The sequence below is a fragment of the Lentilactobacillus sp. Marseille-Q4993 genome, assembly GCF_951230165.1.
GTDB lineage: Bacteria > Bacillota > Bacilli > Lactobacillales > Lactobacillaceae > Lentilactobacillus.
This window is the reverse complement of record NZ_CATNVB010000004.1, coordinates 57672-115342: the sequence shown is the minus strand read 5'-3', so window position 1 is coordinate 115342 and position 57671 is coordinate 57672. Positions and strand designations below refer to the sequence as shown.

At 39.5% G+C, this 57671-nt stretch carries 66 protein-coding genes (2 of these 66 cut by a window edge); 7 read left to right on the top strand and 59 right to left on the bottom strand.

Features of this window, described 5'->3' with window-relative positions; all coding sequences use genetic code 11:
• The 9 genes from QOW94_RS03040 to rpsB form a co-directional block, all read right to left on the bottom strand.
• Positions 1-700, bottom strand: the 5' end (the start) of a protein-coding gene (locus QOW94_RS03040) for a proline--tRNA ligase (protein ID WP_283678684.1). The gene continues 1013 nt to the left of window position 1, outside the view; the window shows 700 of its 1713 coding nt (coding positions 1-700); it begins with the start codon at positions 698-700; its stop codon lies beyond the left edge, outside the window.
• Between the two features lie 34 nt (positions 701-734).
• On the bottom strand, positions 735-2006 hold the full coding sequence (gene rseP / locus QOW94_RS03035; protein WP_283678683.1) for an RIP metalloprotease RseP: 1272 nt from the start codon (positions 2004-2006) through the stop codon (positions 735-737).
• A 19-nt stretch (positions 2007-2025) separates the two neighbouring features.
• Positions 2026-2814: a phosphatidate cytidylyltransferase gene (locus QOW94_RS03030; RefSeq protein WP_283678682.1), complete on the bottom strand. Its 789-nt coding sequence runs from the start codon at positions 2812-2814 to the stop codon at positions 2026-2028.
• An 11-nt stretch (positions 2815-2825) separates the two neighbouring features.
• On the bottom strand, positions 2826-3590 hold the full coding sequence (uppS, locus tag QOW94_RS03025; RefSeq protein ID WP_283678681.1) for an undecaprenyl pyrophosphate synthase: 765 nt from the start codon (positions 3588-3590) through the stop codon (positions 2826-2828).
• Positions 3591-3650: 60 nt separating this feature from the next.
• Positions 3651-4109: a hypothetical protein gene (locus tag QOW94_RS03020; protein ID WP_283678680.1), complete on the bottom strand. Its 459-nt coding sequence runs from the start codon at positions 4107-4109 to the stop codon at positions 3651-3653.
• Between the two features lie 10 nt (positions 4110-4119).
• On the bottom strand, positions 4120-4683 hold the full coding sequence (gene frr, locus QOW94_RS03015) for a ribosome recycling factor (protein WP_283678679.1): 564 nt from the start codon (positions 4681-4683) through the stop codon (positions 4120-4122).
• On the bottom strand, positions 4684-5409 hold the full coding sequence (gene pyrH / locus QOW94_RS03010) for a UMP kinase (RefSeq protein ID WP_283678678.1): 726 nt from the start codon (positions 5407-5409) through the stop codon (positions 4684-4686).
• A 153-nt stretch (positions 5410-5562) separates the two neighbouring features.
• Complete coding sequence (gene tsf / locus QOW94_RS03005; RefSeq protein WP_283678677.1) at positions 5563-6438, bottom strand: translation elongation factor Ts; 876 nt, start codon at positions 6436-6438, stop codon at positions 5563-5565.
• A gap of 92 nt (positions 6439-6530) precedes the next feature.
• On the bottom strand, positions 6531-7313 hold the full coding sequence (gene rpsB, locus QOW94_RS03000) for a 30S ribosomal protein S2 (protein ID WP_283678676.1): 783 nt from the start codon (positions 7311-7313) through the stop codon (positions 6531-6533).
• Between the two features lie 235 nt (positions 7314-7548).
• Between rpsB and QOW94_RS02995 the strand changes: the two genes are divergently transcribed.
• Entirely contained in the window at positions 7549-8268 is a 720-nt protein-coding gene (locus QOW94_RS02995) for an HAD family hydrolase (RefSeq protein WP_283678674.1), read from the top strand.
• Positions 8269-8310: 42 nt separating this feature from the next.
• Here QOW94_RS02995 and QOW94_RS02990 read toward each other — a convergent pair whose 3' ends face one another.
• The 3 genes from QOW94_RS02990 to QOW94_RS02980 all read right to left on the bottom strand — a co-directional run bounded on the left by QOW94_RS02990 (position 8311) and on the right by QOW94_RS02980 (position 10393).
• Complete coding sequence (locus tag QOW94_RS02990) at positions 8311-9309, bottom strand: D-2-hydroxyacid dehydrogenase (RefSeq protein WP_283678672.1); 999 nt, start codon at positions 9307-9309, stop codon at positions 8311-8313.
• 84 nt (positions 9310-9393) lie between these two features.
• Positions 9394-9660 carry a GIY-YIG nuclease family protein gene (locus QOW94_RS02985; protein WP_283678671.1) on the bottom strand — a complete coding sequence of 89 codons (267 nt, stop codon included), beginning with the start codon at positions 9658-9660 and terminating at the stop codon, positions 9394-9396.
• Entirely contained in the window at positions 9644-10393 is a 750-nt protein-coding gene (locus QOW94_RS02980) for a tRNA1(Val) (adenine(37)-N6)-methyltransferase (RefSeq protein ID WP_283678669.1), read from the bottom strand. Before QOW94_RS02980 ends, QOW94_RS02985 begins: the two co-directional genes overlap by 17 nt.
• A gap of 80 nt (positions 10394-10473) precedes the next feature.
• On the opposite strand from QOW94_RS02980, the gene QOW94_RS02975 reads away from it, so the two are divergent.
• Positions 10474-11103 (top strand): lysophospholipid acyltransferase family protein, encoded by a 630-nt coding sequence (locus tag QOW94_RS02975; protein WP_283678668.1) that lies wholly within the window; start codon positions 10474-10476, stop codon positions 11101-11103.
• Positions 11104-11120: 17 nt separating this feature from the next.
• Here the strand turns inward: QOW94_RS02975 and QOW94_RS02970 are convergent, their stop codons facing one another.
• Both QOW94_RS02970 and QOW94_RS02965 read right to left on the bottom strand, forming a co-directional pair.
• A complete protein-coding gene (locus tag QOW94_RS02970; protein WP_283678667.1) occupies positions 11121-11342 on the bottom strand; it encodes a YneF family protein in 222 nt (73 codons plus the stop codon).
• 87 nt (positions 11343-11429) lie between these two features.
• Entirely contained in the window at positions 11430-11678 is a 249-nt protein-coding gene (locus QOW94_RS02965) for a DUF896 domain-containing protein (RefSeq protein ID WP_283678723.1), read from the bottom strand.
• A gap of 158 nt (positions 11679-11836) precedes the next feature.
• Here QOW94_RS02965 and lexA point away from each other — a divergent pair, with 158 nt between their 5' ends.
• Positions 11837-12463 (top strand): transcriptional repressor LexA, encoded by a 627-nt coding sequence (lexA, locus tag QOW94_RS02960; protein ID WP_283678666.1) that lies wholly within the window; start codon positions 11837-11839, stop codon positions 12461-12463.
• 50 nt (positions 12464-12513) lie between these two features.
• On the opposite strand, the gene QOW94_RS02955 is transcribed toward lexA, so the two are convergent.
• From QOW94_RS02955 to QOW94_RS02945, 3 genes are all read right to left on the bottom strand, one after another.
• On the bottom strand, positions 12514-14139 hold the full coding sequence (locus tag QOW94_RS02955) for an ABC-F family ATP-binding cassette domain-containing protein (protein WP_283678665.1): 1626 nt from the start codon (positions 14137-14139) through the stop codon (positions 12514-12516).
• A gap of 41 nt (positions 14140-14180) precedes the next feature.
• Positions 14181-15362, bottom strand: a complete 1182-nt coding sequence (locus tag QOW94_RS02950) for a hydroxymethylglutaryl-CoA synthase (RefSeq protein ID WP_283678664.1) — start codon at positions 15360-15362, stop codon at positions 14181-14183.
• Positions 15363-15443: 81 nt separating this feature from the next.
• Positions 15444-15692 (bottom strand): hypothetical protein, encoded by a 249-nt coding sequence (locus QOW94_RS02945; RefSeq protein ID WP_283678663.1) that lies wholly within the window; start codon positions 15690-15692, stop codon positions 15444-15446.
• A 109-nt stretch (positions 15693-15801) separates the two neighbouring features.
• On the opposite strand from QOW94_RS02945, the gene QOW94_RS02940 reads away from it, so the two are divergent.
• The gene (locus QOW94_RS02940; protein WP_283678662.1) at positions 15802-15999 is read left to right on the top strand and encodes a PspC domain-containing protein; all 198 of its coding nucleotides are present in this window, start codon (positions 15802-15804) and stop codon (positions 15997-15999) included.
• 45 nt (positions 16000-16044) lie between these two features.
• Here QOW94_RS02940 and QOW94_RS02935 read toward each other — a convergent pair whose 3' ends face one another.
• From QOW94_RS02935 to ccpA, 16 genes are all read right to left on the bottom strand, one after another.
• Complete coding sequence (locus tag QOW94_RS02935; protein WP_283678661.1) at positions 16045-16686, bottom strand: TIGR01906 family membrane protein; 642 nt, start codon at positions 16684-16686, stop codon at positions 16045-16047.
• A gap of 3 nt (positions 16687-16689) precedes the next feature.
• Entirely contained in the window at positions 16690-17463 is a 774-nt protein-coding gene (locus tag QOW94_RS02930) for a TIGR01457 family HAD-type hydrolase (RefSeq protein WP_283678660.1), read from the bottom strand.
• A gap of 2 nt (positions 17464-17465) precedes the next feature.
• On the bottom strand, positions 17466-18053 hold the full coding sequence (locus tag QOW94_RS02925) for a YutD-like domain-containing protein (protein ID WP_283678659.1): 588 nt from the start codon (positions 18051-18053) through the stop codon (positions 17466-17468).
• 16 nt (positions 18054-18069) lie between these two features.
• Positions 18070-19461 carry a bifunctional metallophosphatase/5'-nucleotidase gene (locus tag QOW94_RS02920; RefSeq protein ID WP_283678658.1) on the bottom strand — a complete coding sequence of 464 codons (1392 nt, stop codon included), beginning with the start codon at positions 19459-19461 and terminating at the stop codon, positions 18070-18072.
• 14 nt (positions 19462-19475) lie between these two features.
• A complete protein-coding gene (locus tag QOW94_RS02915) occupies positions 19476-20084 on the bottom strand; it encodes a metallophosphoesterase (RefSeq protein ID WP_283678657.1) in 609 nt (202 codons plus the stop codon).
• A gap of 98 nt (positions 20085-20182) precedes the next feature.
• Complete coding sequence (locus QOW94_RS02910; RefSeq protein ID WP_283678656.1) at positions 20183-21553, bottom strand: amino acid permease; 1371 nt, start codon at positions 21551-21553, stop codon at positions 20183-20185.
• 153 nt (positions 21554-21706) lie between these two features.
• Entirely contained in the window at positions 21707-22897 is a 1191-nt protein-coding gene (locus tag QOW94_RS02905; RefSeq protein WP_283678655.1) for an acetate/propionate family kinase, read from the bottom strand.
• A gap of 21 nt (positions 22898-22918) precedes the next feature.
• Positions 22919-23920 carry a class I SAM-dependent methyltransferase gene (locus QOW94_RS02900; protein ID WP_349630347.1) on the bottom strand — a complete coding sequence of 334 codons (1002 nt, stop codon included), beginning with the start codon at positions 23918-23920 and terminating at the stop codon, positions 22919-22921.
• Between the two features lie 250 nt (positions 23921-24170).
• Complete coding sequence (locus QOW94_RS02895) at positions 24171-24581, bottom strand: competence type IV pilus minor pilin ComGF (RefSeq protein ID WP_283678653.1); 411 nt, start codon at positions 24579-24581, stop codon at positions 24171-24173.
• The gene (locus QOW94_RS02890) at positions 24559-24735 is read right to left on the bottom strand and encodes a type II secretion system protein (protein WP_283678652.1); all 177 of its coding nucleotides are present in this window, start codon (positions 24733-24735) and stop codon (positions 24559-24561) included. The genes QOW94_RS02895 and QOW94_RS02890 overlap by 23 nt, the downstream gene beginning before the upstream one ends.
• On the bottom strand, positions 24719-25102 hold the full coding sequence (locus QOW94_RS02885; protein ID WP_283678651.1) for a hypothetical protein: 384 nt from the start codon (positions 25100-25102) through the stop codon (positions 24719-24721). The genes QOW94_RS02890 and QOW94_RS02885 overlap by 17 nt, the downstream gene beginning before the upstream one ends.
• A gap of 31 nt (positions 25103-25133) precedes the next feature.
• Positions 25134-25448: a competence type IV pilus major pilin ComGC gene (comGC, locus tag QOW94_RS02880; protein WP_283678650.1), complete on the bottom strand. Its 315-nt coding sequence runs from the start codon at positions 25446-25448 to the stop codon at positions 25134-25136.
• A complete protein-coding gene (locus QOW94_RS02875) occupies positions 25448-26449 on the bottom strand; it encodes a type II secretion system F family protein (RefSeq protein ID WP_283678648.1) in 1002 nt (333 codons plus the stop codon). The genes comGC and QOW94_RS02875 overlap by 1 nt, the downstream gene beginning before the upstream one ends.
• Positions 26427-27401, bottom strand: coding sequence for a competence type IV pilus ATPase ComGA (gene comGA / locus QOW94_RS02870; protein ID WP_283678647.1), 975 nt, complete (start codon positions 27399-27401; stop codon positions 26427-26429). Before comGA ends, QOW94_RS02875 begins: the two co-directional genes overlap by 23 nt.
• A gap of 125 nt (positions 27402-27526) precedes the next feature.
• Positions 27527-28255, bottom strand: a complete 729-nt coding sequence (locus QOW94_RS02865; protein ID WP_283678646.1) for a YebC/PmpR family DNA-binding transcriptional regulator — start codon at positions 28253-28255, stop codon at positions 27527-27529.
• A gap of 94 nt (positions 28256-28349) precedes the next feature.
• Positions 28350-29351 carry a catabolite control protein A gene (ccpA, locus tag QOW94_RS02860; RefSeq protein WP_283678645.1) on the bottom strand — a complete coding sequence of 334 codons (1002 nt, stop codon included), beginning with the start codon at positions 29349-29351 and terminating at the stop codon, positions 28350-28352.
• A gap of 196 nt (positions 29352-29547) precedes the next feature.
• On the opposite strand from ccpA, the gene QOW94_RS02855 reads away from it, so the two are divergent.
• Positions 29548-30645 (top strand): M24 family metallopeptidase, encoded by a 1098-nt coding sequence (locus QOW94_RS02855; RefSeq protein ID WP_283678644.1) that lies wholly within the window; start codon positions 29548-29550, stop codon positions 30643-30645.
• Positions 30646-30698: 53 nt separating this feature from the next.
• On the opposite strand, the gene QOW94_RS02850 is transcribed toward QOW94_RS02855, so the two are convergent.
• Together QOW94_RS02850 and QOW94_RS02845 are read right to left on the bottom strand one after the other, a co-directional pair.
• The gene (locus QOW94_RS02850) at positions 30699-31112 is read right to left on the bottom strand and encodes a YtxH domain-containing protein (protein ID WP_283678643.1); all 414 of its coding nucleotides are present in this window, start codon (positions 31110-31112) and stop codon (positions 30699-30701) included.
• A gap of 5 nt (positions 31113-31117) precedes the next feature.
• A complete protein-coding gene (locus tag QOW94_RS02845; RefSeq protein WP_283678642.1) occupies positions 31118-31537 on the bottom strand; it encodes a DUF948 domain-containing protein in 420 nt (139 codons plus the stop codon).
• Between the two features lie 147 nt (positions 31538-31684).
• Here QOW94_RS02845 and QOW94_RS02840 point away from each other — a divergent pair, with 147 nt between their 5' ends.
• Positions 31685-32533 carry a mechanosensitive ion channel family protein gene (locus tag QOW94_RS02840; RefSeq protein ID WP_283678641.1) on the top strand — a complete coding sequence of 283 codons (849 nt, stop codon included), beginning with the start codon at positions 31685-31687 and terminating at the stop codon, positions 32531-32533.
• Positions 32534-32661: 128 nt separating this feature from the next.
• On the opposite strand, the gene cbpB is transcribed toward QOW94_RS02840, so the two are convergent.
• The 4 genes from cbpB to murI are packed head-to-tail and all read right to left on the bottom strand — an operon-like array spanning position 32662 to position 35099.
• Positions 32662-33171, bottom strand: coding sequence for a cyclic-di-AMP-binding protein CbpB (gene cbpB, locus QOW94_RS02835; RefSeq protein ID WP_283678640.1), 510 nt, complete (start codon positions 33169-33171; stop codon positions 32662-32664).
• 8 nt (positions 33172-33179) lie between these two features.
• On the bottom strand, positions 33180-33704 hold the full coding sequence (locus QOW94_RS02830) for a metallophosphoesterase (protein WP_283678639.1): 525 nt from the start codon (positions 33702-33704) through the stop codon (positions 33180-33182).
• Positions 33704-34300 (bottom strand): XTP/dITP diphosphatase, encoded by a 597-nt coding sequence (locus QOW94_RS02825; protein ID WP_283678638.1) that lies wholly within the window; start codon positions 34298-34300, stop codon positions 33704-33706. The genes QOW94_RS02830 and QOW94_RS02825 overlap by 1 nt, the downstream gene beginning before the upstream one ends.
• A gap of 10 nt (positions 34301-34310) precedes the next feature.
• Entirely contained in the window at positions 34311-35099 is a 789-nt protein-coding gene (gene murI, locus QOW94_RS02820; RefSeq protein WP_349630346.1) for a glutamate racemase, read from the bottom strand.
• A gap of 127 nt (positions 35100-35226) precedes the next feature.
• On the opposite strand from murI, the gene QOW94_RS02815 reads away from it, so the two are divergent.
• On the top strand, positions 35227-35721 hold the full coding sequence (locus tag QOW94_RS02815; RefSeq protein ID WP_283678637.1) for a DUF2507 domain-containing protein: 495 nt from the start codon (positions 35227-35229) through the stop codon (positions 35719-35721).
• 61 nt (positions 35722-35782) lie between these two features.
• Here the strand turns inward: QOW94_RS02815 and trxA are convergent, their stop codons facing one another.
• The 20 genes from trxA to rny all read right to left on the bottom strand — a co-directional run.
• The gene (trxA, locus tag QOW94_RS02810) at positions 35783-36097 is read right to left on the bottom strand and encodes a thioredoxin (RefSeq protein WP_283678636.1); all 315 of its coding nucleotides are present in this window, start codon (positions 36095-36097) and stop codon (positions 35783-35785) included.
• 73 nt (positions 36098-36170) lie between these two features.
• A complete protein-coding gene (locus tag QOW94_RS02805) occupies positions 36171-38540 on the bottom strand; it encodes an endonuclease MutS2 (RefSeq protein ID WP_283678635.1) in 2370 nt (789 codons plus the stop codon).
• Between the two features lie 13 nt (positions 38541-38553).
• A complete protein-coding gene (locus tag QOW94_RS02800; protein WP_283678634.1) occupies positions 38554-39033 on the bottom strand; it encodes a CvpA family protein in 480 nt (159 codons plus the stop codon).
• Positions 39030-39296, bottom strand: coding sequence for a cell division protein ZapA (locus QOW94_RS02795; protein WP_283678633.1), 267 nt, complete (start codon positions 39294-39296; stop codon positions 39030-39032). The genes QOW94_RS02800 and QOW94_RS02795 overlap by 4 nt, the downstream gene beginning before the upstream one ends.
• A gap of 85 nt (positions 39297-39381) precedes the next feature.
• Complete coding sequence (locus QOW94_RS02790) at positions 39382-39693, bottom strand: DUF1292 domain-containing protein (protein WP_283678632.1); 312 nt, start codon at positions 39691-39693, stop codon at positions 39382-39384.
• A 15-nt stretch (positions 39694-39708) separates the two neighbouring features.
• Positions 39709-40143, bottom strand: coding sequence for a Holliday junction resolvase RuvX (ruvX, locus tag QOW94_RS02785; RefSeq protein WP_283678631.1), 435 nt, complete (start codon positions 40141-40143; stop codon positions 39709-39711).
• Positions 40144-40422, bottom strand: a complete 279-nt coding sequence (locus QOW94_RS02780) for an IreB family regulatory phosphoprotein (RefSeq protein WP_283678629.1) — start codon at positions 40420-40422, stop codon at positions 40144-40146.
• A gap of 92 nt (positions 40423-40514) precedes the next feature.
• Positions 40515-43157, bottom strand: a complete 2643-nt coding sequence (gene alaS, locus QOW94_RS02775) for an alanine--tRNA ligase (protein ID WP_283678628.1) — start codon at positions 43155-43157, stop codon at positions 40515-40517.
• A 277-nt stretch (positions 43158-43434) separates the two neighbouring features.
• Positions 43435-44793 carry a DEAD/DEAH box helicase gene (locus tag QOW94_RS02770; RefSeq protein ID WP_283678627.1) on the bottom strand — a complete coding sequence of 453 codons (1359 nt, stop codon included), beginning with the start codon at positions 44791-44793 and terminating at the stop codon, positions 43435-43437.
• An 8-nt stretch (positions 44794-44801) separates the two neighbouring features.
• Entirely contained in the window at positions 44802-45749 is a 948-nt protein-coding gene (locus tag QOW94_RS02765) for a DHH family phosphoesterase (protein ID WP_283678626.1), read from the bottom strand.
• Between the two features lie 70 nt (positions 45750-45819).
• Entirely contained in the window at positions 45820-46902 is a 1083-nt protein-coding gene (gene dinB / locus QOW94_RS02760; RefSeq protein WP_283678625.1) for a DNA polymerase IV, read from the bottom strand.
• 110 nt (positions 46903-47012) lie between these two features.
• Positions 47013-47423: a preprotein translocase subunit YajC gene (yajC, locus tag QOW94_RS02755; protein WP_502867230.1), complete on the bottom strand. Its 411-nt coding sequence runs from the start codon at positions 47421-47423 to the stop codon at positions 47013-47015.
• 90 nt (positions 47424-47513) lie between these two features.
• Positions 47514-48656, bottom strand: a complete 1143-nt coding sequence (tgt, locus tag QOW94_RS02750; RefSeq protein ID WP_283678623.1) for a tRNA guanosine(34) transglycosylase Tgt — start codon at positions 48654-48656, stop codon at positions 47514-47516.
• A gap of 16 nt (positions 48657-48672) precedes the next feature.
• Positions 48673-49713 (bottom strand): tRNA preQ1(34) S-adenosylmethionine ribosyltransferase-isomerase QueA, encoded by a 1041-nt coding sequence (gene queA / locus QOW94_RS02745; RefSeq protein WP_283678622.1) that lies wholly within the window; start codon positions 49711-49713, stop codon positions 48673-48675.
• A gap of 6 nt (positions 49714-49719) precedes the next feature.
• Entirely contained in the window at positions 49720-50742 is a 1023-nt protein-coding gene (gene ruvB / locus QOW94_RS02740; protein WP_283678621.1) for a Holliday junction branch migration DNA helicase RuvB, read from the bottom strand.
• A gap of 11 nt (positions 50743-50753) precedes the next feature.
• Positions 50754-51347 (bottom strand): Holliday junction branch migration protein RuvA, encoded by a 594-nt coding sequence (gene ruvA / locus QOW94_RS02735; RefSeq protein WP_283678620.1) that lies wholly within the window; start codon positions 51345-51347, stop codon positions 50754-50756.
• 30 nt (positions 51348-51377) lie between these two features.
• Positions 51378-53309: a DNA mismatch repair endonuclease MutL gene (gene mutL / locus QOW94_RS02730; RefSeq protein WP_502867229.1), complete on the bottom strand. Its 1932-nt coding sequence runs from the start codon at positions 53307-53309 to the stop codon at positions 51378-51380.
• A 9-nt stretch (positions 53310-53318) separates the two neighbouring features.
• The gene (gene mutS / locus QOW94_RS02725; protein ID WP_502867228.1) at positions 53319-55913 is read right to left on the bottom strand and encodes a DNA mismatch repair protein MutS; all 2595 of its coding nucleotides are present in this window, start codon (positions 55911-55913) and stop codon (positions 53319-53321) included.
• A gap of 14 nt (positions 55914-55927) precedes the next feature.
• Positions 55928-56719 carry a TIGR00282 family metallophosphoesterase gene (locus QOW94_RS02720; protein ID WP_283678618.1) on the bottom strand — a complete coding sequence of 264 codons (792 nt, stop codon included), beginning with the start codon at positions 56717-56719 and terminating at the stop codon, positions 55928-55930.
• A gap of 80 nt (positions 56720-56799) precedes the next feature.
• Positions 56800-57671, bottom strand: the 3' portion of a protein-coding gene (gene rny / locus QOW94_RS02715; protein WP_283678617.1) for a ribonuclease Y. Its footprint extends 709 nt past the window's final position; the window shows 872 of its 1581 coding nt (coding positions 710-1581); its start codon lies off the right edge, out of view; it ends in the stop codon at positions 56800-56802.

Below are 57671 nucleotides of genomic sequence, written 5' to 3'. Positions count from 1 at the left end.
CAAGGTTAGCTGAATAGTCACTATCATTTGAATAAACGATTGTATCCTCACCAACAGGAGCCATAGCAGAGAACTCCTTTGAATCAGACCCCCCCATGGCTCCTCCATCGCCAATGATCACTCGGTATTTCAAACCAATTCGGTTGAAGATTTCGATGTATGCCTTCTCCATCTTTCGATAAGCCACATCAAGATCATCTTCATTGGCCGCAAAAGAATAAGCATCTTTCATGATAAATTCCCGACTTCTCAACAACCCATAACGTGGCCGATCCTCATCACGGTACTTAGGCTGAATCTGGTAGACACTAAGTGGCAATTGTTTGTATGACTTCACGGAGTCTCGAAGCAATTGAGTAAACGTTTCTTCGTGAGTTGGTCCCAAAATAAAGTCAGTATCATGCCGATTTTTAAATTTAAACAACTCTGGGCCGTATGTTTCGTACCGGCCAGACTCTCGCCATAAATCAGCTGGCAATACTCCAGGAACTAACATTTCATTAGAACCAGTCCGGTTCATCTCTTCTCGGACGATTTTTTCAATATTCAAGATAACCCGGTAAGCCAATGGTAGGTATGCATACATCCCAGCAGATACCTGCCTAATGAAACCTGCTCTAAGTAACATTTGGTGACTAATTGCTTCAGCGCCACTAGGGGTTTCCTTAAGCGTAGGAATTAACATTTCAGATTGCTTCATTTTTATAACTTCTCCTTAGAAACTATATTTTTCATCAATGTAAAAAGTATCTGGAAATATCATTCCAGGTAACTAAAATCATTAATAACATCAAGAACCCAAACCCAATCAGGGTTATTACTGTCTCGGTTTGCTCAGAAACCGGTTTCTTTCTGATTGCTTCGATAATATTAAGCAATAGCTTACCACCATCCAAACCTGGAATTGGAATCAAATTGATAATTGCCAGGTTTAGTGATAAGAACGCCAAGAATCTAAGCACGCCGTCAACCCCAAATTTGGTTGCCTGCGAAGTTGTGGCAAAAATTGCAACTGGGCCACCAAGATCATTGAGGCTAAAGTGACCAGTAACCATACTCCAAAGCGCAGCTAACAACGTCTTAGCTGTCGATAAAGTGGTTGTGACCCCGCCAAATAACTTACCAGTAAACGAACGGTCGATTCCCTGAGAAATCCCAATCAAACCAACCTTCTTACCATTAGACTTTTGAGATTTTGTCTTAAAAGTAAACGTCTTCTGTTGACTGTTTCTATCGACTTTGACGTTTATTTTTTTATCTGGTTTTGCTTGTAGCTCCATAGCCAATGTATTCCAGTCCGGGGTCTTGGTACCATCAACGGAAAGGATTTTGTCACCGCTCTTTATTCCTGCATCCCGGGCAACGGAATTGCTAGGAAGAACCGTAACCTGGTTATTAGTCATGGCAACGCCACCCTGAACAAATGCCAAAATCGTATAGACGATGATAGCTAAGATAAAGTTATTGAATACACCAGCAACGTTGGTCAACATCCGATTAGGTAATTTTGCGGATTGAAACTGAACATCTCTAGGGGCGATTTGAACTTCAGTGCCGTCATTTTCGACGATAGTTGCATCATGGTCAACAACGTAGTGTTTAAGTTCAGACTCATCACCATTCTCATAGCCATCAATAAACAGTTTGTCAACCAAGTCAGCTTTGACAACTGTGACTGGAATTCCATTAAATAATTGATGCTTATTACTAGTATTTATTGACGTTATCTTATTATCTGATCCAATTTGGACTGAAACCGGAGTTCCTGGTTTAATTTCATCATCTTCATCGGCATCACCGGCCATCCGAACATAACCACCAAGCGGAAGTAGCCTCAAGGTAAAGGTGGTATTATTCTTACGATAATACACAAGCTTTGGGCCCATCCCAACGGAAAACTCGCGAACCATAATCCCAGACTTCTTCGCCATATAGTAATGGCCAAATTCATGGGAGATGACGATAATCCCGAAGACGATAATAAACACGATTATTGTAGTTATCAAACGAGTTTGTCCTCCTAAATTAAATAATGCCGACTAAGTGTAACATCGGTAGTACTAAAAGCAAGCTATCAAACCGATCAAGAATTCCACCGTGACCTGGTAAAATCCTACCGGAATCTTTAACCCCAAAATACCGTTTTAATGCCGACTCAATCAAATCACCAAACTGACCAGCGATTGATAGAAAAGCAATAATTGGCACCATCGTTACCAGCGAATGGTCCGAAACTGGGTAAAAATTAACAAAAATAGAAACTAGTACGATAGCACTGACCGTACCAAGAACTGATCCTTCAATCGTTTTATTTGGGCTAACGTGAGGTGCTAATTTGTGTTTTCCGAACTGTCGACCAAAAATATAAGCTCCACTATCAGTAATCCACACGATAAATAAAGCAAATAGCAAGACTTGAAGGCCCTCAGCTCTGGCATCAATAAAATAATTAAATCCAAAGCCGATGTACATCATGCCTAAAGTCAACGTCCCAACATCGTCAAAAGTAAAAATGTTTTTTGTTAAGACAGTCAGCACCAGCAACGCAATTACTGCAAGGAAGAATAAGAAATGAGTACTTATTGACGCTGGCAAAAACGATTGCCAAAACTTTGGCAATATTAACACTGATGTCCCGATGTAAGAGATGATTGCTTCCGGTGAAATCAGTAGTTTCTTTTTCATCACGAGTATTTCAGATATCGCAACGATCCCTAAGAACAGCGCGGCAACATCCACATAGACTCCACCTAATATCAAAATTGGGATAAAGATGATCAATGCGATTACCGCAGTTATTACTCTTTGTTTCAAAACTATCTCTCCTACTTATTCGTCTTATTCAAGCCACCAAACCGACGATTCCTAGTCTGGTACTCATGAACCATTTCAACCAAAGTATTCTTGTCAAAGTCTGGCCAAAGTGTATCCGTAAAAACAAATTCACTGTAAGCAACCTGCCACAACAGAAAATTAGATATTCTCTCTTCACCACTTGTTCGAATCACCAAATCCGGATCAGCATATTTTCCTAGAAAACCAGTTAACAAAGACTTTGAAATGAATTGTTCATCAATATCATCAGTTTTTATTATACCCGAAGATACTTGCTTAGCAATGGTCTTCACGGTTTCGGTGATTTCTAAACGTGAGCCGTAATTTAGCGCAAAGTTAAGAACCATCCCTGTACAATCTTCAGTTCGCTTCTTGGCATCCATAACTGCCTTTTGAGTTGCCTTTGGTAGTTCGTCAACATCGCCAATAACTTGAACTTTGACGTTATTTTTGACTAAATCAGGAACAAAAGTATTAAAAAAAGTGACAGGTAACTTCATCAGAAAACCGACTTCGTCCTTTGGTCGCTTCCAGTTTTCAGTAGAAAAAGCATAAAGGGTTAGAACCTTAACGCCAAGATCACTAGCAGCAATCGCTACCTTCTTGACCGTTTGCATTCCCTCCTTATGACCAGCAACACGAGGCAATCCTCTATGTTGAGCCCACCTACCATTACCATCCATGATAATAGCAATGTGATTGGGAATATTATTAGGTTCTAATTCAATTATTGATGTCGCTTCTTTATCTGCCATAGAATCTCCTTCTTGAATGCAAAAATAAAGGATGAGGTTATCTCTCATCCTAACCTGAAGCTATTCGTTTGAATCAGAGCCATCAGTAGGTTCGCTACCATCCTCAGGATCGTCAACCATTCTCCATTCACCGCGACCAGTATCAGATAAAGTATTGAAATACTTAAGGAGTTGGTTTGCGTCCTCAGGACTAACTTCTCCCAACATGTTTAAGCCCTTACCTGTCGTAATTGGATCAGAAAGTTCCGTAATTTCATTTCCATTTTCGATTGTTGCCTGGGAGAATGCCATAACCCAATCATCCTCAACTAATTGAGAAACAATAAAAAACAGGTTAAAGTCATCATCAACATATGCCGGCATTGCGTACAAGCCATCTTGAACTGGTTGTAATTCGCCACCATTGTAGTTAAGGACTCCTAGGCCACCTTCTTTAACAGGCATGTCAAGCTTATAAAGCATGTGCTCAAAATCTTTAGTTCCTGGTACTACTTCAATTTCATTATTATCGTCAGCCATTGTTTATCTCCTATCCAGATACAACTTCTTTTTCTTTAGCTGCAACTAAATCATCAACCACTTTAATTGCTTTATCAGTAATTTCTTGGGTTTTATCTTCGTTGCTGTGTAATTCATCATCGGTAATTTCTTCAGCTTTGTTGCTTTTTTTAAGGGCATCCATAGCCTCACGCCGAACATTTCTAATAGCAACCTTACTTTTCTCACCAGTTGCCTTAACTTGCTTTGCAATTTCTTTTCGGCGTTCTTCAGTTAATGCGGGAACTGCTAATCTGATTGAAGTCCCATCATTTGCTGGGCTAATTCCCAAATCAGCCTCATAAATTCCCTTTTCAATATCCTCAAGTGCAGTTTTGTCATAGGGGGTAATCAAAATTACCCGTGCCTCGGGGACAGTGATTGCGGCAATTTGGTTAAGTGGAGTTTGAGCTCCATAATATTCAACCATGACTCCATTAAGCAAACTGGCATTTGCTCGGCCTGCCCTAATGCTACCAAGTTCTCTTTCAAGTACTTGGTGAGCCTTCTTCATTTTAGTTTTTGCTTCTTCAAAAATTGATTTCGAATCTGCCATCTATTTTTTCTCCTCCACAGTCGTTCCAATATTTTCTCCAGTAACAACTTTACGAATATTACCCGGTTCGTTTAGATTAAAGACAACCAACGGAATATCATTATCCATTGATAATGAACTAGCAGTCGAATCCATAACCTTAAGCCCCTTACTAATAATATCCATGTATGTTAATGAATCAAATTTAACTGCATCATCATGGGTTCTAGGATCCGCAGAATAGATTCCGTCTACACCATTCTTAGCCATTAAAATTGCATCTGCATTGATTTCAGCAGCTCGTAATGCCGCGGTAGTATCAGTTGAGAAGTACGGGTTACCAGTACCACCAGCAAAGATTACTACCCGTTTCTTTTCGAGATGTCTGACTGCCTTTCGTCGAATGTATGGTTCAGCGATTTGTCGCATTTCGATTGACGTTTGAACCCTTGTCGGAACACCGAGTGATTCCAAGTTATCTTGAAGTGCTAAAGCATTCATGATGGTACCAAGCATACCAATATAGTCAGCCTGGGCTCTTTCCATGCCCATCTCGGCGCCAGCTTCTCCACGCCACATGTTTCCACCGCCGACTACAATTCCAATTTGGATCCCTAAGTCATAGATGTCCTTTATTTCTGAAGCAACATCTTTTATCACTGGTGGGTTAATTCCAAAGCCTTTTTTCCCGGCTAAAGCCTCACCACTTAATTTTAGTACAATTCTTTTGTATTTAAGTTCAGACATCAAAGTGCCTCCCACTAGTTAATCTTCTCTACAATTCTATCATAATAATTAAGCATACAACAATATTTCCGTTACATTCTTGAAGATTTCAACAATTCTTAGCTTTTATTTTTGGGTAAAAAAAAAGCGTTGAAATCAACGCTTATCTTTTTATTACTTAAGTTGTGAACGAACTTCATCCTCGAAGCTTTGTTCTTTCTTTTCGATACCTTCACCAACTTCATAACGAACAAACTTTGCGATTGTTGCGTTCTTTGAAGCTGCGTATTGAGCAACAGTTTGGTCTGGATCCATAACAAATTCTTGATCTTCAAGGCAAATTTCAGCCAAGAACTTGTGAAGCCGACCTTCAACCATCTTTTCAACGATTTTTTCAGGCTTACCTTCGTTAAGTGCTTCTTCAGTAAGAACCTTCTTTTCGTGTTCAAGACGGTCTGCTGGAACTTCATCTTTATTCAAGTATTCTGGGTTAGTAGCAGCAACGTGCATTGCGATGTGCTTAGCAGTCTCTTCGTCTCCACCCTTTAATAATACAAGTGCAGAAATTAAACCACCATTATGAAGATAAGCACCAAACACTTCATAATCACTCTTATCGATTACTTCAAAGCGACGAAGCGTAACCTTTTCACCAGTTACTTGGGTAGTTTCAATAAGTGAATCGTTGATGGTACCCTTTTCTGTACTTAACTTCAAAGCGTCGTCAACAGAAGCTGGCTTTTCCAATGCAATAGCATCTGAAACCTTAGTTACTAAATCCTTGAAAGGATCACTAGTTGCAACGAAATCAGTTTCTGAGTTAATTTCAACGATTGCAGCAGTGTTATCATGAACAGCAACGTTTGCTAAACCGTTGGCAGCAACACGGTCGCTCTTCTTTTCGGCTTTAGCAATTCCCTTTTCACGAAGAAATTCGATTGCCTTGTCAAAGTCACCTTCAGTTGCTACAAGTGCCTTCTTGGCGTCCATCATACCAACGCCTGTTTTTTCACGTAATTCTTTAACTTGAGAAGCAGTAATTTTTGCCATTATGATTGGCCTCCTTTATCAAATAAAAAGCTGACCCTGCTAAGGCCAAATTGGTCCAAAGTCATTGAGTCAGCCAAAGTACGTTACTTTAATTACTTGTTGTCATCGCTACTGTTTTCAACATCATTAGCGATTTGTTCAATTGATTCGTCTTTTTTGTCGTCTGAGAATGTGTTTTCATCAACATCATCCTCACCTTGGTTGCCTTCGATAACGGCATCAGCCATCTTTGAAGTAATCAAGCGAACGGCTCTGATGGCATCATCGTTTGATGGAATAATAACATCAATGTCATCTGGATCTGTGTTAGTATCAACCATAGCTACGATTGGAATGTTAAGCTTTTGAGCTTCGTGAACAGCAATTTGCTCTTTACGAGGGTCAACGATAAACATAACATCAGGAATCTTTGGCATATCTTCGATACCACCAAGGAATCTTTCAAGCTTTTCTTGTTGCTTGTTAAGAAGTGAAACTTCCTTCTTTGGAAGACGTTCGAATGTACCATCGGTAGCCATCTTCTTAAGATCCTTTAATCTCTTAACACGAGTTTGGATAGTATCCCAGTTAGTTAAAGTACCACCAAGCCAACGATTGTTAACGTAGTATTGACCAGCTCTAGTTGCTTCTTCAGCAATTGCTTCTTGAGCTTGCTTCTTAGTACCAACGAAAAGTACAACAGCACCCTTTGATGCTTCGTCCTTAACGAAGTTGTAAGCAGTGTCAATCAACTTAACAGTCTTTTGCAAATCGATGATGTAGATACCGTTACGTTCAGTAAAGATATATTCCTTCATCTTTGGGTTCCAACGACGAGTTTGGTGACCGAAATGAACACCGGCCTCTAAAAGTTGCTTCATAGAAATTACAGCCATGATATAGCCTCCATAAAATAGTTTTTTTCCTCCCCACACTTCAATTGAATTGGAAACCCGAATGGGCACCACCAATCCATCCATGTAGGTGTGTATTTAAAACACCTTTCAAAGTATATCCAATATCACCAACATAATCAAGAAATAAATTAGATTTTATCGTTTAAATTGGGCAAAATTTTTAAAATTCACCAACTCGTGCTATAATCCTAGCTTGTACAAGGAGGCTGTGTTAATGATAAAAGCCATCGTTTTTGACGTTGACGACACACTATATAATCAACAACCATCGTTTATCGATGCGTTCAACACAGCATTTGACTTCGATATTGAAGATGATATCAAGAAAAACATCTACCAATTTTATCAAAATCAAATGCATGATGCCATGTCAAATAATGACAATCATCAATTATCTATCTCTGATCTGAGCTATGGAGCCCTGCAAACCACATTCCAAGAATTCGAATTAAACGGCTTGACTGAAGAGTCAGCCGCAAAATTTGACCAGTTATTCGCCGAAAAAAGAGAAAACATTCAACTAGCCGAGGGACTAACCACAATTTTCAATGAACTGGTTTCAAAATTCAAGCTGGGTATCATCACAAATGGAAAGACTAAAGAACAACTCTCAAAAATAATGAAACTGAAACTTCATCATTGGATAGATAGAGAGCAGATAATTACGTCAGAAGAAGCAAAAGCTGACAAACCTGATCCATTAATATTTACATTGATGAATCGAAAATTCGATTTACGCGGAAACGAAATGCTTTACGTAGGTAGCTCGTACCATCAAGATATTATTCCCGCAAAAAAAGCTGGGTGGCAAGCCGTCTGGTACAACCCATTCAACGGCAACATTACCGACCCAAATTACATTCCAGACCAAACGGTTGCTAATATCGATGAATTACAAGAACTGTTGATTGATCTGGCAGCTCAGGTAAACTAAAAAGCCTTGATTCAAACGAATCAAAGCTTTTTTTGTATACTTTTATAGTTCTACTAATTTATCTGATTTCCCAGTTTCAATCAAAGACTTATTAGCGTCCATTGCAAAGTAAACCATGTTTCTAACGGCTCTCTTGGTATAAAAAGCGATGTGTGGACTTACCAGAACATTATCACGTTTCATCAATCCCTTTAATCTTTCATCAGGAATCTTGTCAAAGCTACCAAAATCAGTATTGAAAATACCAACTTCATCTTCATAAACATCGAGGGCAGCACCAGCAACTTTGCCTGAATCAAGCGCTCTAACAAGTGCATCAGTATCAATCAATGCTCCACGGGCAGGGTTTAAAATATAAACGCCATCCTTCATCTTTGAAAATGCATCATCATTCAACATGTGCTCGTTTTCTTTGGTAGCTGGAGCATGAAGGGAAATAACATCAGATTGGGCATAAAGTTCCTCTGGTGTTTCAACGTAAATCCCTTGTTTCTCCAACTCAGGATTATGGAAGACATCATAAGCAATTACCTTAGCACCAAAGCCTTGGTAAATCTTCATTGCTGCTCGACCAATTCGGCCAGTGGCAAAAACACCAACGGTCATTTGGTTAAGTTCTTCAGCAATATCGGGAGCCCATCTAAGGTCACCTTGTGACTGTTTCTTATCAAATGTAGGAGTTCTTCTTAGCAACCTCATTAATTGAGTTACTGTAAATTCGGCAATTGCTTCTGGTGAGTATGCAGGAACATTTGTCACTTGAATACCATTTCTCTTTGCAGCATCAGCATCAATATTATCGACACCAACGTTCCGAAGCGAAAGAAATTTAATACCAAAACTACCAAGTTTATCTAAAACTTCAGCAGTATATGGTTTTTGTTGATATGTAACAACCCCATCTGCACCCTTTGCGAGCTCAACAGTGCTTTCATCAAGTAGATCCCCAGTGGATTGAACCTCAACGTTTGAGTTCTCTTCACTCCACTTATCTAAATATGGCTTTTCGTCATCACGAATTCCGTATGCAACAATTTTCACGAATATTACCTCCAATCAGAATACCTTTATTATAGCACTTTGAATAAAATTTACGAACTCATCACACCTATTTTGTTAATTCTTTCATTTAGTATGCAACCTAATGTACTGAATTTTCTTCGCCCTTGGTAACTGTTTGAAATGAAATTCGGCGCTTAGGGCATCATGCTTAGTATCAAATTCTTCTTGGTATAAAATCCGTTGTGGTTTATGTGCTCTGGTGTACCTAGCTCCCTTACCAGATAAGTGAGCTGCAAATCTTCTTTTTACATCATTTGTGTATCCTGTGTATAGAGAGCCATCTTGGCACAGTAACACATACATAAAGAATTTTTCATTTTCGGTGTCCATACAGCATCATCTCGATTTCATCGGAATACTCATTCCCATTATAGACGACAATATCATTAAGGATTTTCACTCCGTTCAGCCTACCATCTTTTATTCCCTCCACCAAAACCATGTTGGCATCCTTACCAGGCTTTGGCCGTACAAACTGAATCCGTTTCGGTTCAATTCGGTGAGCGCGCATTGAAGACAGAATATCAGTTAGCCTGTCAGGGCGGTGCACCATAAATAACTTACCATTCATCTTCAACAGACCTGCACTAACCTCTAAAACCCGATCCAAATCCGTTAATATTTCATGCCTTGCAATTGCTAAATACTCATTGGGATTCTTTTCACTAGTGTCATAGTTTAAAAAGTAAGGTGGGTTTACAGAGACGATATCCACTGAATCTTTTCTAATGTATTTAAAAGTGTTTTTAATATCTTCGTTTATAACATCAACCTGTTCCTCAAGCCGATTCAGGGCAACACTTCGTTTAGCCATATCCGCAAGCCGGGGTTGAATTTCTATCTCGGTGATATGGGCAGCAGTTTTCTCAGTCAAGAAAAGCCCAACTGCCCCATTACCGGAGCATAGATCAACAATATTGCGGGTCTTTTTTATTGTACTAACAAAATTAGCTAGTAAAACGGCATCTAGCGAAAACGAAAAGACCTCCTTGCTCTGAATTATCTGGATACTTTTACTGTATAGCTGATCAATTCTTTCGCCAGCCTTTAAAATATTATTCATTATGGCACTCCCGTTACAATCAAAATAATTAATGTGGTACTATGATTTTATCAGAATAAAAACGAAAGAAGGAACTTAGTTTGCTTTACTCATTTTTAAGGGTAATCGTCCGCGGATTGCTATTCATATTCAACGGTCATTCAAACTATCTCAACAAATCACGCTTACCGAAGGGAAACTACATTCTCGTTGGTCCCCACCGTACGTGGTACGATCCCATTTTATACGCCTTAGCTGCCAGCCCCAAGAAATTCAGCTTTATGGCAAAAAAGGAACTGTTTAAGAATCCAATTCTTAAGTATATTTTAGACCACGCCTACGCTTTTCCGGTTGATCGCCAAAATCCTGGACCATCCGCAATTAAGACGCCCGTTAAAAATCTTCGAAAGACTGATTTGTCTCTGATCATGTTTCCTTCAGGCACCCGACATTCCTCTGAGCTGAAAGCTGGGGCAGCTTTCATTGCCCAATTATCTGGTAAGCCATTAGTTCCAACTGTTTACCAAGGCCCCTTGAAGTTTAGTGAATTATTATCAAGAAAACCATACACAATTGCTTTTGGTGATCCCATCTATATCGACAGAAAAACCAAGTTGACTGATAAAGAGCAAAAGATACTCGAAGCTAAACTTCAAGATGCATTCAATGCATTGGACGATGAAATTGATCCTAATTTCAAATACGTGGATGTTTCCAAAAATAAAAAGTAGCCGTTAAGGCTACTTTTTTATTTACCAGATTGATTCTTCATTGAGTTCATCATTTGGTTTAATTTCTTTTGTGAAGGTTTTTGTCCCATTTGAAACATCATTTGACGAAGTTGCTCTTCGTTGATTGGGGGATTGTCCTTGAGATATTTTTCCATGTATTTACGTGAAATAAAGAAACCACCAAACATTCCACCAACAAGCGCTACCATTATGAGTAAAATCCAAATCCAAGTTGCCAATTTCAGGCCTCCTTTTACGTATCGTTATAATTCTACACAAAAAGCGTAAAAATATAAAGCAGTTTCAGACAATATTCGGAATTAATATTAATCATCCCGAAGCCCTTTCTTCCGTTGAATCTTTTTAACCTTACCCGGCGTTACTTCATGCCCCTCTTTATCATAGACTTTCATCATCTCAATTTGACTCCGAAAGTTTTCCTTGAATCTTTCAAGATACCTTTTTCTTAATTTGGATTGTTCAACTTTTTCAACCTCAGTGAGGCCAACTTCCTTAGCCTTCTTAGCTAGTTCATTGATTCGTGGAACGATTTCTTTCATCACTGAATCAGTAATTTCTTCAGCTTTATTTTCTTTTTTTGCAGTCACAAAAATTACCTCCATTTTTAACATTAGATTATTACGTGTTCATATACGAACATGTGTTTGAAAGATATATCACTTTATGCTACAGTAATACTATAAAGAATAGAAAACAATGAGGTGTCACCACTATGAAAACTCCCCAAAGCAAGCAAATAGAGATTTTACATTACATATGGGAAAAAGTAAATGAGCACGGTTACCCACCAACTGTTCGTGAAATTGGAGAGGCCGTTGACTTGTCGTCAACTTCAACTGTTCACGGCCATATCTCTAGATTAGAGAAAAAAGGTTATCTTGTAAAGGACCCTTCGAAGCCAAGAGCGCTCGAAGTTACTAGTGCCGGAATGGATGTTCTGGGGATTCAACCCCAACAAAAGCAAATTCCAGTACTTGGAACGGTTACTGCTGGAGAACCAATTCTTGCAGTTGAAGAGGCAACGGACTATTTTCCACTACCACCGCAACTATCCAATTCAGATCAGCCGTTATTCATGCTTCAAATTAGGGGAGAAAGTATGATTAACGCCGGAATTCTGAACGGTGATTACGTTGTCGTTAAAAAGCAATCGTTTGCAGATAATGGCGATATCGTCATTGCGATGACCGACGAAAACGAGGCAACTTGTAAACGATTTTTCAAAGAGAGTGATCATTTCAGATTGCAACCAGAGAATGATACCATGGCTCCAATTATTTTAACAAGAGTCAGCATTCTTGGGAAAGTCGTCAGTCTTTTCCGTGACGAAGTTTATTAAGCTAAAGGACTTAATCCATTTCTGGGTTAAGTCCTCTTTTCTATTGTCCCTTATTCGTATAGATCTGCTAATTTCTTTTGAACATCCGGATGATTGATAAATTCGTCATATGTGGTATCTGCCCGGTCAATTATTCCGGTATTCGATACTTCAATGATGTGATTTGCAATTGTTTGAATGAATTCATGATCATGTGAAGTAAAGATAATTGCCCCTGGAAATCCTTCTAGACCTTCATTCAAAGAGGTAATTGATTCAAGGTCCAAATGATTGGTTGGGTCATCCAATAATAGGGTATTCCCCTTTTCTAGCATCATCTTGGAAAGCATGCAACGCACCTTTTCGCCTCCGGATAGTACTTTAACCTGTTTATTAACGTCATCGCCGGAAAACAGCATTCTCCCTAAAAATTGGCGCAAAAAGGCATCATCGTCACTACCCTTTGGAGCATATTGTCTTAACCAGTCAATAATTCGAATATCATTATTATTAAACTCAGCAGCAAAGTCCTTAGGAACTGATGAAACCTTAACAGTTTGCCCCCAAGTAATCTCACCTTCGTCCGGCGTCATCGTACCAGCTAAGATTTGCATAAGCGTTGATGTAATAACATCATTACGACTCACGATTGCTGTCTTTTCGCCTGGCCTAAGGGTAAAGGTAACATTATCGAGAACCTTTACCCCATCAATTGTCTTAGAAACTTTATCCACACGAAGTAAATCATTACCCAATTCCCGTTCTTGTTCAAACTTGATGAATGGGTATTTTCTTGATGACGGTTTTATATCATCAAGGGTAATTTTATCAAGTTGCTTTTTACGCGAAGTTGCTTGTTTTGACTTAGATGCATTTGCACTAAACCGAGCAATAAATTCCTGTAGTTCTTTAACCTTTTCCGCCTTTTTAGCGTTGGAATCCGACTTCATTTTGGCAGCAAGTTGACTCGATTGCAGCCAGAAATCGTAATTTCCCACGTACATCTTGATTTCACCAAAATCGACATCACACATCATCGTACAAGTTTGGTTAAGAAAGTGCCGGTCATGTGACACGATAATCGTAATCTTTGGATAATCAGCTAAAAAGTTCTCCAACCAGTCAATCGTATAAACATCAAGACCATTGGTGGGCTCGTCCAAAAGAAGAATGTCGGGTTCGCCAAACAAAGCTCTGGCGAGTAATACCTTAACTTTTTGTCCTTCTGTCAACTCACTCATAAATTGATTATGAAGTTCTTCTGGAATTTCAAGGGATTGAAGGAGCTGGGAAGCATCAGACTCAGCGTTCCAGCCGTCCATCTCAGCGAATTCTGACTCTAGATTTGCTGCCTTGATTCCGTCGGCATCAGTAAAGTCAGCCTTAGCATATAGGGCATCCTTTTCTTCCATGACATCAGCTAAGTGCTTATACCCTTGAATTACAGTCTGCATAACTGTTTGTTCCTCAAAACCATAATGGTCTTGACTCAAACTTGAAATTCGTTCATTTTTATCCACATGAACTTCACCATTGCTTGGAGCAATCTTACCTTCAAGCAACTTTAAAAAGGTTGATTTCCCGGCTCCATTCGCCCCAATCACCCCGTAACAGTTTCCGGGAGTAAATTTAAGGTTAACATTTTCGTATAATTTTTGGCCCGAAAGTTGTAGACCCATGTTATTAATTGTAATCATTAATTTAAAAAACCTCACATTTTAGTTGTATTGAAATTAAGCTACTCAATTATTTCACCAAACCGTTTGTACAGCCGCTTATCATTCTTAACACCACCAAAGGTAAATTTAGCGGTATCCGGTAAACTATCATTTTGATGATCATTTGAATCGGCAGTCAACGACTCTGTATACATATTCTCATACTCAGGTGTAGTTAGGCTATCTCTTTTTGCCAGAAGTTCATCAACCTGATTTTTAATTACTGTTCTAGCTTCATCATCGGCGATGACTTTTGCAGAGAAAAATTCCCCTTGGGCTCCAGAACCATAGCTAAACAACCCAATTCGATCACCAACTTGTAAGGTTTTCGAATTTGCTATCAAAGACATTAAACTCAAGTATAAAGAGCCAGTATATAGATTTCCCACTTCAGCACTGTACTTTTTAGAGGCCTCAAACTCCGATAAAAGGCCATCCACGTTGTTTGATTCAGGCAATATCGTCTTTAGCGCCTTTAACCCCATTTTTGTATAAGGCAAATGAAAAGCAAAAGCCTTAAAATCGTTCACGGTCATACTATATTTAGTTTGAAAATCATCGAAAGTTTTACTGAAGAAATCGATATATACATTAGTTGAATAATGGCCATCCACGACCGCTTCTTTTTTATATAGTGGCCGCCAAAAGTCCATGATGTTTTCAGAATGAAAACTACTCTTACCCTCAAACTCAACAATTTTAGGATTCGTAGATAGCAACATACTGACAGCCCCACCGCCTTGAGTGACCTCACCAGCAGTCTGTAGTCCATAACGTGCAATATCAGCACCAATTACTAGGACCTTTTCATCTGGATGAAGAGTTAAGTAATCAATCGCCATTTGAACCCCAGCAGTCGCTCCGTAACATGCTTGCTTAACTTCAAATGCCCTCGCTTCTTTTCGCAACCCAAGTAATTCCTGTAAGTACATCGAGGCAGCCTTTGAATTATCAACACCCGTTTCAGTTCCAAAGACAACCATAGTAATCTTTTCTTTATCAGCTGCAGTCAGTATCCGGTCTGAAGCATTTGCAGCCAGCGTCACAACATCCTGACTAGCAGGAATAACGCTCTGCTGCATTTGGCCGATTCCAATTTTATATTTATTAGGGTCTTCTTGCCTGCTCTTAGCCAACTCATCCATTCCAATATAATAGCCTGACGTGAAGAACGCCATTTTCTCGATACCCACTTTGGTCATTTTCTAAGATCCTCCAAACAAAAAACAAGACCGTGGCCGATGCCACAGTCCTAGTTACCACCAACAAGTTATGGAGATTGTTTATACAAATCTCAATCTGTAAGTGTCGTTGCCATTTATCGATTTGATGACCTGGCCATCAAAAAACTCGCCAGAATAAACGAATCCTTCGTGACGACGGCCAACTGAGGCAAAAGTCCATTGAACGGTATTGGCAAACGAATTCATTGTTGTTCCAGAAATCCTAACTCCGGAAAGTTGACCCAAAGTACCATCCGATAGTTTTACTTCTTGATTTCCTTCATTTCCATTGATATAAACCGTTAACATTAGCTTCTCCTACCATTTTCATTTCTTTTTCTAGTTTAATAATATATCATAATAGTGAAACAATTGCGATAAAAGTCAGAAACCATAATAATTCTTAAGGAGTGATATTATGAAAATTCACATTAAAAGATCAGCAACTGATAGAGTTCTAGCGGGTGTTCTTGGCGGTTTATCCGAACACAACCATTGGAACCCCACACTTGTCAGAGTTCTGTTCGTTGTCTTAGCAATTATGCCGGTTTTTCCAGGAATAATTGCTTACCTTGTCCTATGGATACTGATGGAAGATCCTGAAGATGAAAAATAATAATCCTACAAGACACCAATTTTAGGCCGGAAGTAGTCACACACACTACTTCTGGTCTGTTTTTATTTTCCGAATCGTCCATATATGCACAGTAGCTAGAAGTGCAACTGATATCCCGATAAACAATAAAAAACATTCAAAGAAAAAGGTATCGGGAAGCATGTTGATTACCGGATCTTTATTTGGATCAAAAATCCAATAATCATTTCTGAATAACAACTCATGAAAACCAATAAATACCTGATTAAAATTAAAAAAAAGCACTACTCCTAGGACCATTAACACTACTTCACCAATCCTAATGGGATTTAAGAGCATCCAAATTTGACTATTCTTCTTAAATTGGTCTAATTGATAAAGCACAGTTGGCACAGTAATAATCATCACAATATTATTAACAGTAATCAAATTACGAACGTCAGCAAAATGTTTTATGCCATCAACTGAGCTGGCAAAGTACGATAACTGTAATTCCCCATGTTGAACGGGATTTTGTAAATACCAAATAATGTTTTTGTACTCATCAATTAATTTTACTTTTGAGACCCCGGTATCAGCCACTAGGTGCAACGGACCAATATTAATCTGAAAAAGCCAAACACTATTAACCGTGATAAAAATGGCAAGGGAAATGACTGCGAGTATCAGACACACGACAACACTTGCCAACCGCATTTTCGATTTCATTTTCTATTCCTGCCATTCATCAAGTGAGTCAATTTCATGAGTCGGTTTAATTTTCTCTTTTGCTACTTCCTCTCGGGTGGAAAGGCCAGAATATACCAATAACGTGTCAATTCCAGCGTTGATTCCAGCTAAAATATCGGTATTGTAATTATCACCAACCATTACAACGTCTTTCTTTTCTAACCCAATCTTGTTCAACGCACTCTCAATTATTCTAGCCTTAGGTTTGCCAATCATGATTGGCTCAATTTGAGTTGCGTGTTCAACAAACTTGACCACTGAACCAGCACCAGGTAACATTCCCCTTTCCTTAGGAATATTGGTATCAGGGTTAGTGCCAATGAATGTCGACCCATCCCTAATATTAAGAACCGCTTCCACAATCTTTTCATAGGTTAAATCAGAATCTAAACCTACCACCACGTAATCAGGGTGATCATTAGATATTTCTAACCCTGCCTGCAGAAGAACTTGGTACAATCCCATTTCGCCAACAATATAGACCGATGGATGCTCATCCGGTTCAGTTTGCTCCTTGATATAGTCAGCTGTCGCCATTCCTGAAGTATAAACGTTACTTTCATTCACGTGAATGTCGTGATTATCACGCAAATCCGCCACAACATCCCTAGGTAGTTTTGTTGAATTATTAGTTACAAACATAAATGGTATGTTTTGGCTCTGTAATCGCTCGACAAACCGCTTGGCAGCTGGAATTCTCTTCTTCCCTGCGTAGATAGTCCCATCTAAATCAATAAAGTAGCCTTTGTATTTCATGTTTAATCCTCAATATTCTCTTTATTTTCTTTAATAACAAACTTATGTTTATTTGCCTTTTTTTCATGAGAAACCGTAGCATTCTTCCTGTTTTTAACAGCAGGGCGCGTCTTCTTTTTAACGGTTTCTTTGTACGGCTTTGGATTATTGTTAGTCTGTTTGTTCTGAGAATTATTGGACCGTCTCGGCCGTCGTCTTGAATTATTGTGACGGCGCTTTTTAACGGTTGGTTTTGCTTCGAGGTTGTGCAATACATAATACGGGGCACCGAAATTAACGATTTCCACTACATATTCAGAAATTTCTTCGACATATGGTCCGTTTACATTCTCTTTGTTACTCTCAAAAAATCCTTTAAGCCTCAGTTGATCATAACTATAATCGCCAACTAAGTAGTCAAATTGACTAAATGCCGGATTAAACCTTTTGACAAAATCATCAAAGTTGAACGACTTTAGATACTTATTATCAATGGTATATTTGTGCTCATTAACAGTTATTTCATTTTCGGAAACTCTAACAATTTTTGCCAGTGGCGATTCTTGCTGATTCTTTTGTTCAATTAATGCGTCTAATTGATTCTTTTCCAAATCATTTTCTCCTTTGCTAACTATTCAGAGGGTAGTGTTTTGCTAAGTAATCCCCAAATACATCACGGAGACTTTCATCGTACAATATTTTATTTTCACCAACGATATCAATTGTGGGGAAAAATGGGATAAACAAATAGTGATCGGGTACCGCTATCTCATAGTGATTCTCCGGTAAAACTAATTTACCATTATGGTAAAGACGGCCTTCCGCCTTATCAAATTCAATTCCAGCATAATGAAGTTCTCCGAAATAAGTTCCCCGAAATCCCATACCCTTTTGCGGAAATCTGATCAAAAAGTTGTGATTCTTTTCCATTTCCATAACCAGCCGCCACAAATCGTACCCATTTAATCCAACCCTCATTACGTGCATAGAGTGTGGCAACATCTTATGAAGAATATTTCTATCAACCACGCCAGCTGGTAAATTTTGAAGGAATAAGCCAGCATTTAACATTGCAATATTAGTGCCAGCTTTCTCCATTATGGCTTTTAGTCCCTCGTCAACCAACTTTGATGGTCCAGATAAACTTGTCGTCATGGCCATAGTAGTTTTAGCTAACTTATTCTTAGCCAATAACTGCTCACCGTGAACTTCATACCCCTTTATTTCCTGTCGGTCACTCGGAAGAGAATCAAGCTCATCTGTTTTAATCGTTTCCGCCTTTTCGGCAACGATTTTATGCTTATCATCAATCTCCAAGGATATCCGGCCAATGTAATGGCCCCACTTTTCAGCCGCCGCCAATAGCGAGTGATTGACTAATTCACCATTTTTCAACAGGTGATGAGTATGCGACCCAATTATCACGTCTAGCCATGGAAATTCTTTAGCTAGTTTCCGATCCTGATTTATCCCTAAATGACTGAGAAGCACAGCAACATCAAACTTGCCTTTATTTTTCGCCAACACCTTGGGCAGAACTTTTTCCGGACTAATTGGTTGCCACCCCAAAATCGGGTAAGTCAGTGTGTATGGAGCTGTTAACCCAATGATTAGAACCTTCGTACCATTCTTAGTTGTTATAATCTTTGATGGTTCTGCCCATTCTGGCACTAACTTGTTTTTAATATCCAATAAATTGGCAAGGACAACGTCAAAATTAGCGGATCGATACAACTCGTTTAGTTGCTGGTGAGTATTAGTTAACCCTTCGTTATTACCAATCGTCACAGCATCATAGTGAATTTGATTTAGTAAGTCAACGTTTGCTGTCCCATTAGTTACCTCAGTTAATGGGTGAGCTCTGTCTAGGGCATCGCCCAAATCAACTGTAATAACACTTGAATCATCCTGCTTTTCCAATTGTTCCTTTTGGGCAAGCAAAAAGCGTCTAATTTTAGGCCAGTTTTCAAAGTGTGAATGAATATCGTTAGTGTGAAGAATCGTAATCTTTTCCGTCATGTTACCACCTAACTTTATTTTCGTTTGGCAAAATCAACTTTCTTGCCAGCAACCATTTCTTCAATTTCGGCTTCCGAAAATGGCGTGCCAAATGCTGGTTTTTCTTTCAAGTAGTCTGATTCTGGGGTATCTATCCCAACATTGATATTTTCCTTAACCGGAACCGCATAGTGGTGAATGTGCCCATGAAGATTGATTATCTGTTTGACAATTCCCATCATCATTGGATAGTGAGTTAAGTAATACTGACGGTGGTTCATTTTAATTAATGCCCCAACATCATGAAACTCAAACTTGGGTTTTCCATTGACAAGATGATTATTCTTTTCAAGATACTTGAACAATGCCCTCGAGTCGTGGTTCCCCTTAATTAATACCAACCGACCATTCAATGAGTCAAGAACTTCAAATATTTGCTCTAAAGAATCCTTTTCGGGTCTAGTATGAAGAACAGCAATATCGCCTAAGTGATAAACGACATCATTCTCACCTACCCGGGTATTCCAATTATTAATTATTGTTTCGTTCATATCCTCGACCGTCAGAAAAGGCCTAGGTGAAAACTCGCTAATTCCTAACAAGCGGTCATGAAAGAAGTGAGTGTCAGATGTAAAGTATTGCATCTAAAGATCTCCTTTATGTTCATATCCTAATCATACCACGGTTAGTATAAGTTTTTTGACCTACAAAAAGCTGGGACAATCGTCGCCAGCTTCATGAATTAATCTTCTTTTATTTTATCTGAAAATGTCTTAAAGATAAACAAACTACCGAGCCAAGCAACCGAACCAACCAAGGCAATTAATGTATCTGTCTTAAAGATTAGAATAATCCCGACAAACACCAAGAATGCTAGCACAAAGTAATCAGATATCGGGTACAACGGCATTTTAAAGGTTAATGATTTTTCTTCGTGATTCTTAGCTACTTCTTTTCGATATTTTATATGAGCAACAACGATCATCCCCCAAACAAACAGGAAGCAAGTCGTAGCCACACTCGAAATAAAACTAAATACGTTTCCTGGCATAAAGATACTTAAAATCACAATTACCGCTATAATCAACGTCGATGTCATTATGGCATTCACTGGAATTTGTCGTTTAGATAGTTTTCCTACCCGTTTAGCAAGCTTCGACTTTCCGTCAAAGGTCAGTGAGAAAAGCATTCGTCCAGTTGTAAAAATCGAACTATTACAAGCCGATAGTGCCGCTGTCAGCACAACAAAGTTGATTATAGTCGCAGCTGAATTGATTCCAATTCCAGAAAAGACCTGCACAAATGGACTTTCAGAAGGTGAAACGTGCCTCCATGGGAAAATACTCATCAAAGCAAGCAACGAACCTATGTAGAACAGCAATACCCGAGTCGGAACCTCGTTGATACTCTTTGGAATGGTAATCTCTGGGTCCATAGTTTCTGAGGCAGTCATCCCAATCATTTCGATTCCAGCAAAACTAAATAGCACCATCTGAAATGATAAAAAGAACCCTCGCCAGCCATTTGATAAAAACCCATCACTTACCACGTTAGTTAGTGAAGCGTGCCCATATGGGGTTTTATAATGCATTACAACCAGTACAACACCAATAACAATCAAAGCAATGATTGCCACAATCTTGATAATTGCAAACCAAAACTCAGTTTCACCAAAGGCAGATACAGCAAAAATGTTGACCAGGAAGAGAATAAGTAAAATTACCATCCCGGTTAACCAGATTGGAACTTTTGGCAGCCAAAACTGGATGTAAAGACCAGCAGCAGTAATTTCTGCCATCGCAATAGCAATCCAGCAGGTCCAGTATGTCCAACCGATAACAAATCCAATCCGTTCACCTAAATACTTTTTTATAAAATGGACAAAAGAGCTGCTATTAACGTCTGACAATAACAGCTCACCTAACGCACGCATCAGTAAAAAGCAGGCAAAACCCGCAAGGAGATATGCGAGGATAATCGACGGCCCAGCTAGGTGAATTGACTGGCCAGCTCCAAGAAAAAGCCCAGTTCCGATTGTCCCACCAAGCGCAATTAATTGAACATGTCGATTTTTTAGTCCACGTGATAATTGTTCATCATCATTATTCTCCACAAAAATTCCTCCGCATTAAAAATTAAATGTTAATTACCATGATACATGAAATTCCTTCTCATTTAAAATAAAATCCCGCAATCAAAAAAGAGAGTGGCCACAAAAACCGAATGATATCGGGATTATAGCTACTCTCTACTGATTTATTAAATGTTATTTCCGAAGTCTTTCGATATCACGAACAATCATCAACTCTTCATCAGTTGGGATCAAAAGAGTCTTGATAGTTGCATCATCAGCACTAAGGTCACGTTCAACCCCGCGGACATCGTTCTTTTCTTGATCGATTTTAATACCAAAGTAACCAAGTTCATCGGTAACTTCTTTTCTAACTGTAATTGAGTTTTCACCAATTCCAGCGGTAAATACCAATGCATCAAGTCCGCCCATCTCAGCAATGTAACTTCCGATATAGCGAACGATTCTATTGATAAACATTTTCCGAGCTAATTTAGCACGTGGATGATCTTTTTGAGCTGCTTCTACTTCACGCATATCTGCAGAAACACCAGAAATTCCAATCAATCCTGACTTATGGTTCAAAATATCAACCATGTCGTCGATGTCACTAATGCCTTCCTTGTCCATGATATATTGAACAAGAGAAACATCAACATCACCAGAACGAGTGGCCATAGTGATACCGGCCAATGGTGAGAATCCCATAGAAGTGTCAAATGACTTGCCATCCTTAACGGCGTCAATTGAAGCACCTGCACCTAAGTGAAGAATTATCAACTTAAGGTCTTTGAGGGGCTTTCCTAGGAAATCTGCAGTTCTTTGAGATACATAACGATAACTAGTACCATGGGCACCGTATTTTCTAGCCTTATGCTTTTCGTAGTATTCATATGGCAAACTGTACATGTAGTTAACTTCTGGTAAGGTAGTATGGAATGAAGTATCAAAAACAGCAACATTAATAACGTCAGGCAACAGTTTTCTGAATGTCTTGATTCCAAGAACAGCAGCTGGTTGATGAAGTGGAGCAAATTCTGTTAGTGATTCGATTTGTGCCAAAGTGTCGTCAGTAATAACGGCAGAATCAGTAAAGAATTCACCACCAGCGACTACCCGGTGTCCAATCCCTGTGATTTCTTTGAAGTCTTTGATAATGTTCAAACCAGTTAATTGATCTAACAGAATTTGAATTGCATCCTCATGACTTTTTAGGTCAGTAGTTTCTTCAAACTTTTGACCGTCACCATATTTGATTTCGATATTTGAATCGCCTAAACCAATTCTATCGAATGCACCACTTGCAATTTCTTTTTCAGATGGCATATCAAACATTTTAAATTTAAGCGTTGAACTACCTGCATTTACTGCTAATGATTTTCCCATGAACAAAACTCCTTAAAAATTTTATTTAAGATTATTTTTACGCCATTCATCAATCTCAGTTAGGAACTTTTGGACTGCTTTTCCATCCTTAAAAGAAGGAAATTCACCAAGCATAACTGGTTCAGCTTGCTTAGCGTTAGCACCAGTTTTTTGCATAATCAAAATTGACTTTTGCGCAGATTCACTTGCAAAGAGCTCCTTTGGCAGGTTTAAAATTCCCTGGAGGTAAACTCTCCCACTCATCCATTTTAGCAGAGATTTGGCTTCTGTTGTTTGAAAAATTGAAGATGGAACAACAAAAATCCCAAAACCACCGTCTTTCAAGTGATTAGCACTCATTTCTAAATATAGATGGTGAACGAACGAGTGTCCCTCTTTTGCCTTAGTTTCAAAATTCTTTACGTTATCATCAATTGGATAGTACCCCACAGGTAAATCAGAAACAATCAAGTCTACTGGAGGAACCATGACATCAACCACTGCATCTGCGTGGTATAACTGTGCTGCAACTTTCTGTAGGTCAAGAGAAACTCCAGCAAGTTCAAACATGGTGTCATCATTTTCAATCCCATATAAGTCTGCGCTAACACCAAGACTTTTTTTCAATTGAGCAGCAACTGTCGTCAAAAGGTTAGCAGACCCTAAAGCAGGGTCCAACATTGAAATGCTACTATTACCTTCTAAAAGGCCGGCAGCAATATAAGCTACTACGTCGCCAATGGTGTTTGGAGTGATTTGAAAGTTAGGCTGAATTTTATCCTCTTTGATTGCCTTCAAAGAAATCATTTGGAGTGCCTGCCTGATTGTATCAGTACCGATGCTTTCAATATCAGCTTCATTAAGGATCTCTGTTAACCCATTAACAGTCTTGCTTGATAAGCCCTCACTATCTATCTGCATATCGGCAAAACTTTCTAATGCCTCAATCATTGCGTCCATATAGGAAATATCACGATCATTTCTAATCATAACTGTTGCTTGATCAAACATTCCAAAGACCCGTTCTAAATTTTGTGCACCCAGAATAATCGCCTCTTTCTAAACTTTGCGTACAAATTTGATAATAACAGATTATTCCATCAATATTCAAGCATTCCAAATTCACTTTCGATAACTATGGTTTCTTTCGTGGTAATGTACCGTAATTTTATTAATTTCTTTAATTCGTTCGTTATAGGAGCACACTTCTAGCAGTAGACAAGACGTTATAATCCCTGCAAATATAACGGCAATGACTGTTAAATAGCCGTCACTTTTTTTCAACCTTCCCACTTTAAAAATTCGAAATAGCATGATAATGCCTCCCGTTTTCTAACTGTACATTTGAGATCAATCCTTTTTTATAGCTGAACCGACAATCCTTAACACTGCTTAATAATCGAACGTGTCCCATTGTTTCCCCAGTCAAACGAATCATATTTTTATACTTCTCAAGATGGTATGTTTTAGAAGTTACTGGGCTGTATAATTTCACTGCTTCATTCGTGACACTTACAACTCGAAAGGAAAACTTTTTGTCTTCAATCACATTGACATAACGAAAAAAATTAATTTGACCATCACTTTGTTGATTCGTAACAACCGTTATTGTCCAAGTAATTATGATTCCAGCACCAACAGCTATAATTAGACTTAAAATCGCCTCAATAAGGACAAATCCTCTACTTTGCATACGTTCGTTCATAGCTCTCTCGTTGTGAAACCATTCTATCTTGATCATTTTGAACCTTAAGGCCAAGTTGACTATTGATAGCAATAAACAACAAACTAAACATCACGATTATCGTTAGTCCAATTACCGCATCAACTAACGTGAATGCCTCACTGCTTTTCTTCAAGATTAAAACCACTCCATCCTAGCTGAACTTTCTGAATATACTTAACTTTGTTTGTCTTCTTTTCGACCCATTTGATTGTTTGTGGAGCGATAAATCCGTCATCCGTAATCTCAATGTGATAGAAGGCAAGCGGTTCTATCTCCTTGGGGACATCAAACTCATCAACAAGGTTAGTTTTCCCCCGATATACTCTTACTTTGTCGTCAATTCTGATCACGGAACGCTCACCCGTCAATTTTGCAAGTGATTGCTGACTGTCCCAGGCTGATTTGAAGGTCGAGAAAAACTGCCTTTCCGCTATATTTTCATTCTTCAATGTTTGAGCCCAGATAACTGTTAAAGACAACATTCCAGCTGCAACAGCCATTGTAATCAAGCACTCTAAGACCGTAAAACCATTACTTTTCAACTTCGTTACGCACAATCTTTAAGCCTTCTTCCTTCGCCTCTGAAACCTGCTTGCTAGTCAGATAACCATCTTTAGTTAAATCAGCAAAGGTAACGTTGTGAACGTCCGGATGAAGATTTACGAACGAATCAACTTGAGACTGAACAACTGATATCATCGCGTTAGAGTGAACACTCCTTGCATGGTTTCTCTGGTTGGATAAATTTGGAATGATAATTAATATCAATAGCGAAATGATAAAGAGAACAATCGTCATCTCAATCAAAGTAAAGGCCTCAGATTCCTTTTTTAGTATTTTTTTCATTAATATAATCCTTTCAATGACTTATAAATTGGCATTAATAATTGAAAGTACGACCCAACAATCATTAGTCCAATTACACAAAACATTCCTGGTTGAATCATTTCAACCAGTCGATTAATAGATTTTGTCATTTCTTCAAATTTAATTTTTGAAAATAATCTCAATGACTTTGCCATTTCTTCATGGCTGGTCCCCGTAGCCAAGAAATTGATTACTTCGTCGGGAATTATTTTTGTTGCTTTTAATGAATCTCCAATTCCTACTCCCAAATGCAACTTGGCATCTACCTCGTTTGCTAACGCTCTAATCAAAGTGCCCTTATCAAATTGTCTCAAGATAATCACGATTTCCTTAACAGCTAAACCATTAGCCATCATCACAGCTAGGTTGAACGAAAAATAGTAAGCCAAATACTCTCGGTATATCTTCCCAAACACAGGACAACGTAACAGTATCTTTGCTTGCTCGACCCTTGCTTTTCTTTTTATAGTGCTAATAAAAATAAATCCGATTACTCCTACAACCAATAGCCAGATTAACGGTGTTATCGGTGATCCTATTCGACCTTTTGAACCCATCAAGGAATTTATTTGGGGCAAAATAAACATTTGCATAGAAAATACCAATATTCCTAGCAACAGGATCAAAAACAAAGGATAAACTAGTAAACTCTTGATTTTCTTGACTTGTTTATTTTTATCTTCAGAAAATTTACTAAGCTCTTTCATTGCATCCACTAAGTTACCATGGTGTTCAGAAATCTTTATTTGATTGAGTAATTCATCATCAACAAACGATTTAAGTGACTCCGATAAGGGCATTCCATTTCTTAATTGCTGTCTAATTCTATCAATTTGTTTCGGAATTTGATTGTCCGTTTGTGCAATAAACCTTAATGAATGATCCATCGTGAAACCAACTGACAACAACTCAGCAAATTTGCCAAAAAATTTGGCCTCCTGCTCACTATTCCATCGCTTAACCCGTTTTGAATTTTTCATACTGATACTCATCAATTTCTCCCTCTTCTAACGCCAAAAATAGTCCTTGCTGCCACTTATGCCAATCGTACTTTTTCGTTGCTAAACTAATCGACTTTGCTGTTTCAATTACGACATTTGCTTTCAGACTGTCATCAATTGTTGGTACCAACCTTTGGTACACCACTGCATTCAAAGCTTGATCGATAAATATTTCACTAGCATCTAATTGCCTAAGTCGCTGAATTACACCAAAGGGGTTCTGAGCGTGAATAGTGGTTAGAACTAAGTGACCAGTCAAGGCTGCCTGGATTGCTGCTGCAGCCGTTTCCTCATCCCTTATTTCTCCAATAATGAAAACTCCCGGGCGATGCCTCAACCCCAACTTAATAAGATTTGGGTATGTCATGCCAGCCTCACGATTCACTTGAAGCTGAATAAACGAATTCTGCCTTACTTCAACAGGATCTTCAATTGTCATCACAATATCCTTTATTGCGAACAATCTAGCTACTTCATAAATTGTGCTTGTTTTGCCAGATCCCGTGGGCCCAGAAAACACAACCAGTCCTCGTTGCTTGGATAAATCAACAATTTGACTAATCACAGTTTCATCAAAAAAGCCAAGTTCCCCAGCCGTAGCATCATAAATAATCCTTATCACTAAGGACTCGTTGCCTTTAAAATCACCAACGACCGAAAACCTCAAAAAATATACATTGTCTTTAAGTTGCCACTCTATGTGTCCTGTTTGAGGGCGTCGCTTTTCACTAACTGCCATCCCAGCTGAATATTTAAAAAAATTAATCAACCTTTCAGCGATTTCCCAGCCTAGTAACATTGCCTCACCAATATTTTCACCAGACTGAAATTTCACTGAATACATATCATCATTGGGCAAAATATAAATATCACTTGCATGTAACTCTGTCGCCTTTTTGATGATTTCATTTGCTTTCACTTCAATGTTCACTTCTTTCACCTTCCATAAGTTAACTCCGCACTGCTCAAGTAATAATCTTTCTGGAAAATAAAAAAGTTGTGAATTTTTGCAAACAAAAAAAGCCACCCTATCTGGGTGACTTCCAATATGACTTATTATTCTGGCATCGTGGCTGCTTCGTAGACATCTTGAACATCATCATTGTCTTCTAGCTCGTCAATTAAACCAGTGTATTGTGAGATTTTGTCTTCAGGAACTTCAGTAGTAGTTTCTGGGAACAAACGAACCTCAGCAGTATCCAAATCGTATCCCTTAGCTTGTAATGCATCTGTAGCACCAACAAGAGCTGATGAATCTGTGAAAATTTCAAATGCATCATCTGAAGTCTTCATATCATCGGCACCGGCATCGAGAGCATCCATCAACATAGTATCTTCGTCAGTATCTAAACCATCGCGAAGAACTACGATGTAGCCTTTACGGTCAAACATGTAAGCAACTGAACCACTGGTTCCAAGAGTTCCACCATGATGAGTGAAAGCTGAACGGATTGCGGCAGCTGTTCTGTTTTTATTATCAGTCAAAGCTGAAACCATGATGGCAGTACCACCAGGACCGTATCCTTCGTAAGTGATTTCTTCGAACTTAGCTCCGCCAAGACCTGAAGCCTTATCGATAGCGCGTTGAACGTTATCCTTAGGCATGTTAGCGGCTCTAGCTTTTTCCATTACCAAACGAAGTTGAGGATTGTTGTCTGGATCAGGATCACCTGCTTTAGCGGCTTGATATAAATCACGTGAGATCTTTTGGAAAATTTTTCCACGCTTAGCATCTTGGGCATTTTTACGTCCTTGAATGTTATGCCATTTTGAATGTCCTGACATTACGACTCCTCTTTTCTTAAGTTTTTGTACAGCGTTTACGCGAACAAAATTATATTATCATGCTTTACAGCCTATTTCAACAGTTATAAGAATGCTACTTAGTTGATTCCCGTTTCATTAAACCATATGGGAGCAAGACGTTCTTCTCACTTACTTCCTCATTATTCATCAACTTTGTTAAAAGTCGCATGGCAACGGCACCAATATCATACAAAGGCTGAGTAATCGATGACATCTTTGGCCTTATCATCTCAGTAAGTTTCGTGTCGTTACTGGTAATAACTTCAAACTCACCTGGAACACTAACTCCTGCATCCGTCATCCCGTTAATAATCCCTGCGGTTAACTCGTCATCGGTCACCATTGCAGCCGTTGCATTTGCTGAAACCAATGCTGGTTGGAGCAATGTTCCTGTTTTATAGGTATCGTCAGTTTCAAATACCAACTTATCATCGAACGGAATTCCAGCCTCTTTCAAGGCTTGCTTATATCCCTTCAATCGATACTTAGAATTAATAGCCTGATCTAGTGGACCGCAAACAAACGCAACCCGTTTGTTACCCCGATCGATTAAATTTTTAACCTCTTCTTGAACCGCCGCAACGTAATCAATATTAACACTTGGGTTGATATTTTGATCATCAACCGAACCGGCTAATACGATTGGCGTTTTAGTCCGTTTAAACTCATTTCTCAAGTCATCAGTGATTGTGTTTCCCATGAAGATAATCCCATCAACTTGCTTTGATAAGAGTGTGTTAAGGACAGTCTTTTCCTTCTCAACATTCGAATCTGAGTTAGTCAAAATAATGTTATATTTGTACATTGAAGCGACATCATCGATTCCCCGAGCTAATGCTGAGAAATATAAATCAGTAACATCGGGTACGATAACCCCAACGGTAGTAGTCTTTTTACTTGCCAACCCACGTGCAACAGCGTTTGGTCGGTAGTCTAATTTTTCAATAACCTCTAGTACTTTTTTTCTGGTTGCCGGCTTTACATTACTGTTACCGTTAACCACCCGAGAAACCGTCGCCATTGACACATTGGCTTCACGAGCTACGTCATAAATCGTAATTGTTTGTTTTTCCATAGTGATAGCCCTTTCTTGAAGACACAATCTGTTTTCATTTTGTTTTCAAAACACTATCAAATATATCAAATTTAACGACTCATAGCAATTTGAAAACGTTTTCAAGACAACTATAAACTATCATTTTCCTTTTTTCAAGAAAAAGCTATAATTCGTTGTGCTATACTGAACATATTCTAAAAAAGAGGTGTTTTGTGTGGACAAAATCCAACAAATTCAAGATTGGCTTGTAAAAAACAAGCAAGATATGGCTTTGATAAGTGATCCAAAAACGATTCAATACCTTACTTCTTTTTACAGCGATCCAATCGAACGAGTACTAATGCTAGTCGTATTCAAGGATTCTGAACCATTTATTTTTGCTCCTGCCCTTGAAGTTCAAGCGATTAAAGAAACTGGTTTTTCACATCCAGTTTACGGTTATCTTGACCATGAAAATCCATGGAAAATGATTGCAGACCAAATACATTCACGTCAGGTTTCTGAAAATGCAGTTGCAATTGAAAAAACTTCACTTGTCGTCGATAGAATTGAAAAACTTCAATCCGTTCTTCCTGACTCCCACTTTGATCTTAATTTAACCCCATTTATTGAACAAATGAGATTGATTAAGTCTAATGATGAAATTGAAAAACTGAAAATCGCCGGAAAGTGGGCTGACTTTGCTTTTAAACAAGGATTTGAAGCCGCAAGACAAGGTGTAGCTGAGTCTGCAGTTGCAGCTAAACTTGAGTTTGACCTTAAAAATGAAGGAATCATGGAAATGAGTTTTGATACTCTTGTCCAAGCTGGCGCCCATGCAGCTGAACCCCACGGTGCAACTTCAACAAGAAAAATTGAAAACAATCAATTAGTATTATTTGATTTAGGAACTGTTTGGGACGGTTATATTAGTGACGCATCACGAACTGTTGCTATTGGTAAGCCCGATGACAAGTCGATGGACATTTATAAGGTTTGTCTTGAAGCCCAACTCACCGCTCAATCAGCTGTAAAGCCAGGAATGACTGCTGAGGAGCTTGACAAAATTGCTCGTGACGTCATTGATAAGGCTGGATACGGTGAATACTTCATTCACAGACTTGGTCATGGAATGGGCATGAGTGAACATGAATTCCCATCAATCATGGAAGGCAACAAAATGGAACTTCAACCAGGAATGTGTTTCTCAATTGAACCTGGAATTTACATTCCAGAAGTTGCCGGTGTCAGAATTGAAGATTGTGTATACGTAACCGAAAATGGTTGTGAACCATTCACCCACACCACAAAAGAACTTCAATACGTAGATTAATGATACTAGAAAAGGCCACTGAGTTTTCACTCAGCGGCCTTTTTATTAACGTCCTAAAATGCCTTGACTGGATTTGGTTTACCAGGGTAAAAGATAACCGTGTCGGTATCCTTAACTTCCTGGCCTTCACTGCCAATTGCATCTTCTGCATCGACAACAATATCAACTTCTTCAGCTGTATCAGTATCGTCGTCAACTTTTTGAGCCTTTTTAGCATCTTTATTAGGTCTAATTACATTGCTTACATTACTTTGCTTAATTGAGTCAGAAATGACTTCCTTAGCATCGTTAATTGCGTCCTCAGCATAGAATGCGTAATCAACAGCCCGATCCTTCAAATCAGATGCTGTCCCCTTCAAGTCCGCTTTCAACTTATCTTTTTTATCTTGGTCTAGTTTTTGGTAGGCCGCATATAATCCAGCACCTAAAAGACTGGCAAACAATCCACCTGCAATTTTCTTACCCATTTTCTCTAAACCTCCCGATTTTTCTTGGCTTGACGGTGCTTCTTAAATGCATTAACAGCTGACTTAGTAACTGTTCCAGCAACCCCAGCTTTAACACCACTCTTACCTGAAGTCTTAACCCGTTCCGTTAGATTCTTGGTAGCATCATTAAGTTCAGAAACGCTCTGACCCAAATCAGCAGCTGCTTGGAAAACAGGTGTTGTGATATTTAACTTTTCGTCAACATCCTTTACTAACGAATTAGACGTAGCCATGATCTTATCAGTTTGCTTGGCAATTACATCAACGTTGCTCGTTACTGAACGAACTGTAGCATTAACTTCAGTTAACGTCCTTGAAATCTTTAATAAAAATAGTCCAATGAAAATCACTAATAACAGGAATGCAAGAGCTGCAATCAGCCCCGCAACTTGGCCAAGTGTCATAATATTTCCTCCCTCTTGTTCATCATATTACTTTTAGAATAGCATTCTGAGTATTCTTTGACAATGAAATTGTTTTCGTGACGCCCTTTGAAAACCTAATTTGATTTGTTACGATTATGGTAATAAATAATATTGGAGCAATTAAAAATGCAATTAACAATTAATTGGCAAAAATTCAATTCCCTTTTTGATTGGGAAACAATCGTTCAATCTGTACTTTCAAAAATAGGCATCATCGTCGTGGCCTCAATTTTGCTGCTGATCATAAAAAAAATCAGCAAAGTTTTGATTCTTCACTTTTTTAAAAAATATCGGGAAAAGTATTCAAAGTCCGTATCCGAAAAACGAATCGACACCTTTACTGCATTATCACTCAATGTTTTGTCGTATGTAATTTGGTTCTTATGGTTTTACTGGATTCTTTCCGCAATTGGTGTACCAATTGGCACGCTAATTGCCAGCGCCGGAGTCTTTAGTCTAGCGTTAGGCCTTGGTGCCCAAGGATTTGTCACTGATATTGTGAGTGGATTCTTTATCCTGCTTGAAAAGCAAGTGGAAGTTGGCGAGTACGTCAACATCAATAATATTAAGGGTACTGTTGTAGCAGTTGGATTACGAACAACTCAAATCGTTTCCGATGATGGAACACTAAATTTTATTCCTAATCGCTCAATTCAAACGATTTCTAATATGTCCAGAAACGATATGGTGGCGATAGTTCAAATCGGAATTGTCGCTGAAACACCGATTGACAAAGCCTTAAAAGTCATCAATGATCTAAACAAAGAAAAAGTAGCTGAATATTCAGATATCTTGTCGGAGCCTAATGTTTTAGGTGTTGTTACCTTGCCAGATGGTAAGCTAGCCATTCAAGTTAATTTCACTACCAAAAACGGTGCTCAATTTAAAATACAACACGAATTTTTAAAATTTTATCTCCGAGCACTTAATGACAATGACATTAAAATTGCACCGAGCCCGATGATTTATAAATAGTGACTAAGAGGCTATATAACACGTGCACAAAAATCAAAAAAGTAGTAATAATTTTCAGTTTGTCGAAATTGAAGTGCCCCATAATTGTTAGACAAATCTAACAATTATGGGGCACTTTTTATTTTTGATTACTTCCGATTCTTTGAATTCGCAAGTTTTGCTTTATTTGGTTCATATGCTGGAATTGACACGTAATGCTTAGCAAAATTGTGAGTAAGGTAATTCATTGATTTGATAATTTCCCGCCTAGTAATGATGCCCTTAAAAACACCACTATCATCTACAAACGGCAAAAAGTTTTCACCCTCTAGTTGCCGTAAAATATTTTCCCAGTCATGGCAATCTGTGACGGTGTTCACGTCAGTTTGCATTACTTCTTTGACGGAAATATTCTCAAGCGGAGCTGCAGTAATTCCCTGATTATCAAGCATCTTCTGGGTAATCATCGAAAGAGAAATTAATCCCTTAAAATGATTGTGTTTGTCTAACACGGGAATCTTTGCATACCTCACCTTTGATAACACTAAAAAAACATGAGCTAGATTATTATCCTCGTTAACTGTTGCAACCAAATCGGCATCGATCACAATATCCCGACCACTGTGTTCGAGTACGTTTTCAATGGGTTTATCAATCATTGACTAGATTAGCCTCCATTCACCTTTTCCGTAAAACTAAGACTGGAAATCGGTTCAAATTGACGATTATAATACTGAATCTGATAACTATCGGAACGCTTATCAATAATACAGTACAGTCCGCCATACTGAGCAAACTGCCCCCTTGGCTGTGAGATACTGCCAGGATTAACAATCAGCATTCCCTGATACATTTCACAGTAAGCTTGGTGAGTATGGCCAAATAATACGATATCGGCTTGGTTCTCTTTCCCGAACAAAGTCAAATTAAGCATCGAATTATTTACATTTTGTAAGTGCCCATGAGTCATTAAAATTCGATTATTGTCAATCGTCTGAATAATACTTGGTGGGAAATCTTCAAAGTCCATATTGCCCTTCACCAGATTAAGCCTATCGACTAACGGATTATCTTTTGAAAACTCGGAATCACCACAGTGAAATATGCCATCAACCTCGCTTTGATAATTACTGATCAACTCAGTAACTATCTCATCATCACCATGACTATCACTCATTACTAACAGCTTCATTATTGCCACATCTCCGAAAGCTTCCCAACTAATTGAGTAACCGCACGACCACGATGACTAATACTGTTTTTTTCTTCAATTGTCATTTCAGCTAACGTCATTTGCTTTTCTGGAACGTAGAATAACGGATCATAACCAAATTGATTATCACCCTGACGGGCAGTCAAGATGGTTCCGTTGATTCTACCTTCAGCAGTTACTTCTTCTCCCTCAGGAGTCAAATAAACGAGTTCAGTGGTAAAGTACGCACTTCGATCCGACTTTCCTTGCAGTTCACGCAATAATTTTTCATTATTTGCGTTGTCATCGTGGTCCCCAGCATATCTAGCTGAACGAATACCTGGTTCGCCGTTCAGTGCGGGTACGACCAAACCAGTATCATCAGCAACAACCGGCTTACCTGTGGCAGCCATAACTGCCCTAGCTTTGATTTCTGCGTTTTCTTTGAATGTTGTGCCGTTTTCATTGATTGGTCCAACGTTACTATGATCTTTTAATGATTGGACGGTTACTCCGTAGTCTTCAAACGCCTTTTTCATTTCGGCTATTTTGTGTTCATTTGCAGATGCAATAATTATCGTATCAGGTCTTTTCATTGCTCTCTCCTTACAAATCCAGTTTGTTTGAAGTAATTGTTGTGGTCAAAAAGGTTGATGCTTGTTTTGTGAAGTATTCGTTATCTCCAGTGGTGAAAAACTCGGTTGGTTTTGGTTTGCCATCACTAGCAATTTTATAGGTTTCTATTTGATTTTTTGCAATAATTGCAGTTGCCATTCCAGGATCTACTAGCGTAACCCCTGGCATCGCATTTGTTACTTCTTTTTCAATGATTGGAAAATGAGTACATCCTAAAATTAAAGTATCAATATTCTTATCATCAAAGTATTTGAGTTGATCCGCAACAACCTCACGGGCCTTCTCTGTACCGGCATCGCCATCTTCAACTATCGTGACAAAATCAGGGCAACCAAGCTGAAAAACGTTAGCATCCTGCTGCTCCTTTAAAATTAGTCTTTCATAGCTCTTTGAGTTAACTGTTCCGTTAGTTCCAATTACCCCAATATTACCATTCTTAGTTACTTTTACACTCGCCTTAGCCCCTGGTTGAATGACCCCAATCACCGGAATTGGGAGCTCTCGTTTCAATCTATCGGCAGCAGCTGCTGTCGCCGTATTACATGCAATTACCATCATTTTCACATTACGAGTCAAGAAATAATCCGCAATTCGTTTTGTTAATTGATAAACTTCCTCACTAGTTTTTTCACCGTATGGAAGGTTGGCTTGATCGCCAACGTAAATAAAAGATTCAGACGGAAGAACCTTCTTTAGCTGATCAAAGACAGTTAAACCTCCGATTCCAGAATCCATAACGCCAATTGGTCGATTATCCAAATCTTTCCCCTCTTTCTTATTATTACAATTATCAAACATTTTCCTAAGACATTCAACTGCCTGTTGGTATCAGTTAATTTTATTGTATAATAGATTCATTAAAATTCGAATCAGTGGAGATTAAAAAATGGATAGTAAACAGTACGAACAAATGTTGTCAGACCCACAATTAGCCCCTCTCTTAGGCCAGGAACTGCTCCGTGATGACCTTATCAAAACAATCCTCGGTAGCGAGATCCATGACATCTCCTATTGGGCAGGAAAACAGCTTGCTAGAAACCACAGACTAACATCATATGACAATATAATTACCTTTTTCAAACAGTTTGGTTTTGGAACCTTAACTTTGGATAAAGAATCGTCAAATCAATTAGAATTCACCCTAAGTGGCAACATAGTTGAAAGTAGGTTAAGGGCTGACCCCGATGCTGATTTTCAACTTGAATGTGGGATTATTGCTGAGAACTGTGAGGCAATCCTAAACCACCAAGCAGAAGCCGAAATTGATAAAGTTAAAAAAGTAGCCGTTAAAATCCTTGTTCTCACCAGTAAGGAAGAACCAATCATTGGTGATGAGCCAATCGAAATTTTCAACGTAAACGACTCGACTCCAACCGAATAAAAACAAAAAAACTATGCATTCGAGTTATACCTCGAATACATAGCTTTTTTAGTTGTAAGGTTTAGTCAGTATATTGATCTAATACCTTAGCCAATTGTTCCTTTGAATGGTAACCAACAATAGTATCAACTACTTGGCCGTCTTTTTTAACTAATAAAGTAGGAATACTCATAATTCCAAACTTCTGTGCAGTTTCTGGGTTTTGGTCAACGTCCATCTTGTTGAAGGTAACGTTACCCATCTCATCAGAAAGTTGCTCAACAACTGGTGATTGCATCCGACAAGGACCGCACCATGTTGCCCAAAAATCAGTTAAAGTAACACCCTCTGAAGTGTCCTTTTCAAATGTCTTATCTGTTGTTTCTGCTACTGCCATTTGAATTCCTCCTTTAAATAACCTAAAACCATTTTAACAACTATCAAAATAAAAGCAATTAATTGTGTACAACTTATTTAAACTTTACCACGGTTGACCCATCGCCACCAGCATTTGGGGCTGAATAGCCAAATGATTTAACTTGTGGGTGACTCTTCAAATACTCATTAACTCCGTTTCTAAGTGCCCCAGTTCCTTTACCATGAATGATTGTAACGGTTGGGTAACCAGCAAGCAGAGCCGAATCAATATACTGATCCAACTTATGCATCGCTTCCTCATATCTTTGACCACGGAGATCTAGACTACTAGACATCCCACTTGAACGAGTCCTAGATACGGAAGTCCGATATTTTTGCTTAGGTTCGTTCTTTGGTGAGCCACCCTTTTCAAGATCAGCTTCATCAATCTTCATCTTGATGATCCCTAGCTGAACTTCCCAAGCCCCATCCTTTTGCTTACTGATCAATGTACCAATCTGACCGTAAGACTTAACAAGAACTTCGTCACCCGGGTGAAAGTCATGCTTTTTCTTTTCACGACGAAGAATCCGATTCTTTTTAAGATTTGGTTGAACTTCAAGGGCATTAAGTGCCCCCTTGGCATCGATTAATTCGTTTTCCTTTACGGGTGAATTCTTAAGCTGACTCTGTTTTCTGTGTAAATCATCAATAATTTTATCCGCTTTTTTCTTAGCAGCTTGAACAGCCTCATTTGCTTGCTCACGCGCTTTTTCCAGAAGGTTGTCCTTTGATGCTTGATATCGATCAAACTGGCTCTGAAGCTCACTATGCAAGTCTGTAGCCTCATCAAGCTCATCTGCTAACTGCTCTGCTTCTTCACGAGCTTTTTTTGTTTGCGAAGTTAATTCATCGATCATATTGTTGATGTCCTGATCCTCATCATCAGTCAACGAGCGAGCTTTAGCCACAATATCTGGGTTTAATCCCAGTTTGTCAGCAATATTTAATGCATTACTCTGCCCTGGAACACCAAGCAACAATCGGTACGTAGGTTTCAACGTTTCCACGTCAAATTCCATCGAAGCGTTGATTGTGTTTGGCCGGTTATACGCAAACGCCTTTAATTCAGGATAGTGGGTGGTTGCAATTAATTCAGCATTCTGATTAGAGATGTAGTCGATCACTGCCATCGCTAGAGCTGCCCCTTCTTTTGGATCAGTTCCAGCGCCTAATTCATCAAGTAAAACCAATGATTTATCGGTCAACCCGTTTAAAATTGAAATAATATTTTCCAAGTGAGATGAAAATGTACTCAAATTCGCCTCAATTGACTGATCATCACCTATATCAGCAAAAACATCATCAAAAATGCCAATCTGACTCTCTTCGTTTGCAGTAATGAAGAGCCCCGACTGTCCCATAAGTTGGAGTAGTCCGACAGTTTTGATAGTAATTGTCTTACCACCGGTGTTAGGACCAGTAACTATAATTGAGCGATAGTCCTCTCCAATTGAAATATCGTTGGCAACTACCTTGTCAGCATCTATCAACGGGTGGCGTGCTGCTCTCAACTTAACAACATTATCATTCGAAAGAATGGGCAAAGTTGCTTTGGTTGAAGCAGCGTATTTTGCTTTTGCATTTATAAAATCAAGTTGTCCCATCAGATGCAAGTTGTTGATAAGGGTGTCACCATATGGTCGAATCAAGTCCGTAATTTCAAGTAAAACTCGGCGAATTTCAGCTCGCTCTGCTAATTGATCTCGGCGTAATTGGTTATTGCTTTCAACAACGCTACTAGGTTCAACGTACAGCGTTTGGCCGGAGGCACTTTGATCGTGGACAATCCCACCAAACCGTTGCTTAAATTCCGCCTTAATTGGAATCACAAACCGGTCGTCTCGCATTGTAATGATTGGTTCACTCAAGTACTTAGCATCTGAACCACGAATCATTTTATTCATTCTGTTCCGAATCTCTGCTTGAGTTGCTTCAATTTGACGTCTAATTGACCTCAGTTCTGATGAGGCTGAACTTAAGACTCGACCATCATCATCAATTGATTTTTTAATGGTTTGAGTAATTTCTGGCAGTAAATCTAACTTCTCAGTCAACTGATACAGTTTTCTAAGTTCGATTTCTTCGTCCTTAAGTTGATCAAAGAAATCCGCAACCACCTGGATTGACACCAAAAGTCGTTTAATATGGGCCAATTCAGTTCCGGATAACGATGCGTTCTGGATATTCAATCGCTTAGTATAGGCGGAAATATCCACTAACTTAGGAATTGGAATTTCACCTTTTATTCTGACGATGTCTGCCCCATCCGCAGTTTCCTCTAGCCTACTGGCAATCTCTTCGGGACTATTACTAGGAAGTAGTTGTTCTGTGTATTCCAACCCCGGTTCAGTCACAACGTAGTTTGCTAGTTGAGACTTAATTTTTTCATATTCGAGTGTTGATAATACTTTTTCATTCACTCGTCTCACCTCTTCAAATTTCTGAGTGGTTAGGGTTATTCACTATTTTTGGCGTTTCAGAAATCATATAATGAGCAACAGTTGAATTCTGATACTGATCATGCAGGCCAGAACTTGGGAACAGTAAAACAATGTGCAACCCAATTAAAACGAGCACGTAACTAATGACAAACTTAATTGCTGCTCCGGCTAATGCATTAAGCTGCTTTAAGCCAATGATTCTAGTGATTGGCCTCAACACCCGTTTTAATAACAAAACGATTCGCCAAACCAATACATAAAGAATCAAAAAGACTAGCCAGTGAACCACTCTTTGACTTTCCAAATTGAAGGTTGAAAGTACCCAACTGGTTACCTGACTTGTGTACATATTAGCGATTACAAGGGCTGCGATAAAACCAATGAAATTCAGCACCTCAACCACAAATCCCCTGCGGTACCCGGAAATGATTGCAGCTACAAATATAACCACAATTATTAAATCGAGAATCATCGCTCATTCTCCTTAGGCAATACTGAACCGGGTTCCTTACTTGCTTGTTCCTTAAGTTTTAATTGATTAGAAATTGCATTAAAAGCAGCCAAAATAGCCCTATCTTCCTTACTAGAATCGGGCAGTTGATCTTTGATCTGCTCCATCTGTTCATTTAACAGGTCGGCAACTGCTTGCATATGTTCATCTGTATTATTACCGATGAAGGTATAATCCACTCCATCAATCGTCGTCTTAAATCTCCGCTTTTCATTGTCACTCACGATTCGATTCACTCCCTACATCAAGTAAAAAGGACTGAGACAAAACATCCGCTTTGCACTCAATCCAATTGTTCGACAACTATTTTTATTTATCGGCGTCTTCTGAATCGTCATCACCGTGTAAGAACGTATTAAGAACGGATTCAATCATGTCCCATTCTTCGTCAGTTTCAATTGGTTGTAATTCGCCACCACGTGGATCCGAAGGGTCATCTCCGTTTTCCAATGCGTAGGCTTCGATATCAACCTCTTCGTCCTCAGACTTACCAGTTGGGTAAACCAAGATGTACGAACGATCGAAATCTTCTGATTTGAAAGTGAAAAGAACGTCGTACAATGTTTCTTCACCCTTATCGTTCACAATTGTAATTTGTTGTTGAATTGGTTCATCTGCCATATTATAAAATCCTCACTATTTCTTAGTTAAATCGCCCTTCCGGTCAAGATAATTTTGTAAAATTAGGCTTGCCGCAAGTTTATCAATAACTTTCTTTCGTTTTCTTCTTGAGATGTCAGCTTCTTCGGTTAGCATTCTAGATGCTTCCACCGTAGTCAACCGTTCATCTTCAAAATCAATTGGTAATCCAAACTTCTTTTCAAGCTTTTTGCCATATTCTTGAGAAGCTACAGCTCGATCGCCAAGCGTATTGTTCATGTTCTTAGGTAACCCTAAGACGAAACCACCGATTCCCAGTTCCGAAACAAGTTCGGCAACTCTGTCGAGGCCAAACTCTCCGTTTTCCTCATCAATCCGAATAATTTCGACTCCTTGAGAAGTCCAACCGAAAGCGTCGCTCACAGCAACCCCCACGGTCTTTGAACCAACGTCTAAACCCATTAATTTCATCTAGTTATTTTCCCCTGCACCTTTCGACTGATTGTCCAGGTAAAACTTAACTAGCTCTTCAATTATTTCATCACGCTCATGGCGACGAATCAGATTCCTAGCATCCAGATTACGTGGAATGTAAGCTGGATCCCCCGAAATCAAATAACCTACTATTTGGTTGTAAGGGTTATACCCTTTTTCTTCAAGTGCTCTGTACACTGTCAGAAGAGTATCGTGGACATCCTTCTTCTTATCGTCACTAAAATCAAAGAACATCGTCTTGTCTAAAGAACTCATATCATCCACCTCGATGGCAAAAAGTCATTTGAATCAATTGTACTTGATAAGTGTAAAAATCACAATCATAGAACTCGTTTTTAATAAACTTGTTACTTTTCCTGCAACCAATCAACGGCAGCCGTCATAGCCTTGTCTAACCCAGAGGCGTCTTTACCGCCGGCTTGGGCCATATTTGGTCGACCACCACCCCCTCCTTTGATATTACCTGAAATAGCCTTGATTAAATCAGAAGCTGAAACTCCGTCCTTAACCTTATCATCAGCAACAGCAACAATTAAGTTAGCTTTATCGCCCTTACCAGTACCAAGGACAAGAACATCCGACAATTGCTTGTCACGCCAGCTATCGGTTAGCTGTCTTAATTGATCCATTCCTGAGTCTTTGATAATCCCGGTAATAATAGAATAATCACCAACTTGTTTTTTGTCTGAAAAGACATCTTCCGCCTGTTGGCTAGCGAGTTTAGCTTCAAGGGAAGCTTGCTTCTGTTGTAGTTCCTTGATTTCAGCTTGAAGTCCTTCTACTCGGTGATTTACTTCCTTAAGCTGAGTTACTTTAAGCTGTGATGCGACTTGCTTCAAACTCTTTTCTTCGCCATTTAACAAGTCAAATGCTTCTTTCGATGTAACGGCTTCAATCCGGCGAACACCAGCTCCTACCCCTGACTCAGAAACGATTTTGAATAATCCAATTTCATTAGTGTTCTTAACGTGAGTTCCACCACAGAATTCAATTGAGAAATCACCAACACTAACGACCCGAACCTTATCACCATACTTTTCACTAAATAAGGCAATGGCCCCCATTTTCTTACCAGTTTTAGGATCAGTAACGGTAGTCTTAACGTCGATTTCTTTAAAAATCTGCTCATTAACCATATCCTCAACTTTTTGAAGATCTTCGCTAGTGACCTGACCAAAATGATTAAAATCAAACCGAAGATAGTCTGGTTCAACCAGAGAACCAGCTTGCTGGGTGTGACCTCCAAGAACATTTCTTAATGACTGGTCGAGCAAATGAGTTGCAGTATGGTTTTTTTCAACCTTGCTGTGAAAGGCTTCATCAACTACCAACCGGTATTTGTCATCCTTCACGATGGGTTCAATTACCTTAACAGTGTGCAAGTTTTGACCGTTAGGTGCATGCTGAACATCAACAACTTCAGCAACCTTATCACCTTTTTGATTGTAAATGTTACCAAGATCAGCAACTTGGCCACCCATTTCTGCATAAAAAGGTGTCTTATCAAAAATCAACTCTGCAGTATCCGTTTTGGTCTTATCAACTAGTTGCTCATTTTCAATGATATCAACTACTTGAGCATCCTCAACGTCTAGAGTGTCATACCCGACATACTCACTATCATCCTTGATTTCAATTAAAAGATCTCGCTGAACGCCCATTGATTTGGCATCACTTCTTGCGTTTCTAGCCCGATCCTTTTGTTTTTGCATTTCAGCATCAAAACCGGATTTATCAACTGATAGACCGTATTCAACAGTTTGTTCTTGGGTTAATTCCAGTGGGAAACCGTAGGTATCATACAGCTTAAATGCAGTTGCACCATCAATTTCCTTCTTGTTATTTTTTTGAGCATCTTCAATCACTTCGTTAAGCAATTTCAAACCGCCCGCTAAAGTTTCATTGAAGCGATCTTCCTCAGAACGAACGACTTTTTCGATGTAGTCACTTTGATCCAGAACTTCTGGATAATATGACTTCAAGGTTTCGCCAACAACTGGAACTAGTTTGTAGAGGAATGATTCATTGATTCCTAATTTCTGACCATTAACAATAGCACGTCTGATCAACCGCCTGATAACGTACCCGCGACCTTCGTTTGACGGAATTGCTCCATCACCAATGGCCACTGTAATTGCCCGTGAATGATCGGCAATCACTCTGAAACTTTGGTCAAGTTTTTTATCAGTACCATATTCTTTGCCATCACTAAATTCTTCAGTTTTACGAATCATTGGCATAAATAGGTCAGTTTCAAAATTAGTCCGAGCATGTTGGAAAATAGATACAACTCGTTCTAATCCCATTCCCGTATCAATATTCTTCCTAGGAAGTGGTTCGTAAGTATCTTCAGGTGTGTGATTGAATTGTGAGAAAACAATGTTCCAAACTTCGAGCCAGCGATCATTTTCACCACCAGGGTAGTTCTCAGGATCGTCGTCATCGAGATTGTCAAATTCCTTACCACGATCATAGAAAATTTCTGAATCAGGACCCGAAGGACCTTGACCAATATCCCAGAAATTATCTTCAATCTCAATAATGTGGTCCGGAGCAACCCCTACTTCTTCCCAGTATTTTTTAGCATCCTGGTCCTTTGGATAAACAGTCATGTATAGTTTGTCTTGATCCCAACCAAACCATTTATCGGACGTTAATAGTTCAAATGCCCACGCAATAGCTTCTTTTTTGAAGTAATCACCAACTGAAAAGTTACCTAACATTTCAAACAACGTGTGGTGTCTTGGTGTTTTACCAACGTTTTCAATATCATTTGTTCGAATACTTTTTTGGGAACTCGTCATTCTTGGATTCTTTGGAACAACTGAACCATCAAAGTACTTCTTCATTGTTGCAACCCCTGAGTTGATCCACAACAAAGTTGGATCATCCACTGGAATCAATGACGCACTTGGCTCAACAGCGTGCCCCTTTTCTTTAAAGAAATCCAAATACATTTGTCTAATTTGGCCACTACTTAGTTCCTTCATATCAATAGCTCCTCTTCTCAAAATAAAAAGCACCATTGCAAAATAAGGAAGACGCCTCTCGACGCGGTACCACTTCTTTTGCAACGATGCTTAATCGTTAACCACTCTTAATCCCCATAACGTGGGGTTTGCGCTCGACTTTACGTAGGAAATAGCATAGTCAGACCTAACTCGCCTTTCTCAGCACCAAGACGTCTCTTAAAATTAGCATTCTGACTACATGTTTTCCAGTCAATAATTAGTATACTTTTCGGGTTAAACCCTGTCAACAACGCTTTTATTTATAACGATTAGAACTTTGCTTTCTTTGCTTACGCTTTGAACGTTGCTCTTCTCGTTTCTTGATACGGCGATCCATTTCGTCTTTACGCTCAAGATTCATTTTAATTCGGCGTTTGTAGCCCGGTTTAACATTCTTCTTCTTTTTCTTGATCATTCCAATCATGGTTGAATCAAGTTTGTCATGCTTCTTTTTGTGAGTCTGACGTCTATTCCGATCATAGGTGTCGACAACCTCATGATTTTTAACTGCCTTAGGCTTGAATTTAATCCCCATTTCTTCAAGTTCAGCAATCATTTTTTCTTCACCAGGCACGTACAAGGTAATTGAAGTTCCAGGCAAGCCCTTCCGACCCGTCCGGCCAACCCGGTGAATAAAGAAATCTAAATCAGTTGGAATATCATCATTAATGACATGGGAAACGCCGTCAATATCAATTCCCCGAGCAGCTAAGTCAGTTGCAACGACGAATTGGAATTCAAGCTTCTTGATTCGTCTCATTAATTGCTTTCGTTCTCGGGGTTGAATCCCACCATGAATCATCGCAACCTTTAGCCCTTGAGCTTGAAGGAATTCATGGATTTCTTCAACTCTAACCTTGGTATTGGCAAAGATCAAAACTAAATAAGGTTCACCAATCGTCAATAAATCATAAATCAACTGGTTTTTGTCCTTACCCTTAGTAGAAATCAGCCAATTATCAATCGTTGGACTAATAATCGTAGAAACTGGAATTTCTTCGATAACTGGGTTTTGCATGTACTTTTTCAGGAACACATTGACCTTTTGGGGAATAGTGGCTGAAAAGACCATCATTTGAACTTTTTTACCAAAACTAGCAGCAATCTTATCAACAATATCTAAGAACCCAAGGTCAAGTGTCATATCAGCTTCGTCAATCACTAGTTGGTCAGCTTCATGAACATCCAAATCGTTCGAAGAAATTAAATCCCAAATTCGGCCTGGGGTCCCGATGACAAGCTGAGGTTGTTCACGCTTAAGTTTTTCAACCTGCCGCTTCTTATCAGTCCCACCAACATAGTTTCCAATTGTAATTGGGTTATCCATATGTTTAACAATTTGCTTAGCATTCTCGATAATTTGATATGCTAACTCCCGACTCGGAGTTGTAATTACCGCTTGCACCTTGTTTTTACTTGGATCTAGTTTGTTAAAAATTGGTAGTAAGAATGCATGAGTCTTACCACTACCTGTAGCTGATTGACCAACAACGTCCCGGCCATCAATAATTAATGGAATCAGCTTTTCTTGGACTTTGGTTGGTTCTTTGAACCCTAGTTCATTGACGGACTCAACCAAAAAGTCCTTTAACTTCAAATCTGAAAATTTACTCATAAAAACTCCTATTTGTATTCTTTAACCAGTTTATCTAACTTTTCCATGAATCCTTTGATCTCGTCTTCATTTTCGATTACAGCTCCACTGGCTAATTCATGACCGCCACCACCGTATTGCTTAGCAAGCTCATTGATAGCAGGTCCCTTACTTCTTAATCTAATTCTAAATCCACCGTCTTTTTGTTGGACAAAGATAGCCCATGACATTACATCCTTGATTTTGCCGGGTAATGGCACGATGGCAGAAGTACTTTCGTCACCGAGATTGAATGGTTTCAAAACTTCATCAGTCAATACCAAGTAAGCCGCACCACTGTCTAAAACATTCAAGCTAGAGTAAACGTAAGCAGATAATCTAGCAAGAGGAACATCGATTTCATCCTCTTTTTGGTTTACATCACTAGGTGAAAAATCATACTCTGCCAGCTTTGAAGCAACATAAAAGGTATGAGCAGACGTTGCTGGATACATGAACCGGCCAGTATCACCAACAATTCCCGCATACAACAATCTGGCTGCTTCATCAGGCATAGTCAGCTCATCCTGATTTGCCTCATAAAAATCAAAAATCAACTCAGAAGTACTTGAAGCTTGATCTTCAACCCATTGAATATCACCAAATGCATCATCATTTGGATGATGGTCAATTTTAACCATCGCTTTGCCCTTGTTATAACGATCATCGTCAACTCGAGGCTGATTTGCAGTATCAACAACAATTACTAGTGCATCATCGTACTGGTCATCATTGACTTGATCAACTGTGCCAAGCCAAGCAAAACTATCAAATTGTTTTCCAACTGTTAGCACTTTTTTATCTGGAAAACTAGCCCGTAAAATATTTGCTAGACCCATTTGAGAGCCAATCGCATCAGGATCCGGCCGCTTGTGTCTATGAATTATTATTGTTTGGTATTTTTTGATTTCAGCTAAAATATCATTTTTTATGGTCATAAAATTACCTCACCATTTCTTTATCGAACACTTCAGTATAACCTAAACCGCCCCAAATAGAAAATGGAAATCAATGGTATAGTTCCAGATCAAGATTTTCGAAAGTCAAATCGGCCAAGTTGGTTATTGTAATTCCTAAAAGCCTTACCCCTGCGGAAAAGTCAGGCAAATCCTCTAAAATCTGAGATGCCAACAAGTAGTATTCATCACTTGAATTATCAATATATTTATCAAAACTGACTCGTTTGGTATACGTTGTAAAATCAGTGTACCTCACCTTTAGCACTAAGGTTTTGCCGTGTTTCTTCTTACTTTCAACGGTTTTTTCAACCATTTCCGCAATCTTTTGAAGCGCTGTTCTTACCTCATCTTCGGTAGTCAACTCTGGTCCATAGGTTCTTTCCTTACCAATTGATTTTCGTTCTCGATTAAACTCTACTGGTCGGTCATCTATTCCCCTCGCGCGTTGATACAAAACATATCCAAACTTACCAAAATGTTTAATCAAATCCATTTGTGACCACTCGAGTAAGTCTGCTCCATTTAAAATTTTAAGCTCGTGCATCTTTGGAACAGTTTTCTTCCCAACGCCCCGAAATTTTTCAATTGGTAATTCCTTTAAAAAGTAAATGGCGTCCTTCTGATCGATCACTGTGATTCCAAAAGGCTTAGCGTAGTCAGATGCTTCTTTAGCCAAAAATTTATTGTACGAAACTCCAACAGAACTGGTTAATTTGGTCCGATCAAGGATTTTGGCTTGAATCTGACGACCAACATCGATTGGGTTCTCAATATGAAGTTTATTATCAGTCACGTCTAAATAAGCCTCATCGAGAGCATATGACTCCACTTTATCGGTATATTCATTAAACACTTCATGAATAATAGCTGAGTACTTCCGGTAAAAATCAAATCCAGAGAACCTAAAGACTGCTTCGGGGCATAGCTCGAGTGCCTTCATAGAACTCATCGCTGAATGAATCCCATATTTTCTGGCGTTATAGTTAGCCGTCGAAACTACCCCTCTGCCACCAGTTTTCCGCGGATCCTTAGCCACAACTAATGGTTTATTCTTAAGGCTAGGATCAAGCAACTCTTCGATTGAGGCATAGAACGCGTCCATATCAACATGAATTATTTTTCTTGTTTTCATTGTTATCAACTCAAATTAATTTTACCAAACATATGTTCAGATTGAAAGAAGGCAACAAAAAAACTCCTTAAAATCATTTCTGATTTCAAGAAGCCCACCCTAACTAAAAATTACTTTTCGTCAGTGTCCTTTGATTCAGTAGATGCATCGTCCGTTGGGACTTCATCAGCCTTTTCAGCTGGCTTTGCTTCTTCAGAAGCTGCTGGCTCTTCAGCCGGTTGTTCCTTTGCATCTGTTTGATCAGTTGTTTCAGCTGCAGTCGCTGTTGCTGGTGCAGCAACGGCCTTTTGCTTAACAGTTGCGATTGCGGATAAATCGAATACCAAGTAAATCCCGTCACAATCAAGAGTAACAGTCTTTTCAGTTTCATCGATTTCATCAACAACTCCGTGAAGACGACCAATTGTAATTACTTGGTCACCTTTTTGAAGTTTTGATAATTCCTCACGACGCTTTTGTTGTTGCTTCTTTTGTGGCCGGATCATCAAAAAGTACATCACAGCAAACAAAACAACAATCATTAGAATTGAAGTATATGAACCACCTTGCAAATTATTCACCCCACTTATTAATATTATTAACCTTACCAAATATTACAGATAACGTCCATACTAAAATTTTTTGGCGTTGTCTTTATTATAACCATATTGTTCAAAAACCTCAGCCCTTAAATCGAGAAGGTTGTCATCAATAATGGCTTGTTGCACTCTTTTCATCAAATGAATCAAGTAATGAAGATTATGAATCGAAACTAAACGATAGCCAAACGTTTCGTTAGTTTTCACTAGGTGACGGATGTACGCCCTTGTATAATTCCGACATGCATAACAATCACAATTATCATCCATTGGAGTAAAATCACGAGCATAGACCGCGTTTTTAACTACCAATCGACCATGAGATGTCATTGCCGTCCCATTTCTAGCAATCCGAGTAGGAAGGACACAATCAAACATATCAACTCCCCGGATAACGCCATCAATAAGGGAATCTGTTACCCCAACCCCCATTAAATAACGAGGCTTGTTTTCAGGTAATAACGGAGTTGTATACTCTAAAATGCGATTCATTTCAGATTTAGACTCTCCAACCGAAAGGCCACCGATTGAATACCCTGGAAAATCAAGGCTCACCAGGTCTTCTGCTGACTGCTTTCGTAAATCTTCAAACCCAGCCCCTTGAACAATTCCAAACAGAGCTTGCCAATCTGGATTCTTATGTGCCTTTAGACCCCGCTCAGCCCACCGAGACGTTCGTTCAACCGATTTTTTCACATAATCATACGTTTCAAAATAAGGCGGGCATTCATCCAAACTCATCATGATGTCAGGACCGAGGGCATTTTCGATTGCCATTGCTTTTTCGGGGGAAAGAAACATTTTCGAACCATTGATTTCGTTCTTAAACGTAACTCCCTGTTCAGTAATATCCCGATTTTTGGCTAGGGAAAACACTTGGAACCCACCAGAGTCCGTTAAGATACCCTTATCCCAATTCATGAACTTATGCAGGCCACCAGCCTCCTCGACAATATCCTCACCAGGGCGAACCCAAAGGTGATAGGTATTAGCAAGAACAATAGTTGCCCCCATATCGTCTAATTCTTCAGGCGAAAGAGTCTTAACCGTGGCTTGCGTTCCTACCGGCATAAAGATTGGTGTCCTAAACGTCCCGTGGGGCGTTGTAATTTCTCCCAATCTCGCACCTGTGTGCTTTTCCTTTTTGATCAAGCGATAAGTTATCGCTGGTTCCATAGAGGTGTCCTCCTAATTAGTAAATGTACATGGCATCCCCAAAACTAAAGAATCGATATTTTTCATCGATTGCGTGTTGGTAAGCATTCAAAATATTATCACGTCCAGTGAAAGATGCAACCAACATCACCAGAGTTGATTTTGGTAAGTGGAAGTTTGTAATGAATGAATCAACCACTTTCCAATCATAACCCGGCTTAATAAAGATATCGGTCCAGCCCGAATCCGGTTTGATTTCACCATCAAACTTACTACCAACAGTCTCAAGGGTTCTAATCGAAGTCGTTCCAGTGGCCACGATTTTGCCACCATTCTTCCGAACATCGTTCAATGTGGCTGCTGCCTCATCACTTAACCGGTAAAATTCGCTGTGCATTTTATGATCTTCGATATTTTTCTCATCAACCGGACGGAACGTTCCAAGACCCACGTGGAGAGTTAAGTAAACAAGCTTAACTCCCTTATCTTCAACCTTCTTCAGAAGTTCCTTGGTCCAGTGCAAACCAGCAGTTGGGGCGGCTGCTGAGCCCATTTCCTTCGCATAAACCGTTTGGTAGCGATCTGGATCGTCTAATTTTTCCTTAATATAAGGTGGTAGTGGTGTTTCACCTAATCGCTCCAAAATTTCAATGAAAATACCGTCATATTTAAATTCAATTTCCCGGCCACCATGTTCAAGCTCTTTGGTGACGACTGCTTTCAACTGACCATCGCCAAAGGAAACAACTGAACCAACCTTTGCCCGCTTAGCAGGCTTCATCAAGGTCTCCCATTTGTCACCCTCGATATTGTGGAGTAACAAAACTTCTTCGTGGCCACCAGTGTCTTCTTTAACCCCATAGATTCGTGCCGGCATAACCTTTGAATCATTCATAACAAGGGCATCCCCTGGGTTAAGATAATCGATAACATCGTAAAAATGACGATCTTCCGTTTCACCAGTTTCGTGGTTCAAGACTAACAACCGTGAAGTATCACGATCCTTAATTGGGGTTTGGGCAATCAACTCATGGGGTAATTCATAGTCAAAATCTTCAAGCGTGTATTTCTTAGTCAAACTAAGTCACTTCTTTCTATCAGGAATTGGAATATTTAGGTGCTTATATCCGCGGTCGGTAACCATTCTGCCCCGGGCAGTTCGTTTGATAAGACCAATCTGCATTAAGTAAGGTTCATACATTTCAGCAATCGTATCAGTTTCCTCACCAATATTGGCGGCGAGGGTACCAATTCCGACAGGCCCACCGTTATAATAGTCGATCATCGTCTTGAGTAACTTAATATCAGTATCATCAAGACCAAGACCATCCACTTTTAATAGCTTTAAAGCATAGCGCACGATATCTAAATCAACCCGATTCTTATCAGAAACCTGGGCAAAATCTCTAATCCGTTTAAGTAACCGATTGGCAATTCTTGGGGTTCCTCGTGATCTTAAGGCAATCTCATGCGCTGCATCTTCAGTTATTTCAACGTTAAAAATAGTGGCCGTTCGTTTGACGATTTGTTCAAGGTCTTCAGTCCGATAATAATTCATGTGTTCGACGATTCCAAACCGGTCCCTCAATGGGGCTGACAGGCCACCTGCTTGAGTTGTTGCCCCAACCAGAGTAAATGGTGGCAATGGGAAATGAACAGGGTGAGAGCCCGTTCCCTGGCCGACAACAATGTCCACAAAGAAATCTTCCATCGCCGAATACAACATTTCTTCAACTACCTTAGGCAGCCGATGAATTTCATCGATAAACAATACGTCACCAGGTTGTAGCTCATTCAGAATTGACAGTAGGTCTCCCGGTTTATCAATTGCGGGCCCACTAGTTGTTCGGATGTGAACTTCCATTTCATTGGCAATTACCATTGCGAGCGTTGTTTTACCAAGCCCAGGTGGCCCGTACAGTAGAACGTGATCTAATGACTCTTCCCGTTGTTTTGCGGCCTGGATGTAAACATTCAGCTCATTTTTGATGTCAGTTTGACCAATGTATTGTTCAAGAAGTTTTGGTCGTAAACTAACTTCAATTTTATCCTCATCATCTCCAGCAACATCAGCGGAAACAATGCGATCATCCTCTGAATCACTCATCGGTGTCCTCCTTACTTAACTAATAGTTTTAAAGCTAGGCTTAGATACTCGTCCGTACTCATTTCCTCGCGATCGGCTAAGTCCTTCTTCACACTCGCAACCTGTTTATCGCTGTATCCTAAGGCAGATAGAGCCATCACTGCGTCATTCAATGCTTGATTTTCAACTACTGGTGTTGAAACTGGTGCGCTTTCAACTCCTGCATCAATATCATCTAGTTTGCCCTTCAGATCAAGGATAATCTGCTTTGCCGTCTTGTTACCGACACCAGGAAACTTAGTCAAGAATTTAACATCTTCATTGTTGATAGCCGAAACTAATCCGGACTTATCCTCCCCAGCTAAGATTGCCAGCGCGCTTTTGGGACCAATGCCAGAAACGGCGATGAGTTTAACAAACAATTGCTTATCCTCTTGGTCATAAAAACCATAAAGAAGAATCGCATTTTCACTAACTGATTGATAAACATAAATCCTGACATTTTCATCCCCGATTTGATAGCGGTATGGGTTTGGTGAGTAAATCAAATAACCAACCCCACCAGATTGAATCACTACATGGGTTGGTGTGACATCAATGATTGTCCCCTGAATAAACTCGTACATAAACTGACCTCTTAACTACTAAATTTTTACTTAGAATATTTCTTCTTTGGTGTTATGTGGATCTTGAATTCGTTTGAACATTTTTTCAATGTCCGTATTGGTGAACTTAACTAAAACTGGGCGGCCGTGAGGACAGTTGTATGGGTTCTCACATTCTGGTAGCTTAGCAAGTAACGCCTTTGCTTGTTGCTCGTCAAGATGGTGATTTGCCTTAATTGCTCGCTTACAGCTCATCATGATGGCAGTCTTTTCTCTAAACGCCGCAACTGAAATTTTGTGGTCAGTAATAATCCAGTCGATCATTTCTCGTAACGTAGACTCTTCCTGTCCCTCTTTGAACCACATTGGGTGTTGTCGAACAACAAAGCTATTTTGACCGAAGTCTTCTAGATAAATTCCCAGCTCGTTCAAAAGAGGCATCTTTTCCTGAATCAGTAAGAAATCAGTGGTTGAGTAATCAAGAACGATTGGGACTAATAATTTCTGTTGGTCTGATGAAACTTCGCCAATTGCCTTACGATAATGTTCATAGTTGACCCTTTCCTGAGCAGCGTGTTGGTCAACCAGGTACATTCCCTCTTCAGTTTCAGCCACCAAATACGTACCGTGAATTTGACCAATGTACGTTAGGGTTGGAAAACCACTAACAGGATTTGCTTCTCTGAGCTCCAAATCTTGATTTTCTGGTTTTTGTTGTTTAGGCTGCTGATCAACGGTAGCCAACGAGGCCTCCTGACCAGCTTCTTCAACTCGATTTTCAAATTCAGACAACCTAGGGTCGTTTAAATCATCCCTAGTCTTAATGACCACCGGCTCAATATCCGGTGCAGTTTCATCTGGGATAGCTGGGTCTGTCGTTGAATCAGAGGTAGCAGGACGGCTGAAATCTGCTCTATTCTCAGTGACGACATTCATAGCAGTCTGCTGATTAATTTCAGTAACTTTGTCATCTAACTGCTCACGAACGTCGGGAATTAATTGTTTATCCTGAAGTTCACTTGAGATTGCTTCGTAAATTAGATTGCTGATTTCCCGTTCATTACTAATTCTAACTTCCTGCTTGGTTGGATGGACGTTAACATCAACAAGGGCAGGATCAACGGTTATTGAAATTACCGCGATTGGAAATCGACCAATCATCAATTTTGAACCATATCCGCTGATAACCGCTTTGGTTAATCCGTAATTCTTAATAAACCGACCGTTTAAAATCAATGAAATATAGTTTCTCGATGCCCGAGTCAATTCGGGTAGGCTCACGAACCCAGTGACTTTAACATCGTCTCGTTCAGCCCCCACTCTCACCATTTTACTGAGAGTTTTGATACCATAAATCGCTCCTAGCACCTGCATTTCATCAGCACGACCAGACGTACGAAGTAGTTCCCGTCCATTGCTGCTAAAAGAAAACGCAACCTCAGGATGAGCTAATGATAGCCGATTGATAACGTCTGATATTTTGGCTAATTCGGTATTCTGGGAACTCATATATTTCAAACGAGCTGGGGTGTTAAAAAACAGCGAACTTACCGAAACAGTCGTCCCCTTTCGGAGTTCGGCCGCTTTTTTGCCCATCAATTTACCACCTTCGTAGTTAACCTGAACTCCAGTTACACCAGTCGATGTTTTTAGTTCCACCTTGGCAACTGAAGCAATCGAGGGTAAAGCTTCACCCCTAAATCCCAAACTACGAACTCTGAACAAATCCCGCTGCTCAGATATCTTGCTGGTTGCATGACGAAGAAACGCCTTTTCAATTTGGCTCGCGTCAATCCCGTCGCCATCATCAATGACAGTAATGTTCTTTAAACCAGCATCCGTAACCGATACGTTGACTTCGGTGCTGTTTGCATCAATTGAGTTTTCAACTAATTCCTTAACTACCGAAGCTGGTCGTTCAACAACCTCTCCGGCAGCAATTTGGTTTGCCAAAATAGTTGGCAATTCATTGATTTGAGTCAAATTAACCACCTAGTTCTTTTTGATTTTCTGTTGCCATTTATACACTTGGTTCATTATTTCCATTGGTGTTTTCGACATTAGATCAAGTCGCTTCAACTGAGAAATCACTTCTGATTGATGCTCATCAACCGTTTCGAGAGGGAACAGTGAGATCTGTTCCTCTTTTTCATTATTATGCTCGGGCTCAGCATTCATACTCGAGATGCCAACCTTATCCTCTGCAGTTTTATCCTGAAGTTCGTTGAGAATCTTATCTGCCCTAGTCAATAACTTATCAGGAAGTCCTGCCAGTTTGGCAACATGAATCCCGTATGATTTGTCAGCTGGACCAGGCTGAATTTTATGAAGGAAAACTAGCTCCCCATTAGATTCAGTTGCCCCAACATGAACATTTTGGAGGTTACTCAATGTCTGATCAAGGGCCGTCAATTCATGGTAGTGGGTTGAAAACAAAGTCTTGGCACCAATATTATTATGCACGTATTCAATAATGGCTTGAGCAAGTGACATCCCATCATAAGTCGCGGTTCCCCGCCCAATTTCGTCAAACAGAATCAAGCTGTTTGGCGTGGCGTTTTCGATCGCATCATTTGCTTCTTTCATTTCGACCATAAATGTACTTTGGCCAGAAATCAAATCATCAGCTGCTCCAATTCGAGTAAAAATCTTATCAAAAATCGGCATTTTAGCTTCCTTTGCCGGTACAAACGAACCAATCTGATTCATGATAACTGAGAGAGCTAACTGTCTCATGTAGGTACTTTTACCTGACATGTTCGGACCAGTAATCAGCAACACATTTGTGTCTTGATTCAATTTTACATCGTTTGGCACATATTGCTGATGCCCAAGTACTTTTTCAACCACCGGATGGCGACCATCTACGATATCTATCGCGTGATCATCCACTAGCACTGGTTTAACAAACCGGTACTCTTCTGCAACCGCAGCAAAGCTTTGTAAGACGTCGACCTCAGCGATTGCGTCAGCTAATGCTTGGATTTTTTTGATTTGCTGTTTTACTTCTTCCCTAACTTCAACAAACAACTTGTACTCAAGGTTCTTACTTTGTTCTTGAGCTTCTAGAATCATCGCTTCTTTTTCCTTTAGCTCAGGAGTTGAGAATCGTTCCGCGTTTGCAAGTGTCTGTTTCCGTTGGTAACGTCCCTCAGGTATTTTCGGCAAGTTAACCTTGGTAACCTCAATATAGTACCCGAAAACATGGTTAAACCCAACCTTAAGATTATTGATACCCGTTAATTCCCGTTCCTTGGCTTCTAACTCAGCGAGCCACTTTTGGGCGTTATTAGTTGCGTCCCGATATTTATCTAGTTGATCGTTGTAGTCGTCTTTGATAACCCCACCATCAGTGACAGAAATTGGGGAGTCATCTTCAATAGCAGCTTCGATTAAATCAACAATGTCATCCAGAGGTTCAAGTTGCTTCACCAACGGCTTTAAATCTTTAGATTCAATTTGAGAAATAATGTACTGAATTTTTGGAACCTGTTGTAACGAGGTCTTTAATTGAATTAAATCCCGACCGTTGACGCTTCCAAACGCGACCCGGCCAGACAACCGCTCCAAGTCATAAACTTTGATCAATTCATCTTGGAGTTGATTTCTTTCGAAGTAATGATTGACAAATACATCAACGATTTCGTGTCGATTATTAATTATTTTTTTGTTTACTAATGGTCTTTCAATCCACTGCTTTAGTTTCCGTCCACCCATTGCAGTCTTAGTTTGATCCAATAACCACAACAGGGTGCCAGCCTTTTTGCCAGTCCGGATATTTTTGACTAATTCCAGATTGTATTGAGAATTATGGTCCATTTCCAAAAAATCAGACGGTTCGTAGCGAACTGCCCGTTTCAAATGATCCAAGCTTCGTTTCTGGGTGGTCTGGACATACGATATCAGCATTTGAAGAACCTGAGTTAGTGGCTTCTCCTCAATGCCTTGAGTCAAATAGCTCATCGCCGAATTGATTGGATCGATGACTTGCTTCGATAGTAGAATGCCAAACTTACTCAAAGAATCTCTCATTGAATGGGGAACATCATCACTAATGACAGTTTCCTTACTTGCTAAAGATACCACTTCATTGAAAACCAAATCCGCATTATCCAAAAGGGTCGTCTTTAGTTCTCCTGTGGATAGATCAACGTATGCAAAGCCATAATCATCACTTATTTTATCGTACACAAGGGCTGTTAAGTAGTTATTTTCCTTGGCATTCTCGCTACCGGTTTGAAATTGAGTCCCTGGCGTCACCAGTTGGATAACTTCTCGTTTGACCATGCCCTTAGCGAGTTTAGGGTCCTCCATTTGCTCACAGATGGCTACTTTGTACCCTTGATCAACCAGAATATCAATGTAGTTTTGAACCGCCTTATGCGGCACGCCACACATTGGAATTGGATTCTTAGAATTTTTATTCCGATTTGTTAGAGTTAACTCCAACAATTGTGAACCCTTAATAGCATCCTCGTTAAACATCTCGTAAAAATCGCCAAGCCGATAAAACAAGAACGCGTCTGGATATTGATCTTTAATTTTTTGATATTGCTCCATCATCGGAGTGACTTCGCTTTTTGCCAAACCTAAGACCCCTTCTAAACTTCATTATCAAATAAATTTACTGGTTTAATTTTCTTAGCGTGACCTGTTGTGTCATCAACATCAATAACACAACCGCTAATTACTCCACGACCATCTTCCTTAACTGAATACCGAGCTGGTCGTTGATCCAAGAATCTTTGAATGACGGTGTCATCTTGCATTCCCAACATTCCATCAGCAGGACCGGTCATTCCAGCATCTGTTAGAAAACCAGTTCCACCTGGTAAAATTCTGGCATCATTTGTTTGAACATGGGTATGGGTCCCAACGACCGCTGAAACCTTCCCATCTAGATATTTTGCAAACGCTAGTTTTTCACTGGTTGCTTCAGCGTGAAAATCAACGAATACACAATCGGCATCCTTTAACTCACCAATCAATTGCTCACAAAGAGAAAATGGATCATCCAAATTGTCCATGAATACCCGACCCTGAAAATTCAAGATTGCCAATTTAACGCCATTTACGTTAATTATCGTGTATCCCTTACCGGGAACGTTTTTACCCGGGAAATTAAACGGTCTTATCAATCGCTTTTCTGAATCGATAAAATCATTGATATCCCGATTACTCCAAGCATGATTTCCTAAGGTGACAACATCAACCCCGGCACTCATTATCTTTTTGTAAGCAACTAGGTTGATTCCCCTGCCCATTGGAGTGGAATTCTCCCCGTTTGCAATCGTAACCTGGGGTTTATACTCTTGTTTCAATTTCCCAAGGTAGTCAGTCAGCATTGATACTCCAACGTTACCAACAACATCCCCGATGAATAAAATTCGCATTTATTAGATCCTCGATCTTTCTACATTTCTGCTAACAATTTTACATTTATAAAAGAAAAAAGACCAGTCTTCCTGATCTTTTACTTAGCATATTCAACTGATCTGACTTCCCTAATTACGGTCACTTTGATATGGCCAGGGTACTTCATCCCAGTTTCAATCTTTTGTTTAATCTTTCTGGCAAGTACAATTGCCTGTGAATCTGTTATTTCATCAGGTTTTGCAATAACTCGAATCTCTCGACCCGCTTGAATTGCATAACTCTTTTGAACTTCTTTAAAACTATCAGTAATCTTTTCAAGACTGTCAAGACGGTGAACAAAGCTTTCAAGCGATTCGCTATGAGCTCCTGGTCTTGAACTTGCAATCTTATCAGAAACCGAAACTAGTTCTGAAATAATATATTCTGGCTGGTGGCCATTATGGTATGCAGATATTGCATCGATAACGACGGGACTCTCATGGTGTTTCTTAGCAAGATCAACTCCTACTTCGACGTGAGATCCATCAACTCCACCACTTGCGGCCTTACCAATCTCGTGTAATAATCCTGCGCGCTTAGCTAAAGTAACATCCTCACCTAATTCAGCAGCAAATGCCCCTGCTAACTTGGCAACTTCTATTGAATGACTTAACAGATTCTGACCGTTGATAATCTTGAAATTCAATTGACCGACCGCCTTGATCATCTCGGGGCTCATTGAGTGAATTCCGAGTTCAAACAAGGTTTCTTCACCGATTTCTTGAATTTGCTGATCAAGCTCCTTACGGCTCTTGTCAACCATTTCCTCAATCCGAGCTGGGTGAATTCGACCATCTTTAATCAGCTTTTCAAGTGCCATCTTGGCAATCTCTCTTCTGATTGGATCGAATCCACTTAGTACAACTGCCTCTGGGGTATCATCGATAATCAAATCTACTCCTGTCAATGTTTCAAACGTCCTAATATTTC

Excerpts from the sequence above, each read along its gene's own strand:
- uppS (WP_283678681.1), bottom strand. The coding sequence starts at position 3,590 with ATGGCAGATAAAGAAGCGACATCAATAATTGAATTAGAACCTAATAAT.
- QOW94_RS03020 (WP_283678680.1), bottom strand. The coding sequence starts at position 4,109 with ATGGCTGACGATAATAATGAAATTGAAGTAGTACCAGGAACTAAAGAT.
- frr (WP_283678679.1), bottom strand. The coding sequence starts at position 4,683 with ATGGCAGATTCGAAATCAATTTTTGAAGAAGCAAAAACTAAAATGAAG.
- pyrH (WP_283678678.1), bottom strand. The coding sequence starts at position 5,409 with ATGTCTGAACTTAAATACAAAAGAATTGTACTAAAATTAAGTGGTGAG.
- tsf (WP_283678677.1), bottom strand. The coding sequence starts at position 6,438 with ATGGCAAAAATTACTGCTTCTCAAGTTAAAGAATTACGTGAAAAAACA.
- rpsB (WP_283678676.1), bottom strand. The coding sequence starts at position 7,313 with ATGGCTGTAATTTCTATGAAGCAACTTTTAGAGGCCGGTGTTCATTTC.
- QOW94_RS02995 (WP_283678674.1), top strand. The coding sequence starts at position 7,549 with ATGATAAAAGCCATCGTTTTTGACGTTGACGACACACTATATAATCAA.
- QOW94_RS02985 (WP_283678671.1), bottom strand. The coding sequence starts at position 9,660 with ATGGACACCGAAAATGAAAAATTCTTTATGTATGTGTTACTGTGCCAA.
- QOW94_RS02980 (WP_283678669.1), bottom strand. The coding sequence starts at position 10,393 with ATGAATAATATTTTAAAGGCTGGCGAAAGAATTGATCAGCTATACAGT.
- lexA (WP_283678666.1), top strand. The coding sequence starts at position 11,837 with ATGAAAACTCCCCAAAGCAAGCAAATAGAGATTTTACATTACATATGG.
- QOW94_RS02955 (WP_283678665.1), bottom strand. The coding sequence starts at position 14,139 with ATGATTACAATTAATAACATGGGTCTACAACTTTCGGGCCAAAAATTA.
- QOW94_RS02950 (WP_283678664.1), bottom strand. The coding sequence starts at position 15,362 with ATGACCAAAGTGGGTATCGAGAAAATGGCGTTCTTCACGTCAGGCTAT.
- QOW94_RS02945 (WP_283678663.1), bottom strand. The coding sequence starts at position 15,692 with ATGTTAACGGTTTATATCAATGGAAATGAAGGAAATCAAGAAGTAAAA.
- QOW94_RS02940 (WP_283678662.1), top strand. The coding sequence starts at position 15,802 with ATGAAAATTCACATTAAAAGATCAGCAACTGATAGAGTTCTAGCGGGT.
- QOW94_RS02935 (WP_283678661.1), bottom strand. The coding sequence starts at position 16,686 with ATGAAATCGAAAATGCGGTTGGCAAGTGTTGTCGTGTGTCTGATACTC.
- QOW94_RS02930 (WP_283678660.1), bottom strand. The coding sequence starts at position 17,463 with ATGAAATACAAAGGCTACTTTATTGATTTAGATGGGACTATCTACGCA.
- QOW94_RS02920 (WP_283678658.1), bottom strand. The coding sequence starts at position 19,461 with ATGACGGAAAAGATTACGATTCTTCACACTAACGATATTCATTCACAC.
- QOW94_RS02915 (WP_283678657.1), bottom strand. The coding sequence starts at position 20,084 with ATGCAATACTTTACATCTGACACTCACTTCTTTCATGACCGCTTGTTA.
- QOW94_RS02905 (WP_283678655.1), bottom strand. The coding sequence starts at position 22,897 with ATGGGAAAATCATTAGCAGTAAATGCAGGTAGTTCAACGCTTAAATTT.
- QOW94_RS02895 (WP_283678653.1), bottom strand. The coding sequence starts at position 24,581 with ATGAACGAACGTATGCAAAGTAGAGGATTTGTCCTTATTGAGGCGATT.
- QOW94_RS02885 (WP_283678651.1), bottom strand. The coding sequence starts at position 25,102 with ATGGCTGTTGCAGCTGGAATGTTGTCTTTAACAGTTATCTGGGCTCAA.
- comGC (WP_283678650.1), bottom strand. The coding sequence starts at position 25,448 with ATGAAAAAAATACTAAAAAAGGAATCTGAGGCCTTTACTTTGATTGAG.
- QOW94_RS02875 (WP_283678648.1), bottom strand. The coding sequence starts at position 26,449 with ATGAAAAATTCAAAACGGGTTAAGCGATGGAATAGTGAGCAGGAGGCC.
- QOW94_RS02865 (WP_283678646.1), bottom strand. The coding sequence starts at position 28,255 with ATGTCAGGACATTCAAAATGGCATAACATTCAAGGACGTAAAAATGCC.
- ccpA (WP_283678645.1), bottom strand. The coding sequence starts at position 29,351 with ATGGAAAAACAAACAATTACGATTTATGACGTAGCTCGTGAAGCCAAT.
- QOW94_RS02850 (WP_283678643.1), bottom strand. The coding sequence starts at position 31,112 with ATGGGTAAGAAAATTGCAGGTGGATTGTTTGCCAGTCTTTTAGGTGCT.
- QOW94_RS02845 (WP_283678642.1), bottom strand. The coding sequence starts at position 31,537 with ATGACACTTGGCCAAGTTGCGGGGCTGATTGCAGCTCTTGCATTCCTG.
- QOW94_RS02840 (WP_283678641.1), top strand. The coding sequence starts at position 31,685 with ATGCAATTAACAATTAATTGGCAAAAATTCAATTCCCTTTTTGATTGG.
- cbpB (WP_283678640.1), bottom strand. The coding sequence starts at position 33,171 with ATGATTGATAAACCCATTGAAAACGTACTCGAACACAGTGGTCGGGAT.
- QOW94_RS02830 (WP_283678639.1), bottom strand. The coding sequence starts at position 33,704 with ATGAAGCTGTTAGTAATGAGTGATAGTCATGGTGATGATGAGATAGTT.
- QOW94_RS02825 (WP_283678638.1), bottom strand. The coding sequence starts at position 34,300 with ATGAAAAGACCTGATACGATAATTATTGCATCTGCAAATGAACACAAA.
- QOW94_RS02815 (WP_283678637.1), top strand. The coding sequence starts at position 35,227 with ATGGATAGTAAACAGTACGAACAAATGTTGTCAGACCCACAATTAGCC.
- trxA (WP_283678636.1), bottom strand. The coding sequence starts at position 36,097 with ATGGCAGTAGCAGAAACAACAGATAAGACATTTGAAAAGGACACTTCA.
- QOW94_RS02800 (WP_283678634.1), bottom strand. The coding sequence starts at position 39,033 with ATGATTCTCGATTTAATAATTGTGGTTATATTTGTAGCTGCAATCATT.
- QOW94_RS02790 (WP_283678632.1), bottom strand. The coding sequence starts at position 39,693 with ATGGCAGATGAACCAATTCAACAACAAATTACAATTGTGAACGATAAG.
- ruvX (WP_283678631.1), bottom strand. The coding sequence starts at position 40,143 with ATGAAATTAATGGGTTTAGACGTTGGTTCAAAGACCGTGGGGGTTGCT.
- QOW94_RS02780 (WP_283678629.1), bottom strand. The coding sequence starts at position 40,422 with ATGAGTTCTTTAGACAAGACGATGTTCTTTGATTTTAGTGACGATAAG.
- alaS (WP_283678628.1), bottom strand. The coding sequence starts at position 43,157 with ATGAAGGAACTAAGTAGTGGCCAAATTAGACAAATGTATTTGGATTTC.
- QOW94_RS02770 (WP_283678627.1), bottom strand. The coding sequence starts at position 44,793 with ATGAGTAAATTTTCAGATTTGAAGTTAAAGGACTTTTTGGTTGAGTCC.
- QOW94_RS02765 (WP_283678626.1), bottom strand. The coding sequence starts at position 45,749 with ATGACCATAAAAAATGATATTTTAGCTGAAATCAAAAAATACCAAACA.
- dinB (WP_283678625.1), bottom strand. The coding sequence starts at position 46,902 with ATGAAAACAAGAAAAATAATTCATGTTGATATGGACGCGTTCTATGCC.
- yajC (WP_502867230.1), bottom strand. The coding sequence starts at position 47,423 with ATGATTGTTGTTTTGTTTGCTGTGATGTACTTTTTGATGATCCGGCCA.
- tgt (WP_283678623.1), bottom strand. The coding sequence starts at position 48,656 with ATGGAACCAGCGATAACTTATCGCTTGATCAAAAAGGAAAAGCACACA.
- ruvB (WP_283678621.1), bottom strand. The coding sequence starts at position 50,742 with ATGAGTGATTCAGAGGATGATCGCATTGTTTCCGCTGATGTTGCTGGA.
- ruvA (WP_283678620.1), bottom strand. The coding sequence starts at position 51,347 with ATGTACGAGTTTATTCAGGGGACAATCATTGATGTCACACCAACCCAT.
- QOW94_RS02720 (WP_283678618.1), bottom strand. The coding sequence starts at position 56,719 with ATGCGAATTTTATTCATCGGGGATGTTGTTGGTAACGTTGGAGTATCA.